This is a genomic window from uncultured Olsenella sp. (genome assembly GCF_959602185.1).
In the GTDB taxonomy this organism is placed as follows: domain Bacteria; phylum Actinomycetota; class Coriobacteriia; order Coriobacteriales; family Atopobiaceae; genus Olsenella_I; species Olsenella_I phocaeensis.
Window position 1 is genome coordinate 57,672 of sequence record NZ_CAUGRZ010000007.1, and the last position, 57,671, is coordinate 115,342.

Genomic DNA, 57,671 nt, shown 5'->3' on the forward strand with positions numbered 1-57,671 from the left:
CCAGGGGCACGTTGAACTGCTTGCGGAAGACCTGCTCCACCATCTCGGGCTCGCCTTTGCGCAGCAGGCCGTGGTTCACGAAGACGCAGGTGAGCTGGTCACCGATGGCGCGGTGCACGAGGGCCGCGACCACCGAGGAGTCGACGCCGCCAGAGAGCGCCAGGATCACCTTGCGCCCCCCCACCGCCTCGCGGATCTCGGTGACCTTCTGCTCGACGATGTTGTCCATGGTCCAGCTGGCCTCAAGCCCGCAGACGCCAAAGAGGAAGTTCCTCAGCATGTCCTGGCCGTGCTCGGTGTGGCGCACCTCGGGATGGAACTGCGTGGCGTAGAAGTTGCGCTCGGGGCACTCCATGGCGGCGATGGGACAGGTCTCGGTGCTGGCGGTAACCACGAAGCCCTCGGGCACCTGGCTCACGGCGTCGCGGTGGCTCATCCACACGGTCTGCCCGCCCTCGGGCGTGCCATCGAGGATGCGCGCCTCGCCCTTGCGCACCAGCGTCGCGGGACCATACTCGCCCTTCTCGGTGTGGCCGACCTTCCCACCCAGCTTGACGGCCATGATCTGCTGGCCGTAGCAGAAGCCCAGGATGGGGGTGCCCAGCTCGAAGACGGCCGCGTCCATGTCGGGCGCGTCGTCCGCGTACACGGAGGCGGGACCGCCAGACAGGATGATGGCGGAGGGGGCCATCTGTCTCAGCTCGTCGGCGGAGATGTCGCAGGGAACGATCTCTGAGTAGACGTGCAGGTCACGCACCCTACGTGCGATCAGCTGGCCGTACTGGGCGCCAAAGTCGAAGACCGCGACGAACTGTCCTGGCCTGGTAGCCTTCATTGCTGCTCCTGTTCTGTGCGCAAGCTCTTGTCCGCGGCGCCGGAGACCCGAGCCCGACACCAACGCCACCTGTTTTTCCGGTTCATTGTAGACCAGCGCAAAGGCCGAGTCGGATGCCTGAGAGCGTTTGTGTGCTTCATGCGCGCGCAGGCCACTGCGACTATTATTAGGTGGTTATACATGGAGGAATTCATACCCGGATTCCCTGCCCCAAAGAGCACGGTTAACGGTAAAGGAGCCCCCTTGGCCAAGAGCAGGAGTTCGCAGCCAGAACAGCTCGGAGCCCAGGAGCTCTCGCGCGAGGGGTCGCTGGAGCGCTACTCCCGCATGCGTCGCTCCCGCCGCCGCCACGCGGTGGTGCGGACCGTGCTCGTGACCCTGCTCGTCGCCATGGTCGCGCTGGGAACCACTGCCTGGGCCTACATCAGCAACATCAATGCCCAGCTCAACAAGGGCGTGAACAAGACCCTCTCGTCCGTGCTCAGCGACCACGAGGCCGGCGACCCCTTCTACATGCTGCTCCTGGGCATCGACAAGGACGAGTCGCGTGCCGGAGGCTCCGAGTACGGCAGCTCCGACAACGCGTATCGCTCCGACTCCATCATGCTGGTGCGCATCGACCCCCAGAACAAGAAGGTCACGCTCGTCTCCATCCACCGAGACACCCAGGTCAAGCTCGGCTCCAACGGCACCCAGAAGATTAACGCCGCCTACTCCATCGGCGGGGCGGCCTACGCCACCCAGGTCATATCGGACTTCGCGGGCGTGCCCATCTCGCACTACGCCGAGGTCGACATGGACGGCCTCGCTGCGGTCGTGGACCAGGTGGGTGGCGTCACCGTCGATCTGCCCGTGGACGTGAAGGACCCCGACTACACCGGCCTCGACCTCAAGGCAGGCCAGAACACCCTGGACGGCAGGACCGCGGCCCTCCTCTGTCGCGCCCGCCACGCCTACGACGTCTACGGCGACGGGGACCGCTATCGTGCCGCCAACCAGCGCATCGTGATCAGCGCCGTGGTCCAGAAGGTGCTGGCGAGCAACCCCCTGACGCTCGCGTCCACGGTGTCGACCCTCGCCGGCTACGTCACCACCGACATGGACGTGTCGTCGATCGCCAGCCTCTCGACCCAGTTCCTTGGCATGGACGTCAACAGCGACATCATGAGCGGCATGGAACCCACGACGCCGGAGTACGTCAACGACACCTGGTACGAAATCTGCGACACTGCCGCCTGGAAGAAGATGATGGACCGCGTCAACAGGGGCCTCAGCCCCTACGAGGACGGCAACCAAGACCTGGCGAGCGACGCCTCGGCGCGGATCGGCGACAACAGCTCCAACGCAAGTTCGACCGCCGCGACCACCCAGGGTGATTCGACAGGCGAGAGGAACGCCTCCACGTCCTCCGACGTCGAGCCCAGCTACTCGGGCGACGTGCTCGTGCTCAACGGCACCCACACCGACGGCCTTGCGGGCAAGACTGCGGATAAGCTGGACGGGGCGGGCTTTGGCGCCAGCTCCGGTAACGCCGGGGCGAGCGTTCAGACCACGACCATCACCTACACGACGGGCCACGAGGCAGAGGCGGCGGGAGTCGCGCGGACGCTCGGGCTCAAGGTCACATACAAGGAGAGCAGCGACAGCCAGTACGACGGCTACGATGTCGTGGTCACCCTTGGGGTCGACTACGAATAGATAGCGATGCGGAGCTAGCCCATGCGACATCTGAGGAACAGCGACCAGGAGCAGGCCGAGGGACGCGCCAGCAGGGGAAGGCGCTTCGCCGGCGGGCCTTCCGCAGACATCCTCTCGAGGCGCAACGCCCTTCCCTACTACGCCAAGAAGCGCGCCTCCGCCCGCAGGGGCAGGGTGCTACGCGGCATCCTCGCCAGCGTGGCCGTGCTACTCGTGGCTGCCGTCGTCGGCGTCTGGGGCTACATCATCAGCATAAACGGCAAGTTGGGTGCCGGCGTGAGCAGCGAGCTGCGCTCCGTCCTCACCGAGACCAAGTACAACGAGCCCTTCTACATGCTCCTCCTGGGTGTTGACAAGGACGAGGAGCGCGCGCAGGGCTCGGAGTATGGCGCGGACAACAGCAACTACCGCACCGACACGATCATCCTTGCCCGCGTGGACCCCCAGAACAAGAAGGTGACGCTGGTCTCCATTCCCCGCGACACCTACGTCGACCTGGGGGTCAACGGCAAGCAGAAGATCAACACCGCCTACTCCTATGGCGGCGCGGCCTACGCGACGAAGGTCGTCTCCGAGTTCGCCGGAGTCTCGATCTCCCACTATGCCGAGGTGGACATGGACGGATTCGCGGCCATCGTCGACCAAGTGGGAGGCGTCACCGTCGACCTGCCCGTGGACGTCAAGGACCCCGACTACACCGGCCTCGACCTCCCCGCGGGCGAGAACACCCTGGACGGCCAGACGGCCGCCCTCCTGGGACGCACCCGCCACGCCTACGACAACTACGGAGGAGGCGACTTCTATCGCGCCGCCAACCAGCGCATGCTCATTGGCGCCGTCACCAAGAAGGTGCTCTCCAGCGACCCCATCACCATGGCCAACACGGTTTCGACCATGGCGGGATACGTCACCACCGACCTCGACGTCTCGTCCATCGCAGGCCTTGTCTCGCAGTTCATCGGCATGGACGTGGACGAGGACATCTACTCCGGACTCTGTCCCACGACCGCCAAGTACATGAACGACCTATGGTACGAGATCTGCGACACCGCAGCATGGAAGGTGATGATGGACCGCGTCGACCAGGGTCTTCCACCCTACAGCGACGCCTCGCAGGACACCACCGCAGGCGTGGCGGGGTCGGTGGGCAAGAGCTCGGGCGGCGACTCCGGCACCGCCTCGAGCGCAAGCGAGGGGCCCGTCTACTCTGGGAACGTGAGCGTGCTCAACGCGAGCGGCAAGAACGGCGCTGCGGGCAACGCCGCCAACAAGCTCGTAGGCGCGGGCTTCTCGGCCATGGCGGGCAACGCGGATGGCGAGTCGAGCGTCACGCGCGTCATCTACAACGCCCCGTCGTCCGCCAAGGCTCGTGGCGCAGCCAAGACCCTGGGCTTGGACGACTCCATCATCGAGGAGAACGACGGCAGCTGGAACACCAGTGTCGACGTGATCGTGGTACTGGGAAGCGACTACAAGTCCTAGTGCCGCGGTCAGGAGGACTGGTGCCCCCAGGGATGGCGGTTCTCTTACCCGCTGTGACACGGGGAGTCTCTTGGTCTCCGCAGCAAGCTAGGACGAGCCGGGGGTTAGCCGGCTGGGGTCAGCTGCGGTGTCTTTCGCTTTCAGGGTTCGCAGCCAACCCAGTCGCGGCCCCTCTCCACCGCCCAAGCGTCGAGTGCGCAGTCTGAAGGCTTCAGCTTGCGCACTCGGCTTCCGGCCACCTGGCCCTTCGTGGCGAGAGGGGCGGTCTTCGTTGTCGAGTGCGCAATTCCGGCCTTTAAGCTTGCGCACTCGCGAAGCAGAGACGAAGTACAGGCGAATCATAGGTCACTCTTATTTATACTAATTGCCAGTTAGTATAAATAAGAGTGACTATCAGACGCCACTAGTCATACTCCCAACGTCCGGAGGCGCAGACCATGTCATACCGCTCCCTTGAGAAGATCTTCTATGCGGATGCTTCCTCCGACAGGTTCGCGCACAACGCGCGTCTTGCACGGGAGCGACTCGAAGCCGACTCGACCTTTCGCACAAGCTTGCTGACCCCGAACGGAGAGCTGTTCCTTGCTACCCCGAGAGAGCTCTCCGTGCTCAACGAACGCGTCATGCGCAACGAGCGCGCCGTCTCGGCGGCCATGGGCGCGCTGCCCCCCGTGGCAAGCGCCGCCCTCGTGCGCAGCCTCGTCATCGACGAGGTCGTCAGCACGAACGAGCTGGAGGGCGTTCACAGCACGCGCAGGCAGGTGAGTGATGCCCTCGACCTGGAACTTTCTATGGACGATCCGTCACGGGACCGCCGCTTCAGGGAATTCGCAAAGCTCTACCTGGACCTCAGCGACCATGACCGAGGGTACCCAAGCAGCCCAGAAGACGTGCGCAGAGTCTACGACCTCGTCATGAGGGGCGAAGATATGCATGGCGTCGTGCCTGACGGAAGGCTATTCCGAGCAGGTGGGGTTGAGATCATCGGAGCGAATCAGAAGGTCCTTCATGTGGGAATCGAGCCGGAGGAGAAGATCATCGAGGCCATTGCCCGCATGATCGAGCTCGCGGACAGGAAGGACATGCCCCAGACCTTCAGCGCGATCATCGCGCATTACTACTTCGAATACATCCACCCCTTTTACGACGGGAACGGACGCACGGGGCGCTATCTGCTCGCACTCTACCTCAGCCGGCCGCTCTCCACACTCACATCGCTCTCGCTTTCTAGGGTCATCGCAGAGAACCGAGCCGCCTATTACAAGTCGTTCAAGCAGGCAGAAAGCCCCCTCAACCACGGGGAGCTCACCTTCTTCGTCTGGAACCTCCTCGAGAACATCCTTGTCGCTCAAGAGCAAATCGTTGACGACCTGACCCAGAAGCGAACGGCGCTCGAAGAGGCCTCGAAGCTCCTATCGCAGGTCGTGAGCGAGCGAGGACTGTCCGAACAGGAGGCAAGCGTCCTATTTATGCTCATCCAGCTCCAACTCTTCGCCACGTTCCCCGGAACCAGCCTTGCCGAGGTCGCCTCGCATTCCAATGTCTCACAGCAGCAGGCACGCAAGTACACCAAAAGGCTCGAAGAGCTCGGGCTGATGGTGACGACACGCAGGCGTCCCCTCAGGTTCGAGCTGAGCGAGGAAGTAAAGAGCCTGCTGTAGACATCTTAGGACGAAGTCTCTCCCCCACAGACAAGCGTCGAGTGCGCAAACTGAAAGCTTCAGCTTGCGCACTCGGCTTCCGGCCACCTGGCCCTTCGTGGCGAGAGGGGCGGTCTTCGTTGTCGAGTGCGCAATTCCAGCCTTTAAGCTTGCGCACTCGCGAAGTAGCAAGGCTTAAGCTTGCGCACTCGCGAAGTAGCAAGGCTTAAGCTTGCGCACTCGACGAGCAAATTCGCAGGGCGAGGGGGCTGCGAGGGTCGCACGGCCCACAGGCTCAGCAACCCAGCTCGCTACACGTTGAACATGAACTCCATCACGTCGCCGTCCTGGACGACGTAGTCCTTGCCCTCCATGCGCAGGCGGCCAGCCTCACGCGCGCCGGCCTCGCCGCCCAGCTCGACGTAGTCCTCGTAGCTGATGGTCTTGGCCTTGATGAAGCCGCGCTCGAAGTCGGAGTGGATCACGCCGGCGGCCTCGGGTGCCTTGGCACCGATGCGGACCGTCCAGGCCTTGACCTCCTTCTCGCCCGCCGTGAAGTAGCTCTGCAGTCCTAGCAGGTGATAGGCGGCCTGTGCCAGGGTCTCGAGCCCGCTGTGCTCCAAGCCCAGGGATTCGAGATACTCGGCCGCCTCTTCGGCGTCGAGCTCGGCGAGCTCCGCCTCGACCTCAGCGCAGATGGGAATGGGCGTCTGGCCGTTGATGGGAGCGGGCACCTCGGAGACCTTGTCCTCGTCGACGTTGGCCACATAGAGCATGGGCTTCATGGTGAGGAGGAAGAGGTCGTGGGCCGCCGCGCGCTCGTCGTCGCTCATGTCGAGCTCGGCCGCACGCTTGCCCTCGTTGAGCCAGTCTTGGAGCCTCTTGGCGATGGCCAGGTTGGGGGCCTTCTCCTTGTCGCGCTTGGCCTCCTTCTCGAGCTTGGGGATGGCGCGCTCGAGCGTGCCGAGGTCCGCCAGGACGAGCTCGGTCTGGATGGTGTCGGCGTCGGAGCCAGGGTCGACGCGCCCGTCCACATGCACCACGTCGGGGTCGGAGAAGTAGCGCACGACCTCGCAGATGGCGTCGGTGTTACGAATATTGGACAGGAACTGGTTGCCCAGCCCCTCTCCCTCGTTTGCGCCCTTCACCAGACCGGCAATGTCCACGAACTCGACCGTCGCCGGAACGATGCGTGCGGGATGCACGATGTCTGCCAGCCTCTGCAAGCGTGCGTCCGGCACGTCCACGATGCCCACGTTGGGGTCGATCGTCGCGAAGGGGTAGTTGGCCGCGAGACCGCCCTTGCGCGTGAGCGCGGTGAACAGGGTCGACTTGCCCACGTTGGGAAGGCCCACGATGCCGATGGAAAGTGCCACGTCCTCAACTCCTATTCCATGCGAGGGACGCCCGCGTCCCCCGCCCTTGCTGGTCTCTAGTCGTCCGCCAGGCGCTCGAGGATGTCGAGGCCGCGCTTGAGCTGCCTCTTGCCCTCCTCCTTGGCCTTCTGGACCTGTTCCCGCTGCTTGGCCGCCGCCCTGGCGCGGCGCTCCGCCTCCTCGTCGCGCACCACGAGCTGTTGCGGGTCGCCCGCCACCATGGTCAGGGCCCCCTCGGGGCACACCTTCGCGCAGGCCCCACAGTTGAGGCAATAGGCTGCCTCAACGGAGAAGCGCCCTCCCGCGTCGAGGTCACAGGCATGCACGGGACAGGCCTTGACGCAGTCCCCGCACATGGTGCAACGGCTTGGATCGCAGCTGGGGACGTCCAGGACGATGGGCCGCGCGAGGCGGGGCCGGCCCTGGAGGGTGGTGAGCAGGGTCTTGCGCTTCTGCGTGAGCACGCGACGTCGGTTGGCCGTGGTCTTGTCGCCCACCATGCGCTCGAGCTCGCGCTGCATGCTGGTGATCTTGCGCGAGTGGTCCTGGATGCGCTGGGCCACCGCCTTGGCACCCAGGAGCGAGGGGTTGCCAGCAAGGAGTGCCGTCTGGCCCGCCTGCACCATGCTGTTCACGAACTGGCCGCGCTTGTAGGCGCGCGTCTGCTCGTGGGTCATTTGTCCCTCGTCGACCTCAAGGCCCACCGAGCCGCCGCTCCACTCCTCGGCCTGCCCGATCTGGTCAACATACGCCGCCTCGCCCGTGGTGGTGCGGCAGCGGTCGCAGATGCCCAGGGGCAGGTAGACGCTCACGTTGTCGAACTCGCTCAGTAGGGCGTGCCAGACCTCGGTAGGCATGACGCCCACGCAGGGCAGCACCACCTCGTTGTCCTTGGGCAGGCGACCGATGGCGCGGGTGCAGGTCACGTAGCATTGTTCGTAGGCGCTGGCCACGCGGACGATCTTGTCATAGAGCTGCTTGGCCATGATTCTCTGGACCAGGAATGCCTCGGTGGGACAGGCCATGGTGCAGAGCCCGCATTTGCGGCAGCTGTCCAGCACCTTTATGGCAGCGCCCTTGATCTGGATGGCATCCACGGGACACACGTCCAGGCAGCGGCTGCAGACGTCATCCCTGCCGGACGAGACGCGCAGGCAGAAGATCGAGTTGACGCGCGGCCGCTCCTTGAACTCGGAGGGGTCGAATTGCCTCACCTTGGACGGGTCGGCGGCAAGTGTGTCGGCGATGCCGCCCAGGGGGTTCGAGACGCTTGCCCAGTCCTGCTGTATGTCGATGAGGTCATCGAGCAGGTCACGCTTCTCGGCCACGTCTAACCTCCCCCTCTAGCTGCGGCGTCCGCCTTTTGCAGTCTGGCATTTTACCACGGCAGAGAGGAGCGCGGCCCTCCCAGCGGAGGCGGCGAGCCAGGCACGGACGGCACGTAACCCGAGGCCAGCGGCTCCTCTCGCCCGTGACCACGTTGAGCCGATAAACTGTTGCTTAGTGGATTGGAGCCGCAGTGATCACCGACAGGGAACGACAGATCCTGGGATGGATACGAGAGAACCCCTCCATCACCCAGAAGGAGCTTGCCGAGAAGGCGCACATCTCGCGCTCGTCGGTGGCCGTGCACGTGTCGAACCTCACACGCAAGGGCGCTATCCTTGGCAGGCGCTACATACTGCAGGAGAGTCCCTACATCGCCGTGGTGGGAGCCGCGTGCATCGACGTCATCGGCTGGCCCGAGCGCGATGCCGATGGCGCGGAGCAGCTCGAAGGCACGGTGCGCAGCGTCGCCAGCGGATCGGCACGCAGCGTGGCACAGTTCCTGGCCCACCTGGACCGCCAGGTGAGGCTCGTGTCCGTCTTTGGCGATGACGCAAACGCCGAGCGACTCATGGATGGCTGCCGACGCGACGGGGTGGACATCAGCGACTCCCTCGTGTCGCGCGGACTCGAGACCGCATCCAACGTCTACATGACCCGTCCCAACGGAACCCGCCGACTCGTCTTGAGGGACGCCAAGGCCTTCGAGCTCCTGACGGCAGACTACCTGGCTGCGCACCTGGACGTGATTGACCGAGCGGCCGTCTGCGTCGTGGACTCCAGCGTCCCGCCCGAGTCGCGCTCCTTCCTCTGGCAGAACGTGCATGCGCCACTCTTCTTCGCGCCCTCCGCCACCGACAGGCGCCAGCCCCTGGAGGACGACCTACAGCGACCCGAGCTCGTCAAGTTGGACGTCAGGCTGCTGGGGGAGGTGCTGGACCGCGAGCTGCGCGACAGGGCATCGATTCGCACGGCGGCGGACGAACTTCTCTCGCGCGGCCCACTCGCGCTGTTCATCCCTTTGGACGAGGGCGGAATGTACTGCGCCAGTCAGTCCGAGCGCGCCTTCCTGCCCTGGGCTGGTGGCCCCATCCCCCAGTCCAACGAGTTTTCGGACGCAATGACCGCAGGCATCGCCTGGGGTTGGGTGCAGGACCTGGGCGTGCGCCGCAGCGCACAAGCAGGCCTGGTGGCGGCATCGGCCTGCGCCAACGCCCGCGGAGCCACGCGCGTCTCGCTCAACGACCGCAGCATGAGGATGCGCCTGGGCATGTCCGTGCGGGAGCCAGGGGAGTAGACACCACCACGGAACGCCAACGGGTTACGTGCCCGAATGGGGCCAATTGCAGGTAACAACGCAGCTGGTGCATCATGAGAGCTCTTCAATCACCGTGGCTAGAAAGTCATGGGGATGGGCTGGAGACGGCATGGTCAACGCATGCGTTCAGGTCTATGCGTGACTCATCCTTCGTCCTACGCTCGAAAACCCTGTATTTCGACAGCGAGCTCGTCGTTGTGAGAACTGACAAATCTCTTGACCTCGTCAAAGCTGGGAATCGAAGTGGAGGCACCTTCACGCGTAACGCTGATGGCACTCGCCCCAGTCGCAAAGCGCAGGCAGTCCCCAAGCTCCCAGCCAAGGTCAATGCCCCGCAGGAAGTAGCCTATGAAGGTGTCACCTGCCGCAGTCGTATCCCTCACTGCAACGTGACAGGAGCCCACGGTGTAGCTCGTCCCGTTTGCAAGCACAACGGCACCTCGCTCCCCAAGGGTCAGCAGCACCTTGAGACTGGGATAGCGACGTGAAAGCGTGGGAAAAATGTCCTCATCTCGCTCGCACTGAGCCACCTGACGTCCTTCGATCTCGTTAATGATCAGCCAGCCAAGATGGCTGAGTTCGCAGCCGAGCACATCGTCGTTCATTGGTGCAGCATTGAGCGCGACGGGTAGTCCTCGGTGATACGCCGCGTCAACAATGTAGGCAAGGAGGTTGACTTCGTTCTGGAGCAGGACCATCCCCTCGCCAAAGGCATCGAGAATTCCATCTATCGTCTTCTCGTTCAACATGCGATTCGCACCGCCAAAGAGAAGAATGCGATTCTGCCCAGAGGGGTCGACCTCGATGATGGCGTGACCGGACTGCCCATCGATTCGTCTCAGGAGTTCGGTATGCACACCAGCCGCAACGAGAGCGTCCACGAGAGCCTGACCGTCATTTCCCACGAGACCGGCATGCCAGAGCTGCGCTCCGGCACGCGCCGCCGCAATTGACTGGTTGAGCCCCTTGCCCCCACAACAGACAGCCATGGAGCTTGCCATGAGTGTCTCACCTGGCTGTACGAAATGGTCGACTTCGTATGTTTTGTCAATGTTGAGCGACCCGATATTTAGGATACGCATCGCATCTGCCTCTTTCGGTGGGTGTTCTGGATGTAACCAAGTACAGGGAACGAACCGCCTATCCCTCAAGGTAGGACATCGCTTTTTTATTTGCCTCATCCGCCAGCGCACGCTCATCGACGCGAGTCAGACGTCCGTCGCGCACGGTCACCTCTCCGTTGACCACAGTGAGGTCAACGGCGCCCTTGAGTCCCACCGTCCCCAGGACAGCCGAGGGGTCAACGCATGCCCCCACGAGCTCGAGCCTGCGACTATCCACAAGAAAGAAGTCGGCACACTTGCCAGGTTCGAGCGATCCTATTTCATCCGCACGACCCAGAACGCGCGCACCACCCATGGTGGCAACCTTGAGCATCTGATATGCACTGGGGGTGACATCGCTCGAGTTCAGTCGGTGTAGGAGGAAGGCGACGCGCAGTTCCTCGAGCAGATTCGATCCATCATTCGAGGCAGAGCCGTCCACCCCCAGTCCAACAGGAATACCCATCTCGAGCATCTCTAGGATACGAGCGACGCCAGATGAGAGCTTCATATTAGAAATGGGGCAATGGCATATACCCGTTCCGGTACGAGCCAAAAGCTGCAGTTCGTCGGCATTGAAGTGAATGCCATGCGCGTACCACACGTCCGGACCTATCCAACCAAGCTCCTCCATGTAGGCCAAAGGACGGATGCCCCTTGATTCCAGCATGTAAGTCTCTTCGTCCTTGGTTTCGCAGAGGTGGGTGTGCAGGCGCACGCCATACTCACGAGCCAGAATGGCACTCTGGCGCAAGAGCTCTGCCGACACCGAGAATGGTGAGCAGGGCGCCAGGGCAACGCGATGCATAGACTGAAAGGATGCGTCATGGTAGCGCTGGATGCACTCGACGCTGTCAGCAAGGATCTGGTCGACATCTTGTACCACGGAATCTGGCGGCAGGCCACCATCCTTCTTAGAGAGGTCCATACTCCCACGCGAGAGATGCATACGCGCACCCACACGTTCGGCAGCTTGGACCTGCGCTCCCATGAGGTCGCCTGCGCCGGCAGGAAAGACGTAGTTGTGGTCAAAGACCGTGGTGCAGCCGTTCTTCATGAGCTCGCCCAAGCCAACCATGGTCGAGAGGCCAATTACGTCCGCGTCGACGTTCTTCCAAATCTCGTACAAGGTACGCAGCCAGTCGAAAAGCTCCATGTTCTGTACCTGGGGAAGGTTTCGCGAGAAGATTTGGTACAGGTGATGGTGGGCATTTACCAGCCCGGGATAGCAAAGCATATCCGTGCCATCAATAACCTCGTCCGCTTCGGGTTCAGCGGGACCAATCGAACGAATGAGGCCATCTTCGCAATAGAGGTTAACTTGCTCGTATACGCTATCCCGAGCGTCGCAGGACACGAGAGTTTCTATGTTACGTACCAGAAGGCGACTCACGACTTCTCCCCTCAGGGCATGCCAAATCGTCGGTCCAACAACCGTAGAGACCTACATGAATGTCGAAAGCAGTTCCTCCGCCGCCCGATCCCCCGCAACTGCAAGACAATGCGTCACGAACGGCGCATCAAAGTGATGCGGGCGCTCGTCTACCACGACCTTGCCGCGGCAGTATTGCCCACCACACTCAATACGAGTTGGCAGTTTCTTCAGGCTCACCAATCCCGGATCGATAGCAACCAAGACCGCCAGGGGATCATGGACAGGACAGTGGTCAAAAGCAAAGTCTTGAGTCCGGTAGTAGCCCAGGTAGTACTCAAGTACCCCATGGAGATAGTCAACAACACGGCGATTTGAGGCGGAACAATGCGCACGTAGGAACTCGAGGCGCTGTCGCGTGATGCGAGTCTTCATGGTGACGTCGAGTCCCACCATGGTCAAATCAAATCCTGCCATGATTACTTGATCGGCCGCTTCAGGATCACCTGCAATGTTTGCCTCCGCGACAGGGCTGGTGTTGCCCGCACCATAAATCACACCACCCATAGAGACAACGTTCTTCACCAGCTTGGGAAGCATGGGCTCCTTCTGCAGCGCCAGAGCGAGATTGGTCATTCGTCCTAGGGTAATAACGGTAAGCTCGCCCGGATTCTCACGTGCCATGCGCACGATGAAGTCGCTCGCAGGCTCATCCAAAGGACACTGCTCCGAGGACGGAAGCTCGACGCCCCCTATGCCGTTTGGTCCATGAACCCGCACGACAGGACCGTCCCAGGTCCCTTCCAGAGGCTGTCCCGCACCTTTGGCAACGGGAATTTCGTAAGACAACTCGGCGAGTTTCAAAAGTCGAAGCACGTTATCGGTTGCCTGGTCAACGCTGGTGTTACCACATCCCGTCGTAATTCCTTCCACGTGAATCTCGGGGCGCCTCAGCGCAAAGAGAATCGCGACGGAGTCGTCAATGCCCGTGTCGCAGTCGATGATTGTCCTGATCATTGAACTTCCTTATTGACGGATTCCAAGCCTTGGAAAGGTTGCCTGGGGGGTCTTTATGCCGAATTGTTCGGGCACCTCGGAACCCGAGGGGTTAAGCGATTCGAGTTAGATAGTGCATGAATTTCCGAATCAATGCCTGCCGTCCCTTTGTTCCGCGTCGAACTTGGCGATGGTCTCGAGAACGACCTCGATTTCATGGTCCCAGCCATTCTCAAGGCCCACGTTGGCCGTCTCATAGATGACATCAGAGCGTACGAGGTTGCCAGAGACTGCCGACACCATGGCACCACGCACGCCACGACGATGGCAGACGGTGTAGATGGCTGATGCCTCCATCTCGACATTGAGGCAACCGTATCCGCTCAACTTCTCAATCCACTCTGGCGTCTCTCCATAGAAGGCGTCATCACTCGCACCGATCCCGTAGTACACGCCACATCCCAGACTGGGCGCCATGTCACGCGCCGTGTCGATGAGGCAGCGGGTCAGGTCGAAGTCAGGCACTGCCGGGAAGGTATCGGGCAGATAGAACTTGGAGGTGCCCTCATTCTTCATCGAGCCGGTTGAGACGATGAGGTCACCAATCTTAAGCTCGGGCTGCAGCGCGCCGGTGCTGCCGATACGAATGAGGCACTTCGCTCCGATGTTGATCAGTTCCTCAGCGGCAATTGATGCGGAGGGGCAGCCCATGCCGGTCGAAGTCACCGAAACGCGTACGCCTTTGTAGGTACCCGTAAAGGAACGATGCTCGCGATTGTTGCCCACCAGCTCGGCGTCATCGAGGTACTTGGCCACACGGTCGCTGCGGGCAGGATCGCCGGGCAGCAGCACATAGTCGCCAATGTCACCAGGTTGAAGGTGGATATGGTATTGACGAGCCCCGAGAGTCTTTGCACTCTTGTCCAACAATTCCATGAGTTTTTCTCCTTGTTCCTTACTTTTCCTGTACCGCTGCCTGTGCCCTGGCATAAGCCTTGTTCTTCTTCTGGATCGAATAGATGGTGAGACCAAGAATCGTGGCCACATAAGGCAGCATCCTAATGAACTGCGAGGGCAGGGCCAACAATTGCAGGGTGTTCGAGATGCTCTCGAAGAATGCGAACAGCATCGACGAGAGAAGCGCACCGATGGGAGTCGACTGTCCCATGGCGGCAGCCGCAAGGGCTATGAATCCGCGCCCGGCGACCATACCCCGAGTGAACATGCTGAGATAGCCCATGGACATGTACATTCCACCCATGCCCGTAAGGAGCCCGCACAGAAGAATCGCAACGTAGCGAGTCCTGCGGACGTTGACTCCCACGGATGCGGCGGCATCAGGGTTCTCCCCGATGGAACGTATGCGCAGGCCCAAGGGCGTGCGGTAAAACAAGAACCAGGTGAGAAACACCGCCAAGAAAGCGACGTAGGTCACGAAGTTATGGCCCGAGACAATGCTGCCCAATATTGGAATTCTATCTATCAACGGGATGTTGATAGTAGGAAAAGAGAAGCTGAGCAAAGAGGAGCTCGTGCCTTTCTCGCCCGTAAGCGTGAAGAGGGCCATGACTGTCGCCCCAGCCGCGAAGGTGTTTATCGCCGTACCACAGAGGGTCGCGTCCGCTTCCATGTTGAGATGGAAGTAGGCAAAAATCAGACTAACCAGAAGTGCCACTCCAAGGCCACAGGCGACTCCTGCCAGAAGGCCCCCGCCATAGGCACCGCCTATTACGCCTGCCAAGGCGGAGAGCAGCATGATGCCCTCGAGACCAAGGTTGACGACACCCGCCTGGTTGCAGATGCAACCGCCAAGCGAGGCAAGTAGAATTGGCGTGACGACGCGAATCCACATGTACACGAACTCGGCGCTGAAGATGTTTGCAAGAACCGTAGACATCGTCCTGCCCCCTAAGCCTCGACAGAGGCGCTAACGGCAGCGGCCTCGGCCTGTTCCTTCTCGGCGGCACGTACGACCAGCTTCTGGCGCCAACGCTGGAGAAGGGCTCCCGAAACTATGAGCATCATGATGACGCCTTGGATAATCTGCGCAACGTCGTTACTCACGTCGCTGTTCATGGCCATGATGTTTGCACCCGTGTTGATATAGGAGAAGAAGCAGGCGCTAAGCGGAATCAGGAGTGGGTTATCCTTTGCCAGCAGAGCAACGACGATGCCCGTCCAACCAAAACCGGGAGATGTGGTCCATTTGAAGCGGTTGTACATGCCCAAAAGCTCGACGCCGCCACCCATGCCTGCGATGGTTCCAGCAATAACCTGCGCGCCCACCATGACGCCCGTTTCCTTGATTCCGGCATAGTGCGAAAAGGAAGGGTTGCTGCCCGTCAACCTAAGCTGATACCCAAAGCGTGAGCGGTTGGTAAGGACCCAGCAGCCCACGCAGAGGAGCAAGGCCAGGATGACACCCAGATGGATGTTGGTGCCAGGGACGATCTTGGGAAGGAGACTCGTCGGAGCCAGTTCCCATGAGGCGAGCGAGGAACTCGAGGTCTCCTTGAAGTGGTACGTCACGAGGTAGATGACGAAGAACTCGCACACGTAGTTGAGCATGATCGAGGTGACAACCTCACTGACATCCCAGGTCTTCTTGAGAATGGCAGGGATAAACGCAATGAATGCCCCAGCGAGTGCAGCACCAAGGAGCGCAACGAGGGCATGCAGCCCCGTGGGCATGGGGACGGCGAGTGAGGTAGACATTGCCACTCCGGTCCCTATGAAGAATGAGCCCTCCGAAATCATCGAGAATTGTCCCGCCTTGAAAATCAGCATGACCGCCATGGCGGTGAATGTCAGGGGGCAAGCCCCCTCGACGATGTTGCCGATACGACGCATCGAGAGGAACGGTCCCACAAAGAAGTTGTAGAGAGCGTTCAATGGGTCGTCGCTCACCGAGAAGATAATCGCTGCAATCACAGCGAGCGTAATCGCCATGATAAGTAGGAGTTTTACGGCATCTACCAAGAGATTGATCTGCTTGTTGTTCATGCGCACACCCCTGCAATCTCTTCGTCAGCCTGTCTGTCGATTCCCAACATGTACCTGCCCAAGTCCTCTTCGGTCACTTCGGAAGTGTCTGCAAAGTACGCCGCTATACCACCGTCGCAGAGAACGATTAGGCGATCGGAGAGACCAAGGAGCTCATTGAGGTCGGATGAGACGAGGAGTACGCACTTCCCCTGGTCTCGCAGGTTGCGAAGCTCCTGCCTGATGAACTCAGAGGCGCCGACATCTACGCCGCGCGTAGGTTGATCGGCAATAACAAGCTCTGGGTTGCTCGAGAGCTCACGGGCAAGAACGACCTTCTGGATATTGCCGCCCGAAAGACTTGATATGGGCTGATCTGGTGACTTACAGACGACCTGGTAACGTTCAACCATGTCAGCGCCATATTCTTGGATGCTTTTCTTGTCGAGGAGGCCAACCTTACCCACGAAACGGTCGCGGTAGCTCTTGTCTGCCATGAGATTGTCAGTGATTGAAAGGTCACCCGCCATGCCCATGGTCATACGGTCTTCGGGAATGTAGCTCACACCCAGTTCGCGCACTTGCCTGATGGACATCCCGGAAACCTCCTTGCCCAAGACCCTGACGGATCCTTGGAAACGCGAAAGATTCCCACTGATGATGTCCACGAGCTCTGCCTGTCCGTTGCCCTCAACGCCGGCCACGCCCAGAACCTCATTGCGCCTGGCGCGGAGTGAGATGCCGTTCAACCGTTGCTTTCCGTAATGATTCCAGTACGAAAGCCCCTCGACGTCCAAAACCACGTCACCCGGCGTTGTCGGAGTCCTGTCCATGTGAAGGACGACGTCACGACCAACCATCAGCCGCGAAATCTCGCGTTCGCTCACGTCCCTTACGTCATAGACACCCATGGTGCGACCGTGACGGATGATCGTGATGCGGTCGCAGAGCTCGCGCACCTCGTTTAGCTTATGTGAAATGAAAATGACCGTATATCCGTCATCACGTAGGTTCTTGAGTTCTATGAAGAGCTCCTGGGTCTCCTGTGGGGTAAGTACGGCAGTAGGCTCGTCCAGGATTAGGATCTTTGCACCATGGAGCAAGGCCTTCAGGATCTCGACCTTCTGCTTCTGGCCAACTGACAGATCGTATACCGGGGCATCCAGCGGAACTCCAAGATGGTATTTCTCAGACACCTCCTTCGCCTGAGCCTTTGCGGTCTTTCGATCGAGCATGACACCGCGGCGTGGCTCCTGGCCCAACACCATGTTTTCAACTACCGAAAGCGAGGGAACCAACATGAAGTGCTGGTGAACCATGCCGATACCCAGGCTGATCGCCTCGGCAGAAGACGAAATAACCTTCTTCTCGCCGTTCACATATATGTCTCCACGCGTGGGCTGCTCGATGCCGAAGAGCATCTTCATGAGTGTCGACTTGCCCGCTCCATTTTCGCCCGACAGGGCATGAATCTCACCCTTCATAACTGAGAAATTGATATCACTATTTGCGATGACACCATTTGGATACACCTTGGTGATGTTCTCCATACGCAAAGCCTCTTCGCCGTGCATAGATGCCCTCCCTCAACCGTCAAGTCGTGCGGTCGGACTGCGGTCGTATAATCCGACCGCACAGGTGCTCAACGGCTATCCATCTGTCCGCGAAACGTATTGGCACGCGCCGCTGCTCGCATGCGCCGTCACCAATGGCATCCTCGGGCGACTTTCGCCCCTCTTTTCTACAAGAGGACCTACGACGGACCGGAAGCTACGCCTTTGCGCCATCACGCATCTTGGTGAGCTCCTCAGTGTCCATGTCGAACGCGCTCTTGGGCTTGATTTCACCGGACGCTATCTTCTGCGTAACCTCGTCGACCTTCTTTCGCGTGTCCTCGCTCACAAGCTTCTGATAGTTGTCGTTGTCCGCCAGCCCAATGGCGCCGTACGCAACATCCATGTTGACGGGCGTGCCCACCTTGAGGCTGCCATCCCAAAGACCTGTGGCAGACTTGATGGTGGCCTCATCCAAACGCTTGAGGGAAGAGGTCAGGACGTGCTGAACCAGATCGGGCTGGCTGTCAATGAGCTCGCTGTAGATGTCGGTGTCACAGCCGATGAGAGCCTTACCGGTATTGCTGGAAGCTGTGACGGCGCCCATGATGCTCTGCGATGCGGGAGCATAGACGACCTCGGCACCCTGGTTATAGAGCTGGGTGGTCATCTCGAGGCAGGTTGCGACGTCCTCGAAGGAGCCAACGTATGAGGTATTAACCTTAATCGACTCATCGACGTTCTTGACGCCCTCGATATAGCCAACGAGGAAGTCGTTGATGCCTTGGGCATCCATTGACCCGATGAAGCCAGCCACCTTGTTGTCAGGGAAGTTCTCGAGGATGTAGTTGCCCGCGACGGTGCCGGCCAGGAATCCCGCCTCATTGCCCGGGAAGGAAACGCCCAGGATGTTGGGTACGGTCGAGGCGACGTCCAGCAGGACGTAGCTCTTATCGGGATAGTCGGGAGCAACCCCTTCGAGAACCTCTCGCATCGAGAAGGTCGAACAGACGATCAGATCCCAATCCTGGTCAGACACGTCCCTAAGCGTAGCCTCGTAGGTAGTCTCGTCACGACCCATTTCGACAATCTTGGTCTCGCAGCCATAATCACTCGCGAGAGTGTTGATGCCCCTGGCAGTCGAGTCGTAGAAGCCCTTGTCGCCAAGGTTGCCGCTCACCAAGAAGATCACTTTCTTGCCCTTGGCGCCATCGGACGAGGAACCGTCCTTGGCAGGGGCGACATCAGAATCGGATCCACCCTTACTGCAACCAGCAAGAACGAGAGCACTAACGGTACCGAGGCTGACGGTGACGAACGAACGACGATCCAGCATTATTCCTCCTAAGTACAAAGCCCTTTACTGGCAACGCTGGGGATGCGACCGCACCCCCACCACACCGTACGGACCGCCTGTAAAAGCGCGGGACAAGCCAGGTCTCTCCTTTCGGAACGAATAGCTCAACGGATGGCACCTACAAACGTGAGAGGGAAGGCGGAGGCTCACCAGAATTGTCAGAGATGACGCTGTGCGCCCTCTCGCCTCATTTCCAGGCGATAGCAATCGCTCCTGAGGTAGTTCTTGAAGTGTCCTATAGGGGCTTCTTTGCCATAGGCAATCTCGCTCAGGCAAAGCGCGAGGTCCGCATCACGACACCAATCCGGCGCGCCCTGCGCTATCGTGATATCGGTATGCGTATCCACAACCTGAGACTGAATCGTATCGAAGAGGAATTCATCCATGGCGGCTTCATCGCTGGGATCAACGGAGGACTCCTCAAGGTAGCCGGCTGGGATGAGCCAGATGGACTTGGCGACCGGAGACTGGTCGCTGTAGTAGAGGATGTCAGAGGTGAGCACCAAGGCACCCTCGGGTATGCCCAACTGAACGCTCAGCCAGTGTCCGGCAAGGGTGAAGCGCCAGCTCGCATGATGATGAGTGATGGGAAGAGTGCAGAAGGTCTCACAAGCATTGGTGTAGGTCTGCAAGCCTTCAAGCTGAACTTTGCCCTGGGGGGCGATTTCCGCACAACGACCCTGGCCCTTTATCAGCAGGCCGTCCTCTACAAGGTAACGCATGGCCTTGCGGATGGTGCCCCGGCTCATGCCAAAGTGTTCGGCAAGCTGGCTCTCACTGGGAAGCTGCATGCCCTCCCGCACCTCATCCGAACGGATGAGGTTATAGAGCGTATCGTAGATGCGCACGTAGAGAGGCATCCCGGGATTCTCGTCGCCGTCAGGAATCGGAATGTCGTGCAGGGCGACCACCTGAGTCTTAGGCTCATGCTCAATCATGCTCGCACCCCCGCCTCTGCCTTGTCGCGAGCAATTAGTAGCCGCATGCCCTCGACGGCCACGTCGATTGCCAGATTCAGGGGGTCCAACGCCCAATTCGCTTCGTCATCGGAATAGTACCCTGCCTCACAACCGTTGCCCAAAACTGCCGCCGCCCGCATGCGCAGGGATCCAGCAATGACAAAAAGCGTGGCACAGGACATCTCGCCCGCAAGGGCACCTCCTTGGGCATAGGCGTCCCACCTATCCCTAAGCTGGCGCTCCATAGGACCGGACCCAGTCAAGAATTGAGAAGAGAATCGCGCCTTCGTGACCACAACACCCACGTGACTGGTGGCATCTCTCCCCCTCCCCACATCGCAGAGGGCAGCTAGAACGTCTGTGTCCGGCACGGCAGGATACTCTTCGAGCGCATACTGCCTACCCACCCCCTCCATACGCACGGCACCGTTGGGAAAAATGAGGTCTCCCGTATGGACGGATGGCACAAGCGCCTCGCAAGTGTCTACCTTGACAAGGGTTCGCGCACCGCATTCATGCAGCTCCTCGACTGCAATGCCCAAGGCGGGTCCACCCAGTCCGGAAGATGTGACGGAAACCCTTGTCTGGTCGAGCAGGCCCGTGAAAGTGCGGAACTCCCGGTTGCAGGCAACCTCAACGGCATCGTCAAGAGAGTCCGCGATGCGGACGGCGCACTCCGGCGTTGCAGGCAAGAACACGTACTCCCCGACATCACCTTCCTGGATGGCGAGGTGCATCATCTGCTTGCTCATCGCTGCGACCTCCCTAGATTTTGAATCGGTCAGCATGGATAAGCATGCGAAGCCCTGCTATGGCGACCTCGATTGCACGCCTCTCCCATGCAGCTGGATAATCCTGCTTGTCGTTGGAATATGTCTGATAGTTAGTTGCACAGATCATTATCGAGGCGCAGCGCAGGCCTTTGGCGGAACCCAGGAGGAACAGCGGCGCACACTCCATGCTCGTATTCGTTGCCCCAGCTCTCTCATAAGAATCCCACCGAAAGGAGAGCTCGTCATGAACGGGCTTGGTTTCGGGCGCAGCCTCGGTGTAGAAGGAGTCTTTTGTGATTGTGACACCCGTGTTGTAAGGAAAGGCACTTTGGCTAGCTGCTTGCTCCAGGCATCGAAATAGCTGATAGTCCGGAACGGCGGGAAAATCGCGGGGCAGAAAATAATCTCCGGTACCCTCCATTCGCACCGCGCCCCTTGGAATTATTACGTCACCAATCTTTGAGACGGGCGAGCTCGAGGCACAGGAGCCCACTCGTATGAAGGTGTCCGCACCGCATTCGCTCAGCTCTTCAACGGCGAGCGCCATAGCAGGCCCACCAATGCCCGTGGACGTGACGGTTACAGGAACACCTTCAAGAGTGCCATAGAAGGTTAGATAGCCGCCACGATGGGCCACTTCGTGGGAATTATCAAAATACTCGGAAATCAAGGCAGCACGCTCGACGCTGCCGGGAATCAGGACATATCGACCGACTTCATTTGCGCTCACACCGATATGAAGCAGGCGCTTCCCCATCAGACACCCCCTGATTTCCAGTAGCCATGCATGCAAAATCCGTACGGGTGACTTCAAATCCGTCTAGTGAGAATGTATGACGCATTCACAAACTTGACTATACAAGTTGTCGTGAACGGTACAAATATTCCGCCAACCGGAATTGTTTTAGCTGTTAGTTGGTACTGATAGATTTAACTTGTCCATCCATTGATATGGATAAGTTAAGACAGCAACAGAGAAATAACAGCAAGTCCTACGAATTCGCGTGCGTCATCAGGATGGCGGCCGACAAATGGCCCGAAGCTAGGTGCCGGCTCACCAATGGGGCCATCAACATCTGCGTACAGGTGGCTATCGGCCCATCGAGTGGATTGTTTTTTGCAGAGTGCGCCAGCCCCTAGTTAGCCACGCCAGGGGCTGATTTCCAGGTCCTTTGGGTTCACATGCTCTAGCGTGTCCTCATGGCTGACGATGAGCTCGTCCGATCTAGGATGCTTGCATGCAATCCACCCTCACCCACAGGCAATCCGAGCGTCAGGCCTTGGTCAGCCCAATAAGAACGCCACCAAAGGCGACCAGAGCCATGCCCGTGACGACGAAGGCAAGGCCTCGGGCCGACCTGTGCTCGTGAAGCAGGACTAGGCCGCCAACGGTCGACACGATGACGTTCATCTGGGCAAGGGTCCAACCCACGGCGAGGCCGTTCATCTGGTTGGACAGCAGAACGCATGCGTTCGCAATGGCGAAAAGCGCTCCCGCGAGCATGTTCTCCCAAGTCTTGCGTCCGAGAACCGCCTCAGGGCTGCCGACCAGCCTGCCCTTGGATGAGACGAGCCCAATCGCGAACGAGCTTGCGACCATGAACAGTGACTGCGGCAGCAGGAGGTCCAGGGCGTCGACGGCAAAGATGCTGCTCGTCGAGGCATAGGCGACGCTCAGGCCGGCGGACAGCATGACGCAGGCCATGCCTCGTGCGTTCGCCGACCAGCCCTCGTGCCCAGGACGAGATGCGGCGGACTCGATGGCGGAAGCGTCCTCGCGAGAGCAGAGAACCACGCCCGCAGCCACGAGCACGAGGGCGAGTAGGCCCAAGGCCAGCTGGGACTGCCCCCGCCACTCACCAAGGAACAGCACGCCAATCGCCGACGTGCCCAGGAGCTGGACGCCAGTGGACACGGGCACCGAGCGCGACACTCCCAGGATGCCAAAGCTATAGAGAAGCAGGGTCTCCGACGCGCTCCAGGCAATGCCATCGATGGCGGCCGCCACGACAAGCCCCGACGACCAGGCGACCGGACGGACCAGCGACATGACAAGGGCGAGAGGCAGCGTAGGGAGGGCAAGCCCCAGTTGCTTGTTTGCGACGCTGCCGCCCACCAACTGCGAAACGCAGCCCATGAGGCCAAAGCCGAACGCGGGCACAAGACCCACCAGAATCGCCAGCATCCCTCTCCCCCGTCCATGTCGCAGATGACGCGCGACGACGTCGTGCAGCAGACCGCATGCGTACGGGGGACGCGACGGCATTCCCGCACCGCCCGCATCCCCCGTGCCCACAGAAATCGTCGTAACCCGGCAGGACTATCGCCTATGCGTCCAAGCGCTCAACGCCGTCGCGCGTAACGCGCGCATGGAACAGCGGGATGGCCGTGGGCTCCTCCGTGCGAATGTCCAGCGCGGAGAGAAGGATGCGCTCCCCCTCGTCGCACAGCGCCTCGTCGGCGGCATACAGCGTTGCGAGCAGGTCCCCCTCAGCGACGGCGTCACCACTCTTCTTGGCCAGGACGATGCCCGCGGAGTAGTCTATCGCGTCCTCCTTGCGCGCACGACCGGCACCCAGCGCCACCGACGCTATGCCACAGCGCTCGGTGTCCATCGCATAGAGCCAGCCAGAGCGCTGCGCGCGCACCTCACGGGCCACGCGCGGCTGCACGAGACTGTCGAAGGCGTCGTCGAGCAGGGAGGCGTCACCGCCCTGGGCGGCAACCATCTCCTTGAGCTTCGCGAAGCCCGCTCCGTTGGCGATCTGCTCGCGTGCCATGTGCCGGCAGTCATCCATCTGCCCCTTGCCCGCCAGGAAGAGCATGTTGCCCGCCAGCTCGACGCAGATGTCGGTCAGGTCCTTGGGACCCCTGCCCTGCAAGGTCGCCGCAGCCTCGGCAACCTCCAGGGCATTGCCTATGCAGTTGCCCAGAGGCCTGCCCATGTCGGTAATCATCGCGACGGTGGTACGGCCGACGTGCTCGCCGATCTCGACCATAGACCGAGCCAGCTCTATGGCGTCGTCGACGGTCTTCATGAACGCCCCGCTGCCGCACTTGACATCGAGGAGGATCTTGTCGGAACCAGCCGCTATCTTCTTGCTCATGATGCTGGAGGCAATGAGCGGCAGGCTGTCGACAGTGGCGGTAACGTCGCGCAGGGCATAGAGCTTCTTGTCAGCCGGGACGAGGTTGCCCGTCTGGCCGATGATGGCCACGCCGACCTCGCTCACGATCCTCACGAAGCGGTCGCGCTCAACCGAGGTGGAGAGGCCGGGAATGGACTCGAGCTTGTCAAGGGTGCCGCCCGTGTGTCCCAGCCCACGGCCGCTCATCTTGGCGGTCTTCACTCCAAGCGAGGCAACGATGGGCGCGACGACCAGCGAGGTCTTGTCGCCCACGCCACCGGTGGAATGCTTGTCTACCTTGATGCCGGGAATGGGAGAGAGGTCCACCACGTCGCCCGACGCGACCATGTCCATGGTGAGCGTCGCAGTCTCGCGAGCGCTCATCCCCCTGAAGTAGATGGCCATGCACAGGGCAGAGGCCTGATAGTCGGGTATCTGGCCCGAGACGTAGCCGTCGACGAAGAACTTGATCTGCTCGTCGCTCAGCTCCCCGCCATTGCGCTTGGTCTCGATGACGTCGTACATCCTCATTGGCCATCAGCCTCCCTTTGTGCCGCCGCCTCAAGGTCATGGGGGCCAAAGCCCAGCGGCAGCAGGTCTTCCAACAGATAGGTCCTGATCTGGCGCGGCGAGGCGGCCAGCACCACCCTGAAGCTCCGAGGGTCGCAGAACTCCTCCATCACCTGGCGGCACACGCCACAGGGCGCACACCAGTTGCTGATGGGAAGCCCCTCGGCCCCACCGACGATGGCGATGACCACGAACTCCCTCGCCCCCTCGCTCACCGCCTTGAAAAACGCGGTACGCTCCGCGCAGTTCGTGGGCGTGTAGGACGCATTTTCTATGTTGCAGCCACGCCATACCCTGCCCTTCGAGTCGAGAAGGGCGGCACCCACGGAGAAGTGCGAGTACGGGGCGTATGCCTCCTCTCGCGCGGCGATGGCCTCCCGAACGAGCGCTACCTCGTCCATCATGCCTCCCTTGACGGGGCGCTCGGCTGGCTGCGAGGTGCCCCGACGGTCTTCCTTCGGACTCCCGTAGCCCGAGAGGTCCCCGTACCGCACGACATGCTAGCGCGCACCCTTCCTGTAGGGCACGCCATCGGCCTTGGGTGCCACGGAGCGACCCACGAAGAGCACCAGCACGATGATGGTCAGGATGTAGGGCAGCATCGCCATGAGCTGGCTGGGGATTGCGATGTCACCACCGCCCAGTATCACGGTGAGGGCCTGGGCCAGGCCAAACAGCAGGCAGGCACCGTAGGCTCCATGCGGCTTCCACTTGCCGAAGATGACGGCGGCGAGCGCGATGAAGCCCTGGCCGCTGATGGCCGTCTGGGTGAACTGCGAGACGATGGCCAGCGTGACCGAGGCGCCACCGAAGCCCGCCAGCATGCCCGAGACGATCACGCAGACGTAGCGCGTGCGCTCGACGTTTATGCCCAGGGTGTCGGCGGCAGCAGGGTGCTCGCCCACGGCGCGGACGCGCAGGCCCCACTTGGTCTTGTAGAGGACGAACCACATGATCACCGCGGCAACTAGGCCCAGGGCAACCGTCACGTCCACGTTGAGGCTCGCATACGGCGTGCCGGCAAGGGCCTTGTCGCCGAAGAGCTTGGGCAGCGTGGTGTAGACGGGTGTCATTGCCGCGTTGTCAAAGAGGCGGCGGCAGAAGAAGAGGGCGAGCCCGGGCGCCAGGAGGTTGATTGCGACGCCCGAGACCGTCTGGTCAGCCCTGAAGGTGATGGACGCGAAGGCGTGGAGGAGGGCAATGATCGCACCGGTGAGGCCTGCGACCAGAAAGCCCAGCCAAGGGTTCCCAGTGAAATACGAGACGGCAGAGGCCGTGAAGGCGCCGACCATCATCATGCCCTCTATGCCGATGTTCACGACGCCCGAGCGCTCCGAGATGACGCCCGAGAGGGCGCCGAACACGAGCGGCGTCGAGTACATGAGGGTGATGCCGATGAGTAGAAACAGGCTGCTAGGCATTTGCGACCCCCTTCTCCCTGCGCTCAAGCCAATCGGCAACCATGGGAACGACCTGCGAGAGGGCCATGAGGAACACGATGGTACCGATCATGATGTTGATGATGTCGGATGGCGCCCCCATGACCTGCTGGACGCTCTGCCCGCCATAGATGAGGCCGCTGAACAGGAACCCGGCGAAGATGCACCCTATGGGCGAGGAGCCGGCAATGAAGGCCACCGAGAGGCCGTTGAAGCCATTGTTCTCGAATGCGGCCAGGGTGGATATGTTATGCGGCTCCAAGCCGGTCACTGCCAGAGCGCCCGCCAGGCCGCAGAGGGCGCCCGAGATGAGCATGCAGGTAACTATGTTGCGGTTCACGTTGATGCCGGCGAACTGGGCCGCCTCGCGGTTGAGGCCCACGGCGCGCATCTCGTAGCCCATCTTGGTGCGCTTCAGCAGCACTGCGATGAGGATGGCACAGGCCACCGCGATGAGGATGCCCACGTTGACGTCGGTCTTCACGAGCACCTCGTAGAGCCAGGGGGTCCCCTTGAGGGTGGCGAGCCCCTCCTCCGAGAGCTTCCACTTGGGGAGGATCATGGTGTAGCTGGAAGGATTGACGGCATAGGTGCTCGTCGACTCCGGCTGGTGGAAGGCGGGCACGTTGACCACGAAGTTGCAGGCGTAGAGGCTGATCCAGTTGAGCATGATGCTGGTGATGACCTCGTTTATCCCGAACTTCGCCTTGAGCCAGCCAACGAGGGCGCCACATGCGGCCCCGCCGAACGTCCCCGCGAGAATGACGAGGGGGACCTGCAGGACGGGCGGGAAGTCGCAGCTGATGCCAACGATCGCCGCGCAGATGGTGCCAGTCACGTACTGACCTTCGGCACCGATGTTGAAGAGGCCCGTCTTGAAGGCGAAGGCCACGGCCGTGCCGGTCAGAATCAGGGGGGTTGCCTTGATGACGACGTTGGAGATGTACTTGGGCTTGCCGATCATGCCGTTAAACAGGGCCGCGAAGGACGGTCCGGGCGCATAGCCCGCGATCGCGAGCACTATGGCTGCGATCAGGAAGCCTACGGCGATTGCCAGTATCGATGCCGCGATGGGCTTCCTCAATAGCTTGACGATGGTTTTCATTTGCTCCCTCCTCCTGCCATCAGGAGGCCGATCTGCTCCTCGGTGACCGTTCCCTGCTCGAAGCTGCCAACGATCTGCCCGTCGTGTATGACGGCGATTGTGTCGGACACGTCCATGACCTCGTCGAGCTCGAGCGAGACGAGGAGGATGGCGGCGCCGCGGTCGCGCTCGCGAATCAACGACTTGTGCACGAACTCGATGGCGCCGACGTCCAGGCCTCGCGTGGGCTGGACGGCCACGAGCAGGTCAGGCTCACCAGAGACCTCGCGGGCGATGATGACCTTCTGCTGGTTGCCTCCAGACAGGCCTGCGGCCGGCTGGGACTCGCAGCCCTCGGGACGGATGTCATACTCCTCGATGAGGCCGCGAGCGAACTCCTCGACCTTTGCCAGGTCGAGCATGATGCCCTTGCCGAAGCGCTCTTCGTTGTGACGCTCGAGAACCGAGTTCTCGGCGACGCTGAAGGGCAGGACGAGACCCCAGCGATGGCGGTCTGAGGGCACGGTGGCCACGCCAGTCTCGATGGTGTTCCTGGGCGTGGTGTTCTGAATCTGCTTGCCCTTTACCTCGATCGTTCCCGACTCCGCATGCACGAGGTTGTCTATGGCGTCCACGAACTCGCGCTGTCCGTTGCCGTCGATGCCGGCGATGCCCACGATCTCGCCCGCATGCACGTCGAGCGAGAGGCCCTTCACGACCTCGATCCCACGGTCGTCCTTGACGTGCAGGTCGCGTATCGAGAGCACGGTCTCGCCCGGCCTGGAGGGCGACTTCTCGACGTGGAGGTTGACGTGGCGACCGACCATCTTGGAGGCAAGCTCCGCCTCGTTAGTCTGCGCCACGTCCACGGTTCCCATGTAGCGACCGCGGCGAATGATGGTGCACTCGTCGGCGGACGACATGATCTCCTTGAGCTTGTGCGTGATGATGATGATCGTCTTGCCCTTGCTGACGAGGTCGCGCATGATCTTGATCAGCTGGCCGATCTCCTGGGGCGTGAGGACTGCGGTCGGTTCGTCTAGGATGAGGGTGTCTGCCCCGCGGTAGAGTGCCTTGAGTATCTCGACGCGCTGCTGCATGCCCACGGTGATGTCCTCGATGAGCGCGTCCGGGTCTACCTCGAGGCCGTACTCCTCGACGATCTTGACGACCTCCTGTCGCGCCTTGGCCATGTCGAGGACGCCCGCCGTGCCGCACACCTCCTCCCCCAAGACGATGTTCTCGGTCACGGTGAAGTTCTCCACCAGCATGAAGTGCTGGTGGACCATGCCGATCCCATGTTTGATGGCCTCGGTCGGGCTGTTTATGCTTACCTTCTCGCCGTTGAGGAAGAGCTCTCCGCCGTCGGCCTGGTACAGACCGTACAGGACGTTCATGAGCGTGGACTTTCCCGCCCCGTTCTCGCCCAGGATGGCGTGGATGGACTGCTTCCTGACGTCGAGGTCAACCCCGTCAAGCGCTCGGAACGAGCCGAACGTCTTGACTATGCCATGCATCTGCACGGCGTATTCCGGACTGACTTCCATGTTTTCTGCTCCCCTGGCGTCGCATCCAAGGGATGGGGCACCCCGCCATCAGGCCAGGGCGCCCCATCCCTGCGTGCTTCTTGACTTGCGGACTAGAGGCTCGCCACGTACTTGTCGTAGGAGTCCTTGTTCATGGGCGGTACGATGCTGCCATCCTTGATCTTCTCGGAGAGCGCGAGCGCGGCCTGATAGACGTCATCGGCAATGAGATCGTGCTTCTCGGGGATGCCGACGCAGTCCTCCTTGAAGCCCAGCTCGATGTTGGAGCCGCCCTTGAGGGTGCCCGCCTCGATCTGGGTCGAGACCTCGATGATGGCCTTGTCGACCCTCTTCAGGGCCGAGGTGATGACGTTGTCGGGAGCGAGGTAGTTCTGGTCACGGTCAACGCCGATCGCGTACTGGTTTGCCTCCTTGGCCGCCTCGATGACGCCCGCACCCACACCACCGGCGGCATGGAACACGATGTCGCACCCGTCGGAGAACATCTTGGAAGCGATCGCCTTGCCCTTGGCCGCATCGGAGAAGCTGTCGGCGTACTGGCCCTGGACCTCGACGCTGGTGCCAGCCTCCTTGTTCGCGTAGTCGACGCCAGCCCGGTATCCGTAGTCGAACTGGTCGATGACCACGCCGGTGATGCCACCGACGAAGCCGATCTTGTTGGTCTTCGTGGTACGTGCGGCGATGTAGCCAACCAGGAAGGAGGGCTCCTGCGCACGGAAGGTCACGCCGGTGAGGTTGGGCTGGGATTCATCGTATGCGTTGTCGATGATTGCGAACTGGACGTCGGGGTTGGTCTGGGCGGAGTGGGCGACGGCGTCGGCCATGTTGAAGCCAATGCCCCAGACGAGGTTGGCCTCGTCGTCGACGGCCTTGTCGAGGTTGGTCGCGTAGTCGGACTCCTGCTTCGACTCGATGTAGCTGACCTCCCAGCCCTTGTCGGACTCGAGCTGCTGCAGACCCTCCCAGGAGCTCTGGTTGAACGACTGGTCCGACACGCCACCGGTGTCGGTGACCATCTCGATCTTGTAGCTGGCGGCATCGGCTCCGGCACCGCCGGCGGACTCGGTGGTCGAGGCCGAGCCCCCACCGCAACCAGCAAGCCCTGCGGTCGCCGCTAGGGCCGCCGTGGCGCCCAGGAAGTTCCTGCGCGTGATTTCGGCTTTGAGCATGACGTGTCCCTTCTCCTTCTTCGAACTTCCCTGGGGGGCCTTGCCCCGCTTGCATATGTCCATGGGGCCTGCGCCCCATGTGGTGCCGCACTCGCACGGAGGCGACTACTCCTCGGGCAGGGCCAAGGAGAGCGCGACCTTCATCATCTGTGTGAAGCTGGTCTGCCTCTCGTCGGCGGACAGCGACTCCCCCGTCATCGGGAGGTCCGAGATGGTGCAGAGGCAGAGTGCCTTCTTGTGGGCCTTCGCCGCATTGAGGTACAGGCCCGCAGACTCCATCTCGACTGCCAGGACACCCATTGAGGCCCAGCGCTCGTTGACCGTGGGGTCTGCGTTGTAGAAGGAGTCGGCCGAGAGCACGTTGCCGACTCGGGTGGGGACGCCCAGCTCCTCCGCCTTGCGGACGGCACGACGCAGGAGGCCGAAGTCGGCGATGGGCGCATAGGTCCCGGGCAGCTTGAACTGTGCGGCGTAGTTTGAGTCGGTGCACGCGCCCAGGCCCACGACCAGGTCGCGCAGGGCGACTCCCTCGGCGAGGCCACCAGCGCTGCCGATGCGGATGATTGCGTCCACGTCATAGAAGTTGAAGAGCTCGTACGAGTAGATTCCTATCGAGGGGATGCCCATGCCGCCGCCCATGACCGACACGGGGTGACCCTGGTAGTTCCCCGTGAAGCCCAGCATGTTGCGGACGCTGTTGAAGCAGGTGACGTCCTCGAGGAAGTGATCGGCCACGTACTTGGCGCGCAGCGGGTCTCCCGGCATGAGGACGGTCTTGGCTATCTGGCCCTCAAGCGCGGCGTTGTGCGGGGTGGGGACGCTAGGCATTCTTTGTTACCTCCATGATCTGGTCGAGTCGGGACGTTCCGTGGTCGCCTGCCGGTGCGCCGAGATAGTCGAGGATGGTGGCCGAGATGTCGGCAAAGGTGCCACTGGTCTTGAGGTCTATGCCGGCCTTCACGCGAGGCCCCGCGATGACCCAGGGAACGTACTCGCGCGAATGGTCGGTGGAGGGGGTCACGGGATCGCAGCCATGGTCGGCGGTGACCATGAAGAGGTCGTCCTCACGCAGCTTGCCCAGGATGGTGGGCACGTGCTCGTCGAAGTAGGCAAGTGCCTTCGCATAGCCGTCCACGTCGTTGCGATGACCGTAGATCATGTCGGTGTCCACGAAGTTCACGAAGCAGAGGCCCTCGAAGTCCCTGTCAAGGAGCTCGATGGTGCGTTCGATGCCCTCAGGGTTACCCGAGGTGGGAATGGACTCCTTGATGCCACGGTGGGCAAAGATATCAAAGATCTTCCCCACGGAGATGACGTCGGTCCCGTTGGCGCTCAGGATGTCGAGCATCGTCTGCCCCGTGGGCTCCAGCGAGAAGTCATGTCTATGCGACGTCCTCGTGTAGTTGCCGTCCTCGCCCACGAAGGGACGGGCGATGACGCGGGCGACGCCGTTCTTCCCAGTCAGGATCGAGCGGGCCATGCGGCAGTACTCATAGAGCTGCTCGCAGGGGACGACGTCCTCGTGCGCAGCGATCTGGAAGACGCTGTCCGCGGAGGTGTAGACGATGAGGGAGCCGGTCTCGACCATCTCCCTGCCATAGTCACGAATGACCTCGGTGCCCGAATAGGGCTTGTTGCACAGCACCTTGCGACCGGTCAGACGCTCAAACTCCTCGATGACGTCCGCGGGGAAACCGTTGGGATAGGTCGGAAAGCGCTCAGGCGAGATGACACCCGCCATCTCCCAGTGGCCAACGGTGGTGTCCTTGCCCTTGGACGCCTCGCGCAACCTTCCAAAGGCACCCTTCGGGGCCTCAATGGGAGCGATGTCCACGTCGTAGACGGAGTCAAGCGCGCCCTCGATGTTGAAGAGCCCGAGGTCACGGAGGTTGGGCATGTGGAAGAACGGACTCGTCGCACAGGCACAGAGGGTGTTGCTTCCCTCGTCGCCATACTCCGCCGCGTCGGGTTCCTCTCCGATTCCGAAGCTGTCCAATACGACGAGGAAGACCCTCTTGGCCATCAAATCACCTATCTCTCTGTGTGTGCCGTATGCTTGCGTGAAAGGGTCAGTGACCTCTCAGATAAACGTCTTGAATAGCATATGTTTATATTCATCAAGCATAAGAAAAACAGTTATGAGCGGTCGCTAGCTCGCCGCAAGTGGCATGTCTGATGAGTGTTCTCATGCATAGGTGATTGTGAGTTGCTAATCTTGTCTTCTTGTAGCTGCTTCTTTATAAGAATTACTGTCCTTGTTTGTATTTTCATAATGTGATACATAGTTTGATACGAAACCATTTGTCCCATCAAACTATATTGAGAATTTGTTTAGTTTTATAAGCTACTGTTTAGTAGACGTGTCCAAGAACGAGCAATCCCGAGTCGGACTTGGCAAGCGCACAAGCCCGACCCGGGACGCAGGCAGGATATGGCAGACGGCAGGAGACTCCCGATGCCGAACGACTAGCTGACGATGGCGACGCTTGCGCTGGTGCCAAGGCGATCTGCACCGGCCTCCACCATGGCAAGGGCCTCATCCTTGCTGTGGATTCCACCCGCCGCCTTGATCTTGCAGGCATTTCCAACGGTCTGGCGCATGAGGCGCACGTCCTCGACCGTGGCCCCACCCGTGCTGAACCCAGTGCTCGTCTTGACGAAGGAGGCACCGGCCTTCACGCAGTCCTTGCAGGCGCGAACGATTTGCTCGTCGTCAAGCAGGCAGCACTCGAGAATGACTTTGACGGGGTGGCCGTCGGCTGCCTTCACGACTTCCGCAACGTCGTTGACGACGTAGTCGTCGTCACCATCGATGAGCTTTCCGACGTTGATGACCATGTCTATCTCGGTCGTGCCGTCGATGACCGCCTGCCGCGCCTCGGCTGCCTTGCCCGTCGTGGTGGCCGCGCCCAGAGGGAAGCCGATGCAGGTGGTGACGCCGACACCGGAACCCTCGAGTCGCTTTGCGGCAAATGAGGTCCAGCAGCCGTTGATCGAGACGGTCGCAAAGCCGTACTCGCGCGCCTCGTCGCAGAGCCTGGCGAGATCCTGCTCAGTAGCGTTCTGCTTGAGGTTGGTATGGTCGATTCGCTCGTGCAGTTCCATGTCTCCTCCTCCGCCCCGGGGCGGCGCGACGCCCTTTGCGTCATGCACCTTATGCTGGCACCCCAATGAGTTGCGCATACGCCAGGAATGGCATCGGCCATAAGAGCAAGTGATTTCCACATGCATGAGCAGTTGCTAATACATACAAGTGGATGCATAGCCTAAGCTGTTATTTCTTTCTGGCGTTTGCGCGATTGTAGCGCCAGTTACGGAAATGGCGCCCAACGACCTTCCAACTCCCACACAATCCAAGGGCGCTTTTGTGCCAACGGTAGCCCTGGACCCGCAGGCGGACGAATCCCGAATGGCTACAGGCAAATCGGAAGGCCTTGTCCAAGGATGCGAGAAGGCGCCCCATGGCCGAAGCCATGGGGCGCCTGTCACTGCCTGGCTCTGAGACCTGCGGCTTAGTACATGCCGCCACCCTGTCCGCCGGCAGCGGCGGCACGGGAGATCGCGTCCTCGATGGTGGTGTCCTTGGGCTCGTCCGAGACGGTGGCCTCGGTGATGAGGATCAGGGACGCCACGGAGGCAGCGTTCTGCAGGGTGGTGCGGGTGACCTTGACGGGGTCGAGGACGCCCATCTCAATCATGTCGCCCCACTCGCCGTTCGCAGAGTTCAGGCCCTCGCCCTCGGGCAGGCTCTTGATCTTCTCGACCACGACGGAGCCCTCGAAGCCGGCGTTGGCAGCAATCGTGCGGACGGGGGCAGAGAGCGCCTTGCGGATGATCTCGACGCCGATGCGCTCGTCGTCATCAGCGACCTCGACGGTGTCGAGGGCCTTGGCGGCCTGCAGGAACGCGACGCCGCCACCGGCGACGATGCCCTCCTCGACGGCCGCGCGGGTGGCCTGCAGCGCGTCCTCGATGCGGTGCTTGATCTCCTTCAGCTCGACCTCGGTGGCCGCGCCGACCTTGATGACGGCGACGCCGCCGGCCAGCTTGGCCTTACGCTCCTGGAGCTTCTCCTTGTCGAAGTCGGAGTCGGTGTGCTCAATCTCGGAGTTGATCTGGCCGATGCGCTCCTGGATGGCCTCCTTGGAGCCCGCGCCGTCGACGATCGTGGTGTTGTCCTTGGTGATCTTGACGGACTTGGCGCGGCCCAGCATCTCGGCGGTGATGTCAGAGAGCTCGACGCCGAGCTCCTTCATGGCAACCTGGCCGCCGGTGACGATGGCGATGTCCTCGAGCATGCGCTTGCGACGGTCACCGTAGCCGGGGGCCTTCACGGCGGCGACGTTGAGGGTGCCGCGGAGCTTGTTGAGGATCAGGGTGGCCAGGGCCTCGCCGTCCACGTCCTCGGCGATGATCAGCAGCGGGGAGCCGCTCTTCTGAATCGCCTCGAGCACGGGCAGGATGTCCTGGATGTTGCTGACCTTCTGGTCGGTCATCAGGACGTAGGGGTTCTGGAGCTCCGCCGTCATGGTGTCGTTCTCGGTGGCGAAGTAGGGCGAGATGTAGCCCTTGTCGAACTGCATGCCCTCGACGGTGTCGATGTCGATGCCGAAGGTCTGGGACTCGTCGACGGTGATGACGCCGTCCTTGCCCACGACGTCCATGGCGTCAGAGATCTTGTTGCCGATCTGGGGGTCGCCGGCCGAGATGGTGCCGACGGCGGCGATCTGCTCCTTGGTCGAGACGTCCTGCGAGGCGACCTTCATCTGGTCGACGGCGGCGGCGACGGCCTTGTCGATGCCGCGGCGGATCGCGATGGGGTTGGCGCCGGCGGCGACGTTGCGCAGGCCCTCGTTGACGATGACCTGGGCAAGCAGGGTCGCGGTGGTGGTGCCGTCACCCACAGTGTCGTTGGTCTTGGTGGCGACCTCCTTCACCAGCTGGGCGCCCATGTTCTCGACGGGGTCCTTGAGCTCGATCTCCTTGGCGACGGAGACGCCGTCGTTGGTGATCGTGGGAGCGCCGTAGGAGCGCTGAAGGGCGACGTAGCGGCCCTTGGGCCCGAGGGTGGTGGTGACGGCGTCAGCCAGCGTGTTCACGCCCTTGGCGAGCTTGGCGCGCGCGTCGGTGCCAAAAGAGATGTCCTTGGCCATTCTGTGTACCTCCAAAGTCTCGCTCGCGGGAGGCGAGCGTCCTGTGCCTGCCTGCTAAGAGCTACTCGCTGATGATGGCGTAGATGTCGTCGGCACGGAGGAGCAGGTAGTCCTCGCCGTCGAGCTTGACGTCGTTGCCGCCGAACTTGCCATAGAAGACCTGGTCGCCCACCTGGACGTCGACGGCGATGCGCTCGCCCTTGTCGTTGAGCTTGCCGGCGCCGACGGCGATGACCTCGCCGCGCTGGGGCTTCTCCTGCGCGCCGGAAGAGATGTAGAGACCGGTCGAGGTCTTCTCCTCCTTGGGGGCGGGCTTGACGAGGACGCGGTCGCCCAAAGGCTTAAGAGTCATGGTGAGTTCCTCCTTCTTGGGGGCATCGCAGATGCCCGATTCGCAGGCAGGGCCACCGCTGACCCTGTCGCTCAGCCAACGCTGTGAATAATACCCAGAACCGATTCCTTATACAACGAGAGAGAAAAAATCTTACAGACGGCACTTAGATTTTCTGCAACGGCAGAAGTCAGGGGAGAGGAGCCGCCAACGAGTGCCGTGGCTCCTCTCCCCTGAGGGAATCTGTCGGGCCGTTGGCGCAGCTACAGGCCCTCGAGCTCGCTCAGCCAGAGGGCTGAGCTGGCGTCGCTGGGCATGCGCAGGTCGCCGCGGGGGCTCACCGCCACCGAGCCCACCTTGGGGCCGTCCGGCAGGCAGCTGCGCTTGAACTGCTGCGAGAAGAAGCGCCGGTAGAAGGTCTTGAGCCAACGCAGGATGGTCTGGTCGTCGTAGTCCTTGCCCAGGGCGTAGCGGGCGAGCCGAAACACCTTGCGCGGGCCAAAGCCACGCCTGAGCGCCTGGTAGAGGAAGAAGTCGTGCAGCTCGTAAGGACCCACCAGGTCCTCCGTGCGCTGCGCGATGCTGCCGTCCTTCTCGGCGGGAAGGAGCTCGGGCGAGACGGGCGTGTCCAGCACGTCCAGGAGCACGCGCCTCAGGGGCTCGGACTCCGTTGTGTCGGCCACGTGCCTCACGAGGTGGCGCACCAGCGTCTTGGGCACGCCGGCGTTGACGCCATACATGGACATGTGGTCGGCGTTGTAGGTGCACCAGCCTAGGGCGAGCTCGGAGAGGTCGCCCGTACCCACGACGATGCCCCCCACCTGGTTGGCGATGTCCATGATGACCTGGGTGCGCTCGCGGGCCTGGGCGTTCTCGTAGGTCACGTCGCGCAGGGCCTCGTCGTGTCCGATGTCGGCGAAGTGCTGGCGGACGGCAGGCACGATGCCCACCTCGCGCAGGGTCGCCCCCAGCGCCCTCGACAGCTCGAGCGAGTTGTCGTGCGTGCGGTCGGTGGTGCCGAAGCCGGGCATGGTCACGGCGACGATGCCGGATCGGTCGAGGCCCAGGAGGTCGAAGGCACGCGCCATCACGAGCAGCGCAAGCGTCGAGTCGAGGCCACCAGACACGCCGATCACCGCGGACTTGGCATGGATGTGCCCGAGGCGGCGGGCCAGGCCGTGCGACTGGATGGCCAGCACGTCCTCGCAGCGCTGCGCGCGCGTCTGGGACGCATCGGGCACGAAGGGGTGCGGGTCGACCCAACGCGTGAGGGGCGTCTCGGCGGGCTCGAGCGAGAAGCTCGAGCGGACGTAGCCCGCAGCCTCGGGCGAGGCGGCCGTGGCAAAGGTCGAGAGGCGACGACGCTCGCCCACGAGGAGTTCGAGGTCGATCTCGGACGTGGCCTGCCGCTCGCCGAAGGGCCTGCCCTCCGCAAGGAGGGAGCCGTTCTCGGCCACCATGTCGTGGGCGGAGAAGACCACGTCCTGCGTGGACTCGCCCCAGCCGGCGCTGCAGTAGACGTAGGCACAGGCCAGGCGCGCGCTCTGCCCCACCACGAGGGAGCGGCGGTAGTCCGCCTTGCCCACCACGGCGTTGGAGGCGGAGAGGTTGCAGATGACCGTGGCCCCCGCCATGGCGTGCGCGATGGAGGGCGGGTTGGCTACCCAGAGATCCTCGCAGACCTCGGCCGCGACCACGAGGTCGGGCAGGCTTTCGCAGCAGAAGAGCTGGCGCGCACCAAAGGGGACGCCAGACTGGCCGGCGAAGTCCACGAGCGTGACGTCGAGGGAACCTGCGACGAAGTGACGACCCTCGTAGAACTCGTTGTAGGTGGGGATGCTGAGCTTGGGCACGATGCCCAAGACATGGCCGCGCGCGACGGCGACCGCGCAGTTGTAGAGCTTGCCGGCGACGCTCACGGGGCAGCCCACGAAGACGAGGGCGTCCAGCGAGGCGGTCTCTTGGGCGAAGGAGGCGACGGCCCTCTCGGCCGCCTTGACGAGGGACTGCTGCCAGAAGAGGTCCTCGCAGGTGTAGCCCGTGACGCAGAGCTCGGGCAGGACCACCAAGCGCGCGCCCGAGCGCACGGCATCGGTCGTCTCGGCCACGCAGGCGCTCAGGTTGAAGTCGACGTCGGTCACGCGGACCTGGGGCGTGCGCGCCGCGACCTTGACGAATCCGTCTTGCATGGCAACCTCGCTTCTCTTGGCCTACCCGCAATCCTAGCAGCTCGAAGCTTGCGAGGCCGGGAGAGAGGGGCGGTCCGCCTCGGCGCTACGCCTCCCAGACCGCACGCCCACCCAGGTAGGTGGCCATGGGGCGCGCCCGCTGGAACTCCTCGGCGGAGACCTCGAGGAGGTCCGCATCCCAGACGACGAAGTCGGCGAGCATGCCAGGCGCGATGGCCCCCAGCTCACGCCCGCGGCCCACCGCCGCCGCAGACCCCGCCGAGTAGGCACGAAGCGCCGCCGCGCGGCCCACCGCATGCCGCGGGTACCAGCCGCCTGTGGGGAGGTGGGTGTCCGGCGCGCTGCGCTCGAAGGCGCACCAGAGCACGTCAAGGCTGTTGGGGGGCACCACGGGGGCGTCGGTGCCAAAGGCCATCGTCACGCCCTGGCGGGCGAACTCGTCGAAGGGCCACATGCGCTCGGCGCGCCACTCCCCCAGGTCTCGAGCGGGCTGGTCGACGTCGATCGTCACGTGCGGTGGCTGCACGGAGGCGACCACGCCGGCGCGGGCGAGGCGGGCGACGTCTTCGGGATGGATGTCCTCGATGTGCTCCAGTGTGTTGGCGCCCTGGCTCGGCGTGCCGAAGAGGCGCCTCGCCTCCTCGAAGATGCCCACGGCGGCGTGGACGGCCTCGTCGCCGATGGTATGGATGCGCACGGCATGCCCACGCCCGGCTGCGGCCAGCACCAGCTCGCGCATGCGTTCGGGCGCCACGGTGGGCCGCCCCACGTCGCCGGCAAAGCGGGGGTTGGCGTACTCGTCGCTCGCCCAGGCAGTGTGCTGGCTGCTCACCCCGTCGAAGAACTGCTTGAAGCCGGGAGCGCGGAGCAGCGGACCTCGCCAGCGGGACTGCAGGCCCTCGAGAATCGACTGGTCGTCTCCCAGCGTGGGGAAGAGGTGCGCGCGCAGGCTGAGCTCGTCCGCCTGCAGCAGTGCCTCATAGACCTGCGGGTTGATGCCGTCGGCACCCGGCACCAAGGAGAGCGCCATGTCGCAGACGGAGGTGACGCCCATGGCGTTGAGCCTCCGGAAGTAGTCACGGTAGATTCCGCGAAGCTCGCCCATGGAGAAGCTTCCCAGCACGCGCCCCACATAGAGCATGCCCGCCGCTTCGCGGAGCACCCCCGTGAGCCTGCCATCGGCGTCGCGGTCGAAGGAGCCTCCCGCGGGCGGCTCGGTCCCCTCGTCGATGCCCAAGGCGCGAAGGCCCGCCGAGTTGACCCAGAGGGTGTGGGCGTCGCCGGAGTACATGGCCACCGGGCGGTCGGGGAAGGCGGCGTCGAGCGACGCTCTGGTGGGGGACATGGGCGAATCCCAAAAGGTCTCGCGCCAGCCGTGGCCCAAGAGCCAGCCGTCAGCCGGCCTCGTCCTGGCGAATTCGACCATGTGAGAGACGCAGTCGGCCTCGCTCGTGCCCCGATACTCCGTGGCGAGCGCAGAGGGGAAGAGCGCCGCGTGCAGAACGTGCTGGTGGGCGTCGTGGAAGCCGGGGCAGACGAAGGCGTCGCCCAAGTCGAGGACGCGCGCGCCCGGACCGACAAGCTCGTCGGCCTGGTCGTAGTGGGCGACCTTCGTGATGCGGCCGTCCTCGACAGCGAACGAGAGAGGGTCGACCTCATCCCCCAGCCCGTCGAAGACCCTTCGCGATGCGACGACCAGATCGGCTGCCATGGTCCTCTCCCCCAACCTCCCACGGGCCCGGGTCTGGGACTTGGCCACGGCCGCGGACGCACGATTTTCTCGCTCATTCTATAGTCCAGTGCGGGACATCATGGCCCGGCAAGGGACGTCGGGGCCCTCGCCGGGGCGTCCCGATCAGAGCAGCGCCTCGCGGATGAGCCCGATGAGGAAGCGCACGCCCTGCAGGTAGGCGCGTCGCGTGATGCGCTCGTCGGTGCCGTGAACGCCGCGCTCGACCTCCTCGTCATCCGCCACGAAGGGGGAGAATCGCAGGCACGAGTCACAAACGCAGTCGTACATCTGGGCGTCCGACGCGCCAACGACGATGGCGGGAATCAGCTTGAGCGGCTCTTCCGACTCAGGCTCCCTGAAATAGCGGGCGGCGACGCGCTCGAGGAATCTGAAGCCCGGACCGTCCGAACGCGACACCTGCGACGGGCTGCTGCTCACCTCGGCGAGCAGCTCGACCTCCACAGGCAGGTCTGCCAGGAGCTCCCTCACCCGCGCCACGACCGCCGCGCAGGTCACCCCGGGAAGCATGCGGAAGTTGACGACGGCGCTCATGTCCTGCGGGAGCACGTTTGCCTGCTTGGACCCGCCCTCGATCATGGTGGGCGCCACCGTGGTGGTGACGAGGGGGAAGAGCTCGCGCGAGCCGAGGAACAGCCGGGCGATGGCATCGGCGTTGCGGTCGATCGCGTCCCGCGTGCCCTCCCCCTCACCTGACCTCACCAGAGAGGCGAGCGGCTCCTGGCTCACCCAGGGTGCCACGGCCTCGAGCGTCCTGCGGCTCAGCTCCGTCAGCTCGACGGGCCAAGGGTCCCTGGCCACGCGGGCGATCACCTCGCCAAGCGTGGCCAGGGAGCTGCCCCCGAAGGGGTTCGATGAGTGGCCGCCGTGGCTCCTCACCGTAAGGCGCAGGTCGGCGTAGCCCTTCTCGGCGAGGCTGACCCTCATGCCGTGGTGGCCTGGGGCCCCGTAGAGCCCGGTGTCCACGATGCGGTAGTCGCCCTCGTCCACCAGCCATGCCAGGCGAATCCCACGCCCGGCGAGCAGCGCGCCCATGCGCCGGGCTCCAGACTGCAGGGTCTCCTCGTCCTGCCCGAGGGCGACGAGGAGCGTGCGGCGAAGCGCCCAACCATGCGAGAGCGCGTACTCGATCGCCTCAAAGTACCCCACGACCTGGTCGGTCATGTCCAGCGCGCCGCGTCCCCACACGTACTCCCCGTCCACGTGCCCCGAGAACGCGCCATGCGTCCAGTCGCCTTCCGTGCCGGGGACCACGGGAACCACGTCGACGTGACCCATGAACAGGGCCGGGTCGAGCGAGGGGTCGCTTCCCGGAAGCGTGAGCAGGAGGGAGTGGTCAACGCGCTCGGCTGTCGCCGCGGCGAAGGTCAGGGGAAAGGAGGCGTGCAGATGGCCCTCGAGACGGTCGAACGCCGCCCAGTCGGTCAGCTCCCGGGACGGGCCGTCCACCGTGGGTATGGCGAGCGCGTCACCAAGCCTGCGGCAGGCGGCGTCGCCGTCGAGGTCGGGAAAGTCGTCCTCGTGCGCGAAGTAGCGCCAGACCTCGGCCACGCCCTACTCCCCCGCCTTCGGCCCGTCGAGGTAGCGCGCGAGGAACTCGCGCGTGCGCGGCAGCTCTGGGGAGGAGAACATCTTCCCGGGGTCCCCGGACTCGGCGATGACGCCCTGGTCCATGAACACGACCTTGTCCGAGACGTTCTTGGCGAACTCCATCTCGTGGGTCACGACGACCATGGTCATCCCCTGGGCGGCCAGGTCGCGCATGACGGAGAGCACCTCTCCCACGATCTCGGGGTCGAGGGCAGAGGTGGGCTCATCGAACAGCATGAGGTCGGGCTTCATGCAGAGGGCGCGGGCAATGGCAACGCGCTGCTTCTGCCCGCCCGAGAGGGACGTGACGGCGGCATGCGCGAAGCCCGCGAGCCCAACGGACTCGAGGTTGCGCATCGCCTCGGCCTCGGCCTCCTCCCTGCCCATCTTGCCGAGCGTGACGGGAGCGAGGGTGCAGTTCTGGAGCACGTCCATGTTGTTGAAGAGGTTGAAGCCCTGGAAGACCATGCCAATCTTCTCGCGCAGGCGATTCACGTCCACGTGCCGGGAGGCAAGGTCCTCTCCGTGGAACCAGACGTGGCCCGCGTCGGGCGTCTCGAGGAGGTTGATGCAGCGCAGCAGGGTTGACTTGCCGGAACCGGAGGCCCCGATGATCGTCACGACCTCGCCGAGCATGACCTGGAAGTCGATGTCCCTCAGCACGACGTTGCTGCCAAACGACTTGCGCAGCCCCTCGACGCGGATGATTGGGTCCATGGGGCCCTCCTCCCTCTTTGCCATCATCGGAGTCACGACCTCTTGCTCGCGGAAGCCCATGTCCTACCTGCCTCCCATGTCGTTCTTCTCGGCGGGGTGCCTCGGGGAGAGCCTGACGCGGCTGGGGTCTGCCATGCCGCCGGCGGTGCCGTGCGTCGAGGTCATGTCCGACGTGGAGAGCACCGGCCCGGGGCTCTGCACCTCGAGGTGCCGCGCGAACATCGAGAGCAGCTTGGAGGCGACCATGGTGAGGACGAGGTAGCAGACCGCGGCGATGGCGTACACCTCGAGCTGGCGATAGTAGATGCCAGCCACCGTGGTCGTCGCGAACATCAGGTCGAAGACGCCGATGACCGAGAGGACGGAGGAGTCCTTGATGTTGACGACGAGCTCGTTGGACAGGGCGGGGATCGCGTTCTTTATGCCCTGGGGGAAGACGACCTTAGTCATCGCCTGCCACTGCGAGAGGCCCAGCGAGCGTGCGGCCTCGGCCTGGCCCACATCGACCGCCTCGATGCCGCCGCGCAGGACCTCCATCATGTAAGCGGTGGAGTTGAGCGAGATGGTCGTGAGGCCGGCGACGAAGGTGCTCCAGATCGCGCCGATCTGGGACGTGCTCATGCCGGTCCCGCGCAGGATGGCGAAGCCAGCGAAGTAGATCAGCAGGGACTGGACCATCATCGGGGTCCCGCGCACCACGGCGGAGTAGGCCTTGGCGAAGGTGGTGCCCACGACCTTGAGGAAGCGGACGAGGTCGTTGTCGGGGCGGTCAACCGTCTGTATGCGCAGGAAGACCAGGAGTATGGCGAGGAAGAAGGCGATGACCGTGCCGAAGGTGGCGAGCCCAATGGTGGTGGCGATGCCCTTCGCGAAGACGTCGCGGCCCTCGTAGAGCATGTAGATGGCTCCGCCCAGAAAGTCCGTCGGGTTCGAATCAGACGAGATGGCTGCCGACACCGCCGAGCATAGCCCCATCACGGCGCGGTCGACGAAGAGCACGGCAAAGATGGCCACGACTGCATACGAGAGGTACCTCTCCGCTCGCTTGGCGCCGGGACGCACGAACGGGGAGACCCGCATGTAGTCGCGCCACCTGGCGAGCTTGTTGGCGAGCGCGACGAGCGAGAGCGCGACCCACGCCACCAGGGCGTAGTACAGGACGACTTCCACCGCGTAGGCGCCCCTGAGGAAGCTCCAGGGGGAGCGGGGCTGCATCGAAAGCCAGATGCCCGCAAGCGCGAGGACGCTCGTACCCAGGAATACGTATCGGTGGTCTGATGTCACGAAGCTGGCTAGGCGTCCGTGCGACCTTGGCGCGTCTGGCGCGCCAGCCTCGGCAGGCGATGTTTCGGCGGGTCTGGTAAGGCCCTCCCGGTCTGTGCCCATGAGCACAACCTCCTAGGAATTAATGGGGAGAGGAGCGGCGACGCACCTCGTCGCCCGACATGCGGGAGACGAGGTGCGCGTTCCGGGTTGGGAACGACTTGGCGTGGTTGGGAACAGCCTGGTGCGCTGCCCGGACTACGCCGGCTGGCGCTCGACGCAGGCGTCGAAGACGGACTGGCGCTCGTCGGTGGAGACGGTCGCGAGGGCGTCGTTGATCTTGGCGAGGACTGCGTCCTGACCCTTCGCGATGCCGGCGTTGGCAGGAACGGTCTCCGTGAAGCCCTTGCCCTCGGCGAACTGGACGGCGACCAGTCCGGGGTTGGCGCGGAGGAAGCCATCGGTGTTCTCGGTGTTGAAGGTGATGGCGTCGCAGGTGCCCTGGTTGAGCTGCGAGATCTGGGAGGGCACGGAGTCGACCGGCGTGAGGTGGTTGACGCCGGGGATGTCGTCGATCACGTCGTCGAGCATGGTGTCCTTCTGGCCCAGGACGGCGGCACCCGAGAAGTCCTCGAGGCTAGTGGCGCTCGCGTACTGCGAGTCGCTCTTCACCAGAAGGCCAAAGCCACCCTCGAAGTAGGGGTCGGAGAAGTCGATGGCCTGGCGACGCTCTTCGGTGGCGCTCATGCCAGCCATGATGATGTCGATCTGGCCGTTGTTGAGGGCGTCGATGAGGCCGGTGAAGCTCATCTTCACGGCGACCGGCTCCATACCGAGCGCGTTGGCGACCACCTTTGCCATCTGAACGTCGTAGCCGTCAGCGTACGCGCCGCTCACGTTCTGGATGGGAATGGTGTGGTCGCTCGCCTCGGACACCTGCCAATTGTAGGGGGCGTACGCCGCCTCCATGCCGATGCGCAGGGTCTTGCCATCGCCAAGGGTGCCATCGTTCGAGGCAGAGGCAGAGGATGCGGAGCTGTTGTCTGTGGTAGAGCTCTGGGCTGCGGGGCCGCAGGCAGTGAGGACGGCCATTCCGGCGATGCTCAGGGCGCTGATGCCCGAGAGCTTGAGGAAGTCACGACGCGAGACGTGCTGGCGCTTCTCGTCTTGGGTGGCGTTTGTGATGGCTGTGCGAGAGTCGGTAGTCATGGCGGTTCCTCTTTCTTCCTGACTGTCTGTTAAGACCCCTTCCGCGAGCGCAACCGGAGGGGACCCATTCCCCTCCCCCTTGCAACTTAATGCGAGAAAGTTACGTCGCTAGGCATAAGCTACGCCCCTCGGACGCGCGTGACGCAAACTTCGTGGGATATGAAACATCCAGGTAACGCGCGTGATTCTCACCTGCCACAGAGCGACGGCGCGCGGCACTGGCGCGGCTGCATGTGGCGAGGCGCCTCTGTCGCAGCGGCGCTACGGAGCTGGCGGCGCGGTGCGGCCCCCTCCAGCACAGCAGCGGCCCCAGGCTTCGCAACCCCCGGCGCGGCAGCGGTCCCAGGCTTCGCAGCTCCTGACGCGGAAGCTCCTCAGCGCGGCAACGGCAGCTCCTCCGAGTTGTATGCGGATTCCGCACACAACTCAAAATCGGCCCAATACTTCTACCTGCGGAAACGTATTCTCCTGAAAATCTATATCAAATAGTGAAGAGAAAAACCGCACACAAATTTGGAAACTAGCTTTCAGGGTGACGCGGGGATGCCACAATGAGAGTTTGCAGCGGGCACGGGGGAGTCTCGCAGCGGGCACGGGAGTCTCGCAGCGGGCACGGGAGTCTCGCGGCAGACGTCCGGGCGACGACGCAGCAACTCCAGAGCCCAGACCCCCTAGTACACGAGCCGGCCAGGAGAGCGAAGGAAGTCAAAGAGGCGCCTGCGGGCAAAGACGAGCGCCTCGTCCTCACATGCCAGGTCCTCTCCCAGATGTCCCGCAAGCCGACGCATCTGTCGGGCAAAGCTCTCGTAGCTGCCAAAGTGCAGGTTGGTGAAGGTGAGCACCGTGTAGCCAGCCGCGGAGAGGCCATCCGACCGGTCCCTGTCCAGACTCGGCTTCAGGCCCCCGCCATGCCACTGGTCGCTGTCGTATTCCACGACCACCCGCGCGTCCGGGAAGAGAAGGTCCGGGTACCGCCGGACCCCACCCACCAACGCCGCAAGCTCGCCCCCGAAGCTCAGCTCCCTGTTCATCTCGAAGCGTCCCAGCCCGTAGCCCCCGTCGCGTACGGGCAGGCAGAACGCCATGGCCAGGTCCGTCTCGCGCGGGGAGGCGCTGCCCTCGTGCACCATCCCCAGGTCCTCGAGAGCCCTCGCCGCGCAGCGGCGGCAGGTCGAGCGTTCCAGGTAGCCCCTCAGCCGGTCGAGCGACGTGGCCGGCGTCAGACCACTCGCGAAACCGTTGGGAGAGGCAGGATCCAGCGCGTAGCTCCCCACGAGCTCGTGGGCCAGCGCGATTCGACGCAGCCCAGAGAGCTCGGGCGCAAGCAAAAGGTAGGTAAGCTCTGGGCTGGGCAGGTAGATGCCGTCGGCGACCATCCTGAGCGAGCCCGGAGGGAGCGCGCCGGCAAGGAGGTGGTGCCTGACGTTCCTCAGGCCGCTTATCGCAGCGCGGTCGCCCACGAGCAGGTCAAGACGGACGTCCCCGGACGTCGGGTCGACGAGCGCTACCTCCAGGTCGGCGCAACCCACGCGCGAGGAGACGGCAGGGGGAGAGAGGCTGATTCCGCAATCGACGAGCTGCCGCTTGCGGCAGACGCAGCCGTCGAGACGGCCCAGACGGGCGACGGGAGGCGTAACACCACGTATCCGCAGCCGCCTCCAGAGGCGCAGCGCCGTCCAATGTCCAAGAAACAGTTTCATAGTAGATAATCACCTCTCCCCATAACCCCTCCATTGGGAGACATGATATTGGCCGGTATCTCGCAATTCTCATCTTCACGGGAATTCGACTGCAGGCAGCTGCACGCAAGCAATGTGCAGACATGCGCTTTTTGGGTCGCCAGCCACCCGATACGGCAGCATTCAATCGCGCAATCGTCTGCCACGCGAGTTGTATGCGGATTCCGCATACAACTAAAAAACAATACAGGTCATCTACCTGCGGAAATCTAAACAGCTGAAAATTTAAATCAATTAATAAATCAAAAAATAGCAAACAACTTTATTAACTTCTTTTTTAGCGAGAGGAGCTGGCGATACGAGCAACGAGCGGCCGGCAGACGACGCGGTTCACAAGGCGGTCGGCAGACGGAGCGGGCCCCAAGGCGACAGGCGAGCGGTGCGGGGTCACGAGGTGCCAGCGAGACGCGAGCGACAGGCAGCACGAGGTCGTGGGGTGCCGGCGCGACCCGGCGCTCCGTCAGCACCGGGCCGCGAGCCGACGGGAGTGCCAGCCCCTCCTACTCGCCGACCTTCAGCCGTACGACTTCGAAGAGCTCGAAACCTAGCCTCGGGAGCGCCAACCCCTCCTACTTGCCGGCCTTCTTAGGCGGCCAGCCCTCGCCGACGACGGGCGCCAGTTCGGACGACCAGCAGCCCAGCTTGGCGTTGGGATCCGCATCCAAGGTGAGGTCGGCCGTAACGCCGGCCTTCCAGTTGCGCAGCGCGGCCACGGCGATCATTGCGCCGTTGTCCCCGCACACCACCATGGGCGGCACGGTCACGCGCACGCCACGCCGCGGGAGCTTCTTGCGGTACTCGGCCCTGAGCGCGGGGTTCGCCGCCACGCCACCACCCACGCAGAAGTCGCTGACGCCCGTCTCGCCCACCGCCGTGATGGCCTTCGACACCTGCACGTCGATGACCGCAGCCTCGAATGACGCCGCCAGGTCGGGCAGGTTGATGGGACGACCCGCCTTGTTCTCCCCCTCGATGTAGGTGATGACCGCCGTCTTGAGGCCACTCAGCGAGAAGCGGTAGTCGTGGCTGTGCATCATGGCGCGCGGGAAGTGGATGGCCTTCTTGTTGCCCTGCGCCCCGAGCTTCGAGATCACGGGGCCGCCGGGATAGCCCAGACCCAGTGCCTTGGCGACCTTGTCGAAGGCCTCTCCCACGGCGTCGTCGATCGTGGCTCCCAGGAGCTGGTAGTCTCCCCAGCCTCGCACGTGGACCAGCATGGTGTTGCCACCCGAGACCAGGCTAGCCACGAAGGGGGGCTGCAGGTCCGGGGTCTCGAAGAGGTTCGCCAGGAGGTGCCCCTCGAGGTGGTTCACCGGCGTGAGGGGCAGCCCCGCGGCGGCGCAGAGGCCCTTCGCGAAGGCGACCCCCACGACGAGGGCCCCCACCAGGCCGGGTCCGGCCGTGACGCCCACGCAGGCGAGGTCGGACGGTGCCAGCGTGTCGCAGCCGAAGTGCGCGCCCGCCTGAGCCATGACCTCCTCGAAGACGCCGACGACGGCCTCGACGTGCTTGCGGCTCGCTATCTCGGGCACCACGCCGCCAAAGCGGGCGTGGAAGTCGACGGAGGTCGCCACCACGTTGGCGCAGACCACGCCGTTGGAGTCGATGACGGCCATGGCCGTCTCGTCGCAGGACGACTCGATGGCCAGCACCAGGTCGCCCGCCTTGGCCAGCGCGTCGCGGGAGGCGACGTTGCGCTCGCCAGGCACGATGGGCCAGGGTCGGATGGAGGCGCTGGGCTGGGGTTGGTCCGCCACGAGCGACGCGTCCGCCCCAAGGGGCAGCTCGGCGCGCATCAGAAGCGCGTCGGCACCGGGGCCGTAGTAGCCCCGGCGGCGACCCGCCTCGACGAAGCCGAGACGCGCGTACAGCTCGCGGGCAGCGGCGTTGTCCTCCGCCACCTCCAGCGTCATGGCAGTGGCGTTGAGCGTCTGTCCGTCATAGGCAACGCGGCCCAGCAGCCTGGACGCGATTCCCTCGCGGCGGCGCCCCTCGGCCACCACGACCTCCAGCAGCTCGAAGTCGGACCCCGCGAGGCTCGCCCCTGCGAACCCCACGAGCTCGCCCTGGTCGTGAGCCACCCACCAGCTGCGCTGGGGGGCGAAGAGCTCCTCGTAGAACATCTGGCGCGTCCAGGCGCTGTGGTCGCTCCCCTCGTAGGCAGCGTCCTCGAGCGCGGCGACGGCGTCGAGGTCGTTCACGGACATGGGTCGCAGCTGCAGGTGCCGGCCGGCCAGCGCGTCGGCGGTGCCGGTCACCCTCACGCTGGCGGGGGCCGCCAACCCCAGGCGCTTGCGCTCGTTCTCCTCCGCGTCAGAGAGTCGCGTGTACACGGGCAGCACCAGGGCCGGGTCCCCGTCTCCCACGGCCGGCACCCAGTCGGGCGAGAGGAACGACCTCAGGAGGCCCGAGGCGCTGGGGTGCCAGAGCGCCTCGTCGGCGACCCGCGCAAGCCCCGCCGCCTCGAAGCGCGCGCGATACTTCTTGAGCCCGTCGCCCGCAAGAAGCAGCTCGCCCGCGTCCGACCGAGCGGCGAGCTCGGACACGGCAACATCTGTGGCACAGACGCGCTCCACGTCGAAGCGGCGGTGCGCACCGGACTCGTCCAACCGGTACACGCCGGGATACAGCTCCCCGCGCATGGCGTCGCCCAGCACCGCCAGCATGCCGCGGACGCCAGACTCCCACACGCCCCAGGCGACGGCGTCGAGGGTAGAGGCCCCGTGCAGGGGAATCCCGCACCCGCAAGCCAGGCCCTTCGCGGTGGCGATACCAATGCGCACGCCGGTGAACGAGCCGGGGCCGCGGCCCACCAGCACGGAAGTGACGTCGCCCATGGAGAGTCCGGCACGCGCCAGCACGTCGAGCGCCGTCGTGGTGAGCTCGACGTTGGCGCGACGGCGGCAAAGGTGGTCGCCAGAGGCGAGGAGCTCCATCGAACCATCGGCAGCGACGCGCGCGACTGCGCAGGCCAGCATGTCGGTGGAGCTGTCGAGGGCAAGCACGATCTGGGAGCTGGGGTCACCCTGGGCCATGGGACATCACCCGCAATCCGTCGGCCGCGCACGCCGCGGTCGGCTCTTGGCTTTTGCAAAACGCGCACAGTGTAGCGCTACGAGGGAGCGGGCGCAGACACAGGCCACGCCAGCCGCCGTCGGCACATGCGCGGGCAAGCCCACCGCACCGCGGCAAGGGCTCCGTCCGGCCTAGGCCTCCTGGGTCCTCTCGTCCGCATGGGCGTCCACGGCAGCGTCGAGCGCACGGACCAGCTCCCGCCCGCGCCCGTCGTGCGCCACGAAGCGGATGGAGCGCCTCGGCTCCTCCCCCGCCCGGGCCTCGTCGTCCCTGCGCGAGAGGAACACGTCCACGCGCTCCGGGCCGATCTGCCCCAGGAACTGTTCGCCCCACTCGATGAGGCAGGGCCCGTCAACGCCCATGGCGTCGTAGAGGCCGATGTCCTCGAGCTGGTCGGGGTCGTCCAGGCGGTAGAGGTCGAAGTGATAGAGCGGCATGCGTCCCCCGCCATAGACCATCTCGATGGTGAAGGTGGGGCTGGTCACGTCGTCCTTGATTCCCAGGCCGGAGGCGACCCCCTTGGTGAGCTGGGTCTTCCCCGCGCCGAGGTCGCCCGTCAGGACGAGGACGTCGGTGGGTTCGAGCAGGGCGCCCAGCAGTTCGCCCAGAGCGATGGTCTCTTCCTGCGAGGCGGAGTCGAACTCGCCCTCCCCCACGCGCCTGCAGGGCCTACTCATGCGCGGCCTCCTCGACCGGGTGCTCGCGCAGCCACTCGCCCACCATGCGCAGGTCGTTCTCGAGCAGGGGCTGCCAGTCGGAATGATAGATGCAGGCAGCGGGATGGAAGGTGGGCATCACCACGAAGTGGCCCGTCTGGTGGAAGCGGCCACGCAGCTTGGTCACGCCCAGCTCGGTCCTCAGCACCCATTGCGAGGCGAAGTTGCCCAGGCAGACGATGACGTCGGGCCAGACGGAGCGCACCTGCTCGCGCAGGAAGGGCGAGCAGGCCGCGATCTCTTCCGGACGCGGGTTGCGGTTCGAGGGCGGGCGGCACTTCACCACGTTGGCGATGTAGATCTGGTCGCGGGTGAGGCCGGCGAGCGAGAGGAGCGCGTCGAGCTTCTTGCCGGCGGCACCCACGAAGGGCTCGCCCTGCAGGTCCTCGTTCCTTCCGGGCCCCTCGCCGATGAACATGACGCGGGCGCGGGGGTTGCCCACGCCAAACACGAGCTTGTTGCGCGTCTCTCCCAGGGGGCAGAGGTGGCAGTCGCCCAGGGTGGCACGGACCTCCTCGAGGGTCACCTCGCGGGGACGCTGGTTCTGGTGTCCTGGAATCTGAAGCATGGCATCGCCTTCCTAGACGAACACTTTTTCGAGGCGCATGCCAAAGTCGCAGGTTACCTCGTAGTTGATGGTCCCACGGCGTCGGGCCATCTCGTCCGCCGTGATCTCCTCGTCGCCGTCGACGCCCATGACCGTGACCAGGTCGCCGCGCTCCACGGGCTCGACAGGCCGGTATGCGCGCGCGTCGTTGACGTCCACGGCGAACATGAACTGGTCCATGCAGATGCGACCCACCTGGCGGGCACGCTGCCCGCGCACCAGGACGTCCATGTTGTTGGAGAGACTGCGAGAGAGGCCGTCCGCATACCCGATGGGCACCGTGGCGATCTGGATGCTGGGCTTGGGCACGCGGTAGGTGAGCCCATAGCCCACGCCCTCGCCCACGGCGGGACGCGCCACGCGGGTCACGCGGGCGCGCACGCTCATGGCGGGGACGAGCTGGATGCGGGGGACCGTGGTGTCTGCGGGGTGCAGGCCATAGAGGCCGATGCCCACACGGCACATGTCGTTGTGGAGCTCGGGATGGAGGACCGTCCCCGGCGTGTTGTCGCAGTGCACCAGACCGCAGTCCAGGCCGGCGTCGCGCAGCGCGCCCACCGTGTCCATGAAGCGCGTGCTCTGCTGGCGGAAGTCCCAGTCGCCCACCACGTCGGCGGTGGCAAAGTGGGTGAAGGTGCCCGCGCACTCGATGCCGCGGTGGAAGTCGATCATGCGGCGGAACTCCACCGCATCCTCCGGCATCACGCCGATGCGGCTCATGCCGGTGTCTATCGCCAGGTGGTACTTGCCGACCTTGTCCAGCGCCACGGCACGCTCGCCATAGGCGAGCGCGAAGTCCATGTCGTACACCGAGGGCATGATGTCGTACTCGAGAAGCACGTCGATGCTCTGGAGCGGCGACTCGTTGAGCATGAGGACGGGCCACTCGATGCCGGCCTTCCTGAGCTCGACGCCCTCGTCCACCGTGGCCACGGCGAACTGGCTCGCGCCCGAGGCGTGCATGGCGCGGGCGCACTCGACCGCCCCATGCCCATAGGCGTCCGCCTTCACGGCGCACATCATCTGGACGCCCGGGCGCAGGAGCGCCTTGAAGGCCCGCGTGTTCTTGCGCACGGCGTTGAGGTCGACCTCCACCCAGGCCGCGCGCGTCTGTGGTTCCCTGCTCACTGCCATCTTCGCGACTCCTTTTGAGGCTAGTTCTTCTCGCCCATGCCCGTGACCGCCGCGTTGACCTGGTCGAGGAGGGCGTCCTCCGCCAGGCCAATCGCGTCGATGAGGTCGTGGGCCATGACGGCGTTGGCCCCCACGCGCTGCGCCGCGATGGAGCCGGCGTAGCCGTGGACCTCGCAAGCGTAGGCGGCGAGCACGGGGAGGTCGTCGGCCTCCACGTTGGAGCGGGCCAGGTAGGCGGCAATTATGCCGCCCAGGACGTCACCGGAGCCCGCCGTCGCCAGCGCAGCGGGACCGGGCTTGGGCAGGAAGGCGGCGTCCACGCTCACGCAGGCGGTCGCGGACCCCTTCGAGACCACGCAGAGCTCGCTGCCCCCGTCGGACCACACGATGCGACGGGCAGCCTCCATTGCGGCGGTGAGGCTCGCGGGAGGGGTGTCCTGCAGGCCAACCAGGCGTCCCAGCTCCCCGCGGTGCGGGGTGAGCACCAGGGGGCTGTCCCTGCGCAGGAGCTCGGGGAAGTCGTCGAGCGCGTTGGAGGTCAGGCGAGAGATGCAGTTCAGGCCGTCCGCGTCGACCACCAGGGGGACGGGAGTGCCCAGGAGGGCGGACACGACCCCGACGGTGCCCGAGCTCACGCGCATGCCCGGGCCGACGACGGTAGCCGTGCGCTTCGCGGCGAGCTCCGCCACCGCCTCGGCAGCCTTTGCCGAGAAGGTCCCGTCCGCCTCGCAGGGCAGCGCGATGACCGGGATCTCGAGCATCTGGGACTGGACGACGGGCGCGATGGCCGCGGGTACGGCGAGGGTGACGTAGCCCGCACCGGCACGGGCAGCAGCCAGGGCCGCCATCATGGGGGCGCCGGGGAAGCGAGAGGAGCCTCCCACCACGAGCACCGAGCCGCGACGGAATTTGTCGTCGGCGCTCGAGGACGGGCGCAGGACGGAGTCGTAGTCGTCCAGGTCGGCCCTCCAGGCAACGGGATCTGCCTCGAGGACCAGACGCTCCGTCTGCTCGGCCAGGGGCGCCACCACGATGGCGCCGCAGGCGTCACGTCCGTCGTCCGAAAGCAGGCCCGGCTTGAGGGCGAGCATGGTCACGGTGAGGTCGGCCGCCACGCAAGCGTCCTCGGCAAGGCCCGTCTGGGCCGAAAGGCCGCTGGGCACGTCGACCGAGACCACCTGGACGTCGCTGCCGTTGAGGCAGTCGATCCAGATGTCGAAGGGTGCGCGAGGGACGCCGCGGAACCCCGTGCCCAGCATGGCGTCGATGGCCACGTCGGCGTCCGAGAGGAGCCCCTCGAGCAGCTCGCGCGGGGGAGCAACCACGATGGACACGCCCGCGACCTGCGCGCTCTTTGCCACCACGCGGGCGAGGTCGCCCTTGATCTGGTCGGGCTCGACGGGAGTCACCGCATAGACCTCGACTCCCTTGGAGAGCAGCTCCTCGGCGGCGACCCAGCCGTCGCCCCCGTTGTTGCCCAAGCCGCAGAGCACGACCGCGCCCTGCGGATGCGCCAGGCGCAGCGCCTCGTTGGCGGCGGCGGTGCCGGCGCGGTGCATGAGCTCGGATATGCTCACGCCCACGTTGGTGAGCCCCGCCTCGACCCTCTTGATGTCCTCGATGTTGAGCACGGGCTGCATGTCAGCCTCCTATCGCGATGCCGGGGAGCGTTGGCGAGCCCGCGGCCTCCCCGGCAGCTTCCGTCTGCACGTCCACCTCATCCGTCACGTCGCCCGACTCCCCTGGCCCTGGGCCCGCAGGCTCGGAGAGGGGCAGCTCTCCCCCGCCGCCCTGGAGGAGCTCGAGCTCGTCGATGACCGACCGTGCCGCTTTGAACGAGGCCTGCATCTGCTTGGCGGCATCGGGCCCCTCGTCAGCGCGGGGGCGCACCGCATCGCTCACCGCGACGGCGTTTGCGGTGGCGATCTCCCTGGTGAGCGAGAGCGAGAGCGCAATCTCGCTCACCCCCTGCTCGCGGGCCAGGGCGAGCGCCGTCCCCGCGAGCCTCGCCTGGGTCCTGCCCGCGGAGTCCAGCTCCACCTCGACGTCGTGCAGTCCCAGGAAGGGGCCGGAGTCCGTCACGCCCAGGGCGCGGGCCACCGCCCCGCGCGCCGCGAAGCGGGCGGCGAGGTGTCCGACGGGGCGGGACGTCGCGGCGCAGTGCGACCGCTCGTCCTCGGAGAACACCCTTCCCGCGAAGGAGGGATGCCTCTCGAGCGCACGCTCCATGCGCGCGACCTCGAGCATGGAGAAGCCCACTCCCGCCGACGCCATGGCTACTCCACCGTGACCGACTTGGCCAGGTTGCGCGGCTTGTCCACGTCGCAGCCGCGCGCGCGGGCGACATAGCGGGCCAGAAGCTGGAGGTGGACGATGGCGACGATGGGCACGAGCTTCTCCTCGGGGACCTCGGGAATCCAGAGCGTGTCCTCGCAGAGGGCGCCCACGGCCTCGTCGCCGTCGGTGGCCACGGCGACGCAGGTGGCGCCGCGGGCCATGACCTCCTGGATGTTGGACACGGTCTTGTCGTGCACGTGGTCGGCGGGAACGATCGCCACCACGGGGAAGCCTGGCTCGAGCAGGGCGATGGGCCCGTGCTTCATCTCGCCGGCGGGGTAGGCCTCGGCGTGGAGGTAGCTGACCTCCTTGAGCTTGAGCGCTCCCTCGTAGGCGGTCGTCGCGTTGACGCCGCGGCCCAGGAAGAGGGCGGAGGCGGCCCGACGGAAGTGCCGGGCGGCGCGCTTGTCCTGCCAGCGGCGCGCGATGACCTCGCGCACGAGGTCCGGCAGGGCCTCGAGGTTGTCGAAGTGCCGACGCACCTCGTCGAGGTCCATGGACCCGTTGGCGAGCGCGAGCCTCAGGGCGAGGAGCGCCGCCGCGACCATCTGCGCCGTGTAGGCCTTGGTCGAGCAGACGCAGATCTCTGGCCCGGCCTGCACGTAGAGGGTCCCGTCGCTCTCGCGCGCGGCGCTGGACCCCAGGACGTTGGTGATCGCGAAGACCTTGCAGCCCAAGGCCCTCATGCGACGGGCGGCGGTGAGGGTGTCGGCCGTCTCCCCCGACTGGGTGATGACCACGCAGAGCGTGCGGTCGCTCACGAGCGGGTCCTTGTAGTTAAGCTCCGAGGCGTACTCGCAGAAGACGGGGACGTGCGCCCAGTCCTCGATCATGCTCCGGGCGATGAGCCCCACGTGGTAGGAGGTGCCGCAGGCGACGACGTACACGCGGTCTATGCCTGCGAGCTCCTCGGAGGTCATGCTGAGCTCATCGAGCTCGATGCCGTGCTCGCCCAGGCGGCCCTTGAGGAGGCGCTCGATGGCCTCGGGCTGCTCGCTTATCTCCTTTGCCATGAAGTCGGCGTGTCCGCCCAGGGTGGCAGCGGAGGCGTCCCAGTCGATCCTGAGCGTGCTGGGATGGGCCACCAGCTCGCCCTCGTCGTCGAAGACCTCGACCGTCCCGTCCGCGCGCAGGAGGGCGAACTGGTCGTCCTCGAGCTGGATGACGTCGGAGGACACGGGCGAGAGGGGCATCACGTCCGACGCAGCATAGGCGCCGTCATCCGTCGAGGCGAGCACGAGCGGCGAGCCCTTGCGAGCCACGACCAGCTGGCCGGGGACGTCGGAGCACTCCACGACCAGGGCCCAGGAGCCCTGGAGGCGGCGGCACGCGTAGCGCACGGCGCGCAGCAAATCACCCTTGGCGGGGCCCTTCCAGGCATCCTCCACCAGGTGAGCAACGACCTCGGAGTCGGTGTCGCTCGCAAACTGGTGGCCCGCGAGCCTGAGCTGGGAGCGAAGCTCGCGGAAGTTCTCGATGATGCCGTTGTGGACGATGGCGATGCGCCCGTCGCAGTCGAGGTGCGGATGGGCGTTGCGGTCGGTGGGGGCACCGTGGGTCGCCCAACGCGTGTGGGCGATGCCGGTGGTGCCCGTGAGGTTGGCCGTCCTGCAGCGCTCGACCAGGGTGGCCACGCGCCCGGCGCACTTCACGCCATGGAGCTCGCCGTCGGACGCCATCACGTCGATGCCGGCGGAATCGTAGCCACGGTACTCGAGGGCGGCAAGACCCGAGAGAAGGAACTCGGCAGCCTGCCTTCGTCCCGTGTAGCCGACGATTCCGCACATGTGACACCTCCGATTGCGTTGCGTTTCCGTGCTGTCTGGCCATTCTACCAGCACGTAGGACAAGCCCCTCTCGCATGGGCAAAGTCAGGCGAGAGGGGCATGGGCCACGAGCCCGTCGGGCGGGCCCCGTGGCGCTTTGTCGGCCTAGGCCTTGAAGGGCTCCAAGGCCTTGAGCACGATGTCGTCCGCCTGGCGGCAGAGCGCGTCCTCGGGCGCCTCGGCGAGCACGCGCACCAGGGGCTCGGTGCCGCTTGCGCGCACGAACACGCGACCGTTGCCCTCCAGGAAGCGCTCCGCCTCCGCCACGGCGGCCTTGACCTCGGGCGCCTCCATGGCAGCGTCCTTGTCGCTGACGCGCACGTTGACCAGGAGCTGCGGGTACAGCTTGACCGGCGCGCAGAGGACGGAGAGCCTCTCTCGCTCGGCGCGGATGACCTCCATCACGCGCAGGCTGGTCATGATGCCGTCGCCCGTGCGCTCGATGTCTCCGAAGATGACGTGGCCGCTCTGCTCGCCGCCCAGCGAGTAGCCGTTCTGGCGCATGCAGGCATAGACGTTCTTGTCGCCCACGGCGGTAGTCTCGTACTGGAGGTTCGCTTCGTCGAAGGCGCGGAAGAGGCCGAAGTTGCTCATGACGGTGGGCACCACGGTGCCGCCCGCGAGGCGCCCGTGCTTGTGCAGGTACTTGCCGCAGACGTAGAGGATGAGGTCGCCGTCCACGACGCGTCCCCTCTCGTCCACCGCGATGCAGCGGTCCGCGTCCCCGTCGTAGGCGAAGCCCACGTCCAGTCCCTGCTCCACGACGTGGCGCTGCAGGCGCTCGATGTGGGTGCTCCCGCAGTCGACGTTGATGTTGAAGCCGTTGGGGGCGTTGTTAATCACGCGGACGTCGGCGCCCAGCGCATCGAACACGGGCTTGGCCACCGAGCTCGCGGCGCCGTTGGCGCAGTCCAGGCCCACCTTTACGCCCTGAAGCGAGAAGTTGGCGCTCGCGATGAGGTGGGCGATGTAGCGGTTGCGGCCCTGCATGTAGTCGACGGTGCAGCCGATGGCGTCTCCGGTGGCGAGGGGGATCTCGAGCTCGCCGTCGATGTAGCGCTCGACCTCCTCGAGGACGTCCTCGTCCATCTTGAAGCCGTCGGCATTGACCAGCTTGATGCCGTTGTCGGTGAAGGGGTTATGCGAGGCGGTAATCATGACGCCGCAATCGAACTGCCCGTCCACGGTCTCGTACGAGACGCCCGGCGTGGGAATGACGTGCAGCATGTAGGCGTCGGCTCCGGAGGCTACCAGGCCGGACACAAGGGCGCTCTCGAACATGTAGCTGGAGCGACGGGTGTCCTTGCCAATGACGATGCGAGCCTTGCGAGCCTGGCGTGCTCCGTAGTACCAACCCACGAAGCGGCCGATCTTGTATGCGTGCTCGACGTTGAGGCCCTCGTTCGCGCGGCCGCGGAAGCCGTCGGTGCCAAAGTACTTCATCTACTCTCCCCTGCTCATGGACCCCGTACGGCGATGCCGCCGGTGCTGCCACGGAAGATACAAGAAGAATGGTAGCAGCATGCCGTCGTGCGATTGTGCACAGCGGGTGGTGCCAATCGCCGCAGACGCCGAGCACGCTCCTGCGCACGCCGATGGCATCCGCTACGCTACTACGCACACGCCCATTGACGTTTTCGCAGTTGGCGAGCCGCCCTTGTGTGCGTTCGTGCGTGATGGGTAAATGGGACGTGCGTCCGTGCGTGGGGAATGGGCGAGACGTGCGCTCGCGCGTGCCCGAGGACCTGTCGAATGCGAGGAAGAGAAGATGCTGTACTTGCTGAGCGCACCACAGCAAAGCGGCAAGACGCGGTGGCTGCAATCCCTGGTGGAGGGGCTGGAGGCGCGCGGCTTCGTCTGCAGCGGCGTCCTGGCGCCTGGTCGCTGGAGGCGCGAGCCGGACGGCAGCCTCTCCAAGCTGGGCATAGACAACCTGCTCCTCCCGCAGCACGAGCTTCTCGCCTTCGCGCGCCCCGCCGATCCTGTCGGTCACGGCCCGCAGGCCACCTACGCCGAGGTCGCGCATCTCCCGCAAGGCGACCGTGACGGCTGCTCGCAGTCCAGGCGCGCGGGGCTCGGTTGGGACATATCGGACGCGGCGCTGGGACGGGTCAACCGTCACTTCGGGTCGTTGGGTGGGCTCGCTCTCGAGGCAGACAGGCCGGGGCTCATGGTCGTGGACGAGCTTGGCCCCCTCGAACTCAGGCGCGGCGAAGGCCTCTGTCAGGCACTCGCCTTGCTAGAGGAGGGGCCGCGTCCCGCCTGGCCGCACGCCGTCGTGGTCGTGCGCCCCTCGCTTCTTGACCTTGCCACGAAGAGGCTCCGGCC

46 protein-coding genes (2 of these 46 cut by a window edge) are annotated in these 57,671 nt (G+C 64.1%); 5 read left to right on the forward strand and 41 right to left on the reverse strand.

Annotation, left to right across the window (positions count from 1 at the left end):
* On the reverse strand, positions 1-835 hold the 5' portion of the coding sequence (gene guaA, locus Q5923_RS06250; protein WP_303132887.1) for a glutamine-hydrolyzing GMP synthase. It extends 758 nt beyond the left edge of the window; only the first 835 of its 1,593 coding nucleotides appear in the window; it begins with the start codon at positions 833-835; its stop codon lies off the left edge, out of view.
* A gap of 243 nt (positions 836-1,078) precedes the next feature.
* Between guaA and Q5923_RS06255 the strand changes: the two genes are divergently transcribed.
* The 3 genes from Q5923_RS06255 (at position 1,079) to Q5923_RS06265 (ending at position 5,676) form a co-directional block, all read left to right on the forward strand.
* On the forward strand, positions 1,079-2,533 hold the full coding sequence (locus Q5923_RS06255) for an LCP family protein (protein ID WP_303132889.1): 1,455 nt from the start codon (positions 1,079-1,081) through the stop codon (positions 2,531-2,533).
* Positions 2,534-2,554: 21 nt separating this feature from the next.
* Positions 2,555-4,015, forward strand: a complete 1,461-nt coding sequence (locus tag Q5923_RS06260; protein WP_303132891.1) for an LCP family protein — start codon at positions 2,555-2,557, stop codon at positions 4,013-4,015.
* Between the two features lie 437 nt (positions 4,016-4,452).
* Complete coding sequence (locus Q5923_RS06265; RefSeq protein WP_303132893.1) at positions 4,453-5,676, forward strand: Fic family protein; 1,224 nt, start codon at positions 4,453-4,455, stop codon at positions 5,674-5,676.
* A 290-nt stretch (positions 5,677-5,966) separates the two neighbouring features.
* Here the strand turns inward: Q5923_RS06265 and ychF are convergent, their stop codons facing one another.
* Positions 5,967-7,031, reverse strand: a complete 1,065-nt coding sequence (gene ychF / locus Q5923_RS06270) for a redox-regulated ATPase YchF (protein WP_303132895.1) — start codon at positions 7,029-7,031, stop codon at positions 5,967-5,969.
* Positions 7,032-7,087: 56 nt separating this feature from the next.
* On the reverse strand, positions 7,088-8,359 hold the full coding sequence (locus Q5923_RS06275) for a 4Fe-4S binding protein (protein WP_303132896.1): 1,272 nt from the start codon (positions 8,357-8,359) through the stop codon (positions 7,088-7,090).
* Between the two features lie 191 nt (positions 8,360-8,550).
* Here Q5923_RS06275 and Q5923_RS06280 point away from each other — a divergent pair, with 191 nt between their 5' ends.
* A complete protein-coding gene (locus Q5923_RS06280; protein ID WP_303132898.1) occupies positions 8,551-9,654 on the forward strand; it encodes a PfkB family carbohydrate kinase in 1,104 nt (367 codons plus the stop codon).
* Positions 9,655-9,830: 176 nt separating this feature from the next.
* On the opposite strand, the gene Q5923_RS06285 is transcribed toward Q5923_RS06280, so the two are convergent.
* The 38 genes from Q5923_RS06285 to glmM form a co-directional block, all read right to left on the reverse strand.
* Positions 9,831-10,874 carry a ribokinase gene (locus Q5923_RS06285; protein WP_368501952.1) on the reverse strand — a complete coding sequence of 348 codons (1,044 nt, stop codon included), beginning with the start codon at positions 10,872-10,874 and terminating at the stop codon, positions 9,831-9,833.
* Entirely contained in the window at positions 10,816-12,171 is a 1,356-nt protein-coding gene (locus Q5923_RS06290; protein WP_303132900.1) for an 8-oxoguanine deaminase, read from the reverse strand. Before Q5923_RS06290 ends, Q5923_RS06285 begins: the two co-directional genes overlap by 59 nt.
* Positions 12,172-12,222: 51 nt before the next feature.
* Complete coding sequence (locus Q5923_RS06295; RefSeq protein ID WP_072499984.1) at positions 12,223-13,167, reverse strand: nucleoside hydrolase; 945 nt, start codon at positions 13,165-13,167, stop codon at positions 12,223-12,225.
* Between the two features lie 129 nt (positions 13,168-13,296).
* Complete coding sequence (locus Q5923_RS06300) at positions 13,297-14,082, reverse strand: nucleoside phosphorylase (RefSeq protein WP_303132901.1); 786 nt, start codon at positions 14,080-14,082, stop codon at positions 13,297-13,299.
* 19 nt (positions 14,083-14,101) lie between these two features.
* Entirely contained in the window at positions 14,102-15,043 is a 942-nt protein-coding gene (locus tag Q5923_RS06305) for an ABC transporter permease (protein WP_072499986.1), read from the reverse strand.
* 11 nt (positions 15,044-15,054) lie between these two features.
* A complete protein-coding gene (locus Q5923_RS06310) occupies positions 15,055-16,149 on the reverse strand; it encodes an ABC transporter permease (protein WP_303132904.1) in 1,095 nt (364 codons plus the stop codon).
* Positions 16,146-17,678, reverse strand: a complete 1,533-nt coding sequence (locus tag Q5923_RS06315; protein WP_303132905.1) for an ABC transporter ATP-binding protein — start codon at positions 17,676-17,678, stop codon at positions 16,146-16,148. The genes Q5923_RS06310 and Q5923_RS06315 overlap by 4 nt, the downstream gene beginning before the upstream one ends.
* A gap of 220 nt (positions 17,679-17,898) precedes the next feature.
* Positions 17,899-19,017 (reverse strand): BMP family ABC transporter substrate-binding protein, encoded by a 1,119-nt coding sequence (locus Q5923_RS06320; RefSeq protein ID WP_303132907.1) that lies wholly within the window; start codon positions 19,015-19,017, stop codon positions 17,899-17,901.
* 179 nt (positions 19,018-19,196) lie between these two features.
* Entirely contained in the window at positions 19,197-19,976 is a 780-nt protein-coding gene (locus Q5923_RS06325) for a GntR family transcriptional regulator (protein WP_303132909.1), read from the reverse strand.
* The gene (locus tag Q5923_RS06330; RefSeq protein WP_072499991.1) at positions 19,973-20,749 is read right to left on the reverse strand and encodes a nucleoside phosphorylase; all 777 of its coding nucleotides are present in this window, start codon (positions 20,747-20,749) and stop codon (positions 19,973-19,975) included. The genes Q5923_RS06325 and Q5923_RS06330 overlap by 4 nt, the downstream gene beginning before the upstream one ends.
* Before the next feature lie 13 nt (positions 20,750-20,762).
* Complete coding sequence (locus tag Q5923_RS06335) at positions 20,763-21,527, reverse strand: nucleoside phosphorylase (protein ID WP_303132911.1); 765 nt, start codon at positions 21,525-21,527, stop codon at positions 20,763-20,765.
* 516 nt (positions 21,528-22,043) lie between these two features.
* Entirely contained in the window at positions 22,044-22,955 is a 912-nt protein-coding gene (locus tag Q5923_RS06340) for a GRP family sugar transporter (protein WP_303132912.1), read from the reverse strand.
* Between the two features lie 142 nt (positions 22,956-23,097).
* A complete protein-coding gene (locus Q5923_RS06345; RefSeq protein WP_072499994.1) occupies positions 23,098-24,429 on the reverse strand; it encodes a pyrimidine-nucleoside phosphorylase in 1,332 nt (443 codons plus the stop codon).
* Positions 24,426-24,869 (reverse strand): cytidine deaminase, encoded by a 444-nt coding sequence (locus Q5923_RS06350; protein WP_303132914.1) that lies wholly within the window; start codon positions 24,867-24,869, stop codon positions 24,426-24,428. The genes Q5923_RS06345 and Q5923_RS06350 overlap by 4 nt, the downstream gene beginning before the upstream one ends.
* A 99-nt stretch (positions 24,870-24,968) precedes the next feature.
* Positions 24,969-25,889: an ABC transporter permease gene (locus Q5923_RS06355; RefSeq protein ID WP_303132916.1), complete on the reverse strand. Its 921-nt coding sequence runs from the start codon at positions 25,887-25,889 to the stop codon at positions 24,969-24,971.
* The gene (locus tag Q5923_RS06360; RefSeq protein ID WP_303132918.1) at positions 25,882-27,012 is read right to left on the reverse strand and encodes an ABC transporter permease; all 1,131 of its coding nucleotides are present in this window, start codon (positions 27,010-27,012) and stop codon (positions 25,882-25,884) included. Before Q5923_RS06360 ends, Q5923_RS06355 begins: the two co-directional genes overlap by 8 nt.
* Complete coding sequence (locus tag Q5923_RS06365) at positions 27,009-28,538, reverse strand: ABC transporter ATP-binding protein (RefSeq protein ID WP_072499996.1); 1,530 nt, start codon at positions 28,536-28,538, stop codon at positions 27,009-27,011. Before Q5923_RS06365 ends, Q5923_RS06360 begins: the two co-directional genes overlap by 4 nt.
* Before the next feature lie 92 nt (positions 28,539-28,630).
* The gene (locus Q5923_RS06370) at positions 28,631-29,707 is read right to left on the reverse strand and encodes a BMP family protein (protein WP_303132920.1); all 1,077 of its coding nucleotides are present in this window, start codon (positions 29,705-29,707) and stop codon (positions 28,631-28,633) included.
* Between the two features lie 105 nt (positions 29,708-29,812).
* Complete coding sequence (deoD, locus tag Q5923_RS06375) at positions 29,813-30,535, reverse strand: purine-nucleoside phosphorylase (RefSeq protein ID WP_303132922.1); 723 nt, start codon at positions 30,533-30,535, stop codon at positions 29,813-29,815.
* Positions 30,528-31,730, reverse strand: a complete 1,203-nt coding sequence (locus Q5923_RS06380; protein WP_303132924.1) for a phosphopentomutase — start codon at positions 31,728-31,730, stop codon at positions 30,528-30,530. Before Q5923_RS06380 ends, deoD begins: the two co-directional genes overlap by 8 nt.
* 443 nt (positions 31,731-32,173) lie before the next feature.
* Positions 32,174-32,812, reverse strand: coding sequence for a deoxyribose-phosphate aldolase (deoC, locus tag Q5923_RS06385; protein WP_303132926.1), 639 nt, complete (start codon positions 32,810-32,812; stop codon positions 32,174-32,176).
* A 407-nt stretch (positions 32,813-33,219) separates the two neighbouring features.
* Complete coding sequence (gene groL, locus Q5923_RS06390) at positions 33,220-34,860, reverse strand: chaperonin GroEL (RefSeq protein ID WP_009278108.1); 1,641 nt, start codon at positions 34,858-34,860, stop codon at positions 33,220-33,222.
* 61 nt (positions 34,861-34,921) lie between these two features.
* Positions 34,922-35,212, reverse strand: coding sequence for a co-chaperone GroES (gene groES / locus Q5923_RS06395; protein WP_009278109.1), 291 nt, complete (start codon positions 35,210-35,212; stop codon positions 34,922-34,924).
* A gap of 242 nt (positions 35,213-35,454) precedes the next feature.
* Positions 35,455-37,380 carry an NAD(+) synthase gene (locus Q5923_RS06400; RefSeq protein ID WP_303132930.1) on the reverse strand — a complete coding sequence of 642 codons (1,926 nt, stop codon included), beginning with the start codon at positions 37,378-37,380 and terminating at the stop codon, positions 35,455-35,457.
* A gap of 85 nt (positions 37,381-37,465) precedes the next feature.
* Positions 37,466-39,091 (reverse strand): amidohydrolase, encoded by a 1,626-nt coding sequence (locus tag Q5923_RS06405; protein ID WP_303132932.1) that lies wholly within the window; start codon positions 39,089-39,091, stop codon positions 37,466-37,468.
* A gap of 144 nt (positions 39,092-39,235) precedes the next feature.
* Complete coding sequence (locus Q5923_RS06410) at positions 39,236-40,681, reverse strand: M20/M25/M40 family metallo-hydrolase (RefSeq protein ID WP_303132934.1); 1,446 nt, start codon at positions 40,679-40,681, stop codon at positions 39,236-39,238.
* Between the two features lie 3 nt (positions 40,682-40,684).
* Positions 40,685-41,437 carry an amino acid ABC transporter ATP-binding protein gene (locus Q5923_RS06415; RefSeq protein ID WP_303132936.1) on the reverse strand — a complete coding sequence of 251 codons (753 nt, stop codon included), beginning with the start codon at positions 41,435-41,437 and terminating at the stop codon, positions 40,685-40,687.
* Positions 41,438-41,500: 63 nt separating this feature from the next.
* Complete coding sequence (locus tag Q5923_RS06420) at positions 41,501-42,823, reverse strand: amino acid ABC transporter permease (protein WP_303132937.1); 1,323 nt, start codon at positions 42,821-42,823, stop codon at positions 41,501-41,503.
* A 135-nt stretch (positions 42,824-42,958) separates the two neighbouring features.
* Positions 42,959-43,909, reverse strand: a complete 951-nt coding sequence (locus tag Q5923_RS06425; RefSeq protein ID WP_303132939.1) for a transporter substrate-binding domain-containing protein — start codon at positions 43,907-43,909, stop codon at positions 42,959-42,961.
* A 671-nt stretch (positions 43,910-44,580) separates the two neighbouring features.
* A complete protein-coding gene (locus Q5923_RS06430; RefSeq protein WP_303132941.1) occupies positions 44,581-45,609 on the reverse strand; it encodes a hypothetical protein in 1,029 nt (342 codons plus the stop codon).
* A gap of 608 nt (positions 45,610-46,217) precedes the next feature.
* Positions 46,218-48,683, reverse strand: coding sequence for a tRNA (adenosine(37)-N6)-threonylcarbamoyltransferase complex transferase subunit TsaD (tsaD, locus tag Q5923_RS06435; RefSeq protein WP_303132943.1), 2,466 nt, complete (start codon positions 48,681-48,683; stop codon positions 46,218-46,220).
* A 171-nt stretch (positions 48,684-48,854) separates the two neighbouring features.
* Entirely contained in the window at positions 48,855-49,400 is a 546-nt protein-coding gene (gene tsaE, locus Q5923_RS06440) for a tRNA (adenosine(37)-N6)-threonylcarbamoyltransferase complex ATPase subunit type 1 TsaE (protein WP_303132944.1), read from the reverse strand.
* A complete protein-coding gene (locus tag Q5923_RS06445; protein WP_062529376.1) occupies positions 49,393-50,007 on the reverse strand; it encodes a uracil-DNA glycosylase family protein in 615 nt (204 codons plus the stop codon). The genes tsaE and Q5923_RS06445 overlap by 8 nt, the downstream gene beginning before the upstream one ends.
* Before the next feature lie 12 nt (positions 50,008-50,019).
* Positions 50,020-51,180 carry an alanine racemase gene (gene alr / locus Q5923_RS06450; RefSeq protein WP_303132948.1) on the reverse strand — a complete coding sequence of 387 codons (1,161 nt, stop codon included), beginning with the start codon at positions 51,178-51,180 and terminating at the stop codon, positions 50,020-50,022.
* A 20-nt stretch (positions 51,181-51,200) separates the two neighbouring features.
* Positions 51,201-52,820 (reverse strand): NAD(P)H-hydrate dehydratase, encoded by a 1,620-nt coding sequence (locus Q5923_RS06455; RefSeq protein WP_303132949.1) that lies wholly within the window; start codon positions 52,818-52,820, stop codon positions 51,201-51,203.
* A 1-nt stretch (position 52,821) separates the two neighbouring features.
* Positions 52,822-53,454 carry a holo-ACP synthase gene (locus tag Q5923_RS06460; protein WP_303132951.1) on the reverse strand — a complete coding sequence of 211 codons (633 nt, stop codon included), beginning with the start codon at positions 53,452-53,454 and terminating at the stop codon, positions 52,822-52,824.
* A gap of 2 nt (positions 53,455-53,456) precedes the next feature.
* Positions 53,457-55,304 (reverse strand): glutamine--fructose-6-phosphate transaminase (isomerizing), encoded by a 1,848-nt coding sequence (glmS, locus tag Q5923_RS06465; protein ID WP_303132953.1) that lies wholly within the window; start codon positions 55,302-55,304, stop codon positions 53,457-53,459.
* 144 nt (positions 55,305-55,448) lie between these two features.
* On the reverse strand, positions 55,449-56,786 hold the full coding sequence (glmM, locus tag Q5923_RS06470) for a phosphoglucosamine mutase (protein ID WP_303132955.1): 1,338 nt from the start codon (positions 56,784-56,786) through the stop codon (positions 55,449-55,451).
* 325 nt (positions 56,787-57,111) lie between these two features.
* Between glmM and Q5923_RS06475 the strand changes: the two genes are divergently transcribed.
* Positions 57,112-57,671, forward strand: the 5' portion of a protein-coding gene (locus Q5923_RS06475) for a hypothetical protein (RefSeq protein ID WP_303132957.1). The gene runs 79 nt beyond the window's last position; the window shows 560 of its 639 coding nt (coding positions 1-560); it begins with the start codon at positions 57,112-57,114; the stop codon falls past the right edge of the window.

Bases quoted from the DNA above. Each gene is read 5' to 3' on its own strand.
- Q5923_RS06445 (WP_062529376.1), bottom strand. From the start codon at position 50,007: ATGCTTCAGATTCCAGGACACCAGAACCAGCGTCCCCGCGAGGTGACC.
- Q5923_RS06355 (WP_303132916.1), bottom strand. From the start codon at position 25,889: ATGCCTAGCAGCCTGTTTCTACTCATCGGCATCACCCTCATGTACTCG.
- Q5923_RS06380 (WP_303132924.1), bottom strand. From the start codon at position 31,730: ATGGCCAAGAGGGTCTTCCTCGTCGTATTGGACAGCTTCGGAATCGGA.
- Q5923_RS06305 (WP_072499986.1), bottom strand. From the start codon at position 15,043: ATGTCTACGGTTCTTGCAAACATCTTCAGCGCCGAGTTCGTGTACATG.
- deoC (WP_303132926.1), bottom strand. From the start codon at position 32,812: ATGGAACTGCACGAGCGAATCGACCATACCAACCTCAAGCAGAACGCT.
- groES (WP_009278109.1), bottom strand. From the start codon at position 35,212: ATGACTCTTAAGCCTTTGGGCGACCGCGTCCTCGTCAAGCCCGCCCCC.
- Q5923_RS06325 (WP_303132909.1), bottom strand. From the start codon at position 19,976: ATGATTGAGCATGAGCCTAAGACTCAGGTGGTCGCCCTGCACGACATT.
- Q5923_RS06345 (WP_072499994.1), bottom strand. From the start codon at position 24,429: ATGAGGATGTACGACGTCATCGAGACCAAGCGCAATGGCGGGGAGCTG.
- glmM (WP_303132955.1), bottom strand. From the start codon at position 56,786: ATGAAGTACTTTGGCACCGACGGCTTCCGCGGCCGCGCGAACGAGGGC.
- Q5923_RS06265 (WP_303132893.1), top strand. From the start codon at position 4,453: ATGTCATACCGCTCCCTTGAGAAGATCTTCTATGCGGATGCTTCCTCC.
- Q5923_RS06330 (WP_072499991.1), bottom strand. From the start codon at position 20,749: ATGAGCAAGCAGATGATGCACCTCGCCATCCAGGAAGGTGATGTCGGG.
- Q5923_RS06415 (WP_303132936.1), bottom strand. From the start codon at position 41,437: ATGGACCCAATCATCCGCGTCGAGGGGCTGCGCAAGTCGTTTGGCAGC.
- Q5923_RS06260 (WP_303132891.1), top strand. From the start codon at position 2,555: ATGCGACATCTGAGGAACAGCGACCAGGAGCAGGCCGAGGGACGCGCC.
- Q5923_RS06340 (WP_303132912.1), bottom strand. From the start codon at position 22,955: ATGCTGGCGATTCTGGTGGGTCTTGTGCCCGCGTTCGGCTTTGGCCTC.
- Q5923_RS06320 (WP_303132907.1), bottom strand. From the start codon at position 19,017: ATGCTGGATCGTCGTTCGTTCGTCACCGTCAGCCTCGGTACCGTTAGT.
- alr (WP_303132948.1), bottom strand. From the start codon at position 51,180: ATGGCAGTGAGCAGGGAACCACAGACGCGCGCGGCCTGGGTGGAGGTC.
- Q5923_RS06370 (WP_303132920.1), bottom strand. From the start codon at position 29,707: ATGCTCAAAGCCGAAATCACGCGCAGGAACTTCCTGGGCGCCACGGCG.
- deoD (WP_303132922.1), bottom strand. From the start codon at position 30,535: ATGCCTAGCGTCCCCACCCCGCACAACGCCGCGCTTGAGGGCCAGATA.
- tsaE (WP_303132944.1), bottom strand. From the start codon at position 49,400: ATGAGTAGGCCCTGCAGGCGCGTGGGGGAGGGCGAGTTCGACTCCGCC.
- Q5923_RS06425 (WP_303132939.1), bottom strand. From the start codon at position 43,909: ATGACTACCGACTCTCGCACAGCCATCACAAACGCCACCCAAGACGAG.
- Q5923_RS06350 (WP_303132914.1), bottom strand. From the start codon at position 24,869: ATGGACGAGGTAGCGCTCGTTCGGGAGGCCATCGCCGCGCGAGAGGAG.
- Q5923_RS06430 (WP_303132941.1), bottom strand. From the start codon at position 45,609: ATGAAACTGTTTCTTGGACATTGGACGGCGCTGCGCCTCTGGAGGCGG.
- Q5923_RS06420 (WP_303132937.1), bottom strand. From the start codon at position 42,823: ATGGGCACAGACCGGGAGGGCCTTACCAGACCCGCCGAAACATCGCCT.
- Q5923_RS06400 (WP_303132930.1), bottom strand. From the start codon at position 37,380: ATGCAAGACGGATTCGTCAAGGTCGCGGCGCGCACGCCCCAGGTCCGC.
- Q5923_RS06285 (WP_368501952.1), bottom strand. From the start codon at position 10,874: ATGAGCGTGCGCTGGCGGATGAGGCAAATAAAAAAGCGATGTCCTACC.
- Q5923_RS06300 (WP_303132901.1), bottom strand. From the start codon at position 14,082: ATGGAATTGTTGGACAAGAGTGCAAAGACTCTCGGGGCTCGTCAATAC.
- groL (WP_009278108.1), bottom strand. From the start codon at position 34,860: ATGGCCAAGGACATCTCTTTTGGCACCGACGCGCGCGCCAAGCTCGCC.
- Q5923_RS06335 (WP_303132911.1), bottom strand. From the start codon at position 21,527: ATGGGGAAGCGCCTGCTTCATATCGGTGTGAGCGCAAATGAAGTCGGT.
- Q5923_RS06295 (WP_072499984.1), bottom strand. From the start codon at position 13,167: ATGATCAGGACAATCATCGACTGCGACACGGGCATTGACGACTCCGTC.
- tsaD (WP_303132943.1), bottom strand. From the start codon at position 48,683: ATGGCCCAGGGTGACCCCAGCTCCCAGATCGTGCTTGCCCTCGACAGC.
- Q5923_RS06360 (WP_303132918.1), bottom strand. From the start codon at position 27,012: ATGAAAACCATCGTCAAGCTATTGAGGAAGCCCATCGCGGCATCGATA.
- Q5923_RS06405 (WP_303132932.1), bottom strand. From the start codon at position 39,091: ATGGCAGCCGATCTGGTCGTCGCATCGCGAAGGGTCTTCGACGGGCTG.
- glmS (WP_303132953.1), bottom strand. From the start codon at position 55,304: ATGTGCGGAATCGTCGGCTACACGGGACGAAGGCAGGCTGCCGAGTTC.
- Q5923_RS06460 (WP_303132951.1), bottom strand. From the start codon at position 53,454: ATGGCGTCGGCGGGAGTGGGCTTCTCCATGCTCGAGGTCGCGCGCATG.
- Q5923_RS06455 (WP_303132949.1), bottom strand. From the start codon at position 52,820: ATGCAGCCCGTGCTCAACATCGAGGACATCAAGAGGGTCGAGGCGGGG.
- Q5923_RS06310 (WP_303132904.1), bottom strand. From the start codon at position 16,149: ATGAACAACAAGCAGATCAATCTCTTGGTAGATGCCGTAAAACTCCTA.
- Q5923_RS06315 (WP_303132905.1), bottom strand. From the start codon at position 17,678: ATGGAGAACATCACCAAGGTGTATCCAAATGGTGTCATCGCAAATAGT.
- Q5923_RS06365 (WP_072499996.1), bottom strand. From the start codon at position 28,538: ATGGAAGTCAGTCCGGAATACGCCGTGCAGATGCATGGCATAGTCAAG.